We start from the raw sequence: 57,671 nt of genomic DNA, 5'->3' as shown, positions 1-57,671 counted from the left end.
CTGTAGCCATAGAAGATGACCCGTTACTTTCAAGAACTTCAGAAACTACCCTTACTGTATAAGGACAATCCTCAGGTATCATGCCTTTAAGAGCTCTTTGCGCTAAATTTCCATGTCCGACTTCTCTCCTGGAAGTACCTCTTATAGGACGTGCTTCTCCGGTTGAAAATGGAGGGAAATTATAATGCAGATAAAAAGTCTCTTCTCCTTCATAAGAAGGCATATCTATCTGATTGGCTTCTCTGGAGGTACCTAGTGTTACAGTAGCAAGGGCCTGGGTTTCACCTCTGGTAAAGATGGCAGAACCGTGCGTAGAAGGTAAATAGTTTACCTCACACCAAATTGGTCTGATCTCATCGGTTTTTCTACCGTCCAAACGCAATCCTTCATTTAACGTCAGGTCTCTTACTGCGGCTTTTTCAGCTTTGTAGAAATACTTGGAAACCAAATCACCAACTTCTTCCAGTTCTTCTTCAGGAAAAGATGCTTTCACTTCTTCCTTGATCAAGGAAAAAGCTTCGCTTCTTTCGTGCTTTGCAGAACCGGCTTTGGCAATTGCATACACTTTGTCATAGGTAAGATCATGAACCTTTTTGGCAAGATCTTCATCTTCCGCTTCACCTTCATATTCCCTGACCTCTTTTTTACCGAATGCTTCGGCTAACCTGACCTGGGCGGCTACTTGTTCTTTAATGGCCTCATGGGCAAACTTAATAGCCTCAACCATTTCTTCTTCTGAAATTTCACCCATTTCACCTTCAACCATCATTACAGAATCTGCAGAGGCACCGATTACCATGTCGATGTCCGACTCCTCTAGCTGTGCTCTGGTTGGGTTGATAACAAACTGGCCATCTACTCTACCTACCCGGCACTCAGATATGGCACATTCAAACGGAAAGTCAGAAAGTTGAATTGCAGCAGATGCAGCCAATCCGGCCATTGCATCTGGCATAACATCTTCGTCATGAGACATTAATTGAATCATCACCTGAGTTTCAGAATGATAGTCTTTAGGAAATAGAGGGCGCAATACCCGGTCTACAAGGCGCATAGTAAGCACTTCCCCATCGCTGGGTCTTGCTTCCCGCTTAAAAAATCCACCGGGATAACGTCCGGAAGCCGCAAATTTTTCACGGTAATCAACAGTAAGTGGAAGAAAATCCACATCACTTTGTTTGTAATTGGAAACTACTGTACATAACAGCATACAATTTCCTGATTGGACAACAACAGAACCATGTGCCTGTTTTGCCAATTTTCCGGTTTCGATAGAAATTTCTCTACCGTCACCAAGGTCAATGACCTCTTTAAATGTTTTTGGAATCATAAATTTTAATTAGACTTTCGTCATGATAACGAAGTCGTTAAACAATGGTCTACCGCTTTACCGAACGGTCAGGGTTGTGTTGTTGTGTGTTGTTGACCAATGAAAAACTAGATGTGAGTGGCTGAAGACTTTCAACCGGAATAACTTCCGGTTAAAAAATAGTAAGGGCTGAAAAAGTTCAGCCCTTACTGTATTTATTTTCTGATATTCAATGTTTTTATAAGTTCCCTGTATTTTGCTATATCCTTATTCTTAAGATAATCTAACAGGCTTCTTCTTTTACCTACCAGTCTTACCAGGGAGCGTTCTGTATTATAGTCTTTTTGATTGTTTTTTAAATGTCCACTAAGATGATTTATCCTGTGAGTAAACAATGCAATCTGCCCTTCTGTAGAACCTGTGTTCTTTTCAGAGCCGCCGTGTTTTTTGAATATTTCGGCCTTTTTTTCACTTGTTAAATACATTCCAATATTAATTTTAATGATTTTTATGTATCTGATTGTTTTTCAACCAGGGCGCAAAGATAATAATATTTTTAGAATCTGCGTACATACATTTTTTTTTAGTTGTTGTTAAACCTTTTGGGTTACGGACGGTCATAGAAGAACAAACTTTAAAAAATTACAATTATGAAAAAGTGTATTAAAGGAACGAAATTATTTGCCACATTGTTCTTCGGCGCCCTATTGATTTTCTCTTGTGATAAAAATGAAACAGACCAGGAGGCTATAGAGGTAGAGGAGACTTTTGATGTTGCTGAGCTTAAAGCTAGTGATGAATCGGAGCTAATTTCAGAGGAAGTGCTGAATATTGCAGAAGATGTATATGCTACGGATGAAATTTCGGCAACGTCTAAGAGTTTTTATACTTCAGATTATTTGCCAGATTGTGTAACTATTACAACTGTAATAACAAGTACATCAAAGGAGAAAACCATAGATTTTGGAGATGGATGCGAATTGCCTAATGGAAATGTCTTGAGTGGAATCATTTATTTAAGTTATTTAAAAGACATGGATCTTGCTTCAAATACCTTAAGCCTTGATCTTGAAAATTTTGTTTTCAATGGTGTGGCAGTTGAGGGTAGTGCTTCTGTTGTAAGGATGAGGTCTAATGCTGATGGAAATCCACAATCTGATGCTGTTGCCGGATTCAATGCTGTATGGCCCGATGGATCCACAGCTAGTTTTACAGGAAATAGAACCAGAGAGTGGGTAGAAGGATTCGGTACAGGCTTCTGGGGAGATAATGTTGTACTTATTTCAGGGCAGGGTACTTATACTGGAAAGTTAGGAAATGTCTTTATGAAGGAGACGATTACTCCCTTACGCCGCGAATTTGCCTGTAGGTTTATCGTTAGTGGTATACTGGAAATTTCGAGAAATGATGCCACTGCAAGTTTAGATTTTGGAGATGGTAGTTGTGATGCAATTGGGATATTAACCCAACCCGATGGAAGTTCCAAAGAGATATTTCTAAGAAGGTTCTTTGATTAAGATATAATCAGGCCATTTAATAAACAATTAAGTTGTCATTGCGAGTCCCGCCCCTGGCGGGACGAAGCAATCTTTTAAATTCTGAGAGAATTAATGAGATTACTTCACTACCTTAGTAATGACGGCCAGATAATTATTAAATGGCTTGTTTTATTTCCTAATGGGATTGTTCTCTATAAGATCGATATAGAGATTAATTTTTGTTTTGAGTTCCTTTCTATGGGTGATAAAATCTAAGAAGCCATGTTCCAAAACAAATTCTGCTGTTTGAAAACCTTCAGGTAGTTCCTTTCCGGTAGCTTCTTTAACTACTCGGGGTCCGGCAAATCCAATAAGAGCACCAGGTTCTGAAATATTAATATCTCCGAGCATAGCATATGAAGCCGTTGTACCGCCTGTTGTCGGGTCTGTGCAAAGAGAGATATAAGGAACTTTTATCTCAGCCAGTTGCGCTAACTTCGCCGAAGTCTTTGCCAGTTGCATGAGAGATAGAGCGGCCTCCATCATTCTTGCACCTCCTGATTTGGAAATCATTACAAATGGAATTTTATTTTTGATGGAATAATCTATAGCCCGGGCAATTTTCTCTCCTACCACACTACCCATAGAACCACCAATAAAACTAAAATCCATACAGGCCACAACAAGGTCTTTCCCCAAAGATTTACCAACCGCCGTTTTTACGGCATCTTTTAATCCGGTTTTTTTCTGTGCTGCTTTTAAACGGTCTGAGTATTTTTTGGTATCTACAAACTTAAGAGGGTCTTTGGAGGTTAATTTTGCATCCAATTCCTTAAAAGTGTTATCATCAAAAAGTATTTCCAAATATTCCTTACTGCCGATACGTACGTGGTAGTCATCTTCAGGACTTACATAGAAGTTTTTTGCCAATTCATCAGATTCTACGATCTTACCAGTCGGGGATTTATACCATAATCCTTTAGGCGTGTCCTTTTTTTGCTCGGTAGATGTCTGAATTCCCTTTTCTTTTCTCTTAAACCACAACGACATAGATTCCGTATTATCTTCAGTTAAATTTTCCAAACTACTTACAAGGTATTAACATTATTTAAATCTTCAAACGCTTTTTTTAATCTAGCGACAAAAGTTTTCTCACCTTCCCTAAGCCATACCCTGGGATCGTAGTTCTTTTTATTGGGTTGGTCTGCTCCCTCAGGATTACCAATTTGTGCCTGTAAATAGGCATTCTTGTCTTGCACATAATCCCTTACTCCTTCCATAAAAGCATACTGTAGATCTGTGTCGATGTTCATTTTAATTACCCCGTAACCAATAGCTTCTCTTATTTCTTCAACCGTTGAGCCCGATCCTCCGTGAAATACAAAGTCGATATGATTATTTTCCACCCCATACTTGTCCGTAATGAATTCCTGTGAATTCTTAAGGATCTTTGGAGTGAGTTTAACATTGCCTGGCTTATACACCCCATGAACATTTCCGAATGCTGCAGCAATTGTAAACCTGGGGCTCACTTTAGACAATTCTTCATAAGCATAGGCAACCTCTTCTGGTTGAGTGTATAACTTAGAGTCATCAACATCAGTATTATCCACACCATCTTCTTCGCCTCCGGTAATCCCCAATTCTATTTCCAGGGTCATATCCATTTTGCTCATTCTTGCAAGATATTCTTTGCAAATGGCGATATTTTCTTCGATCGGTTCTTCTGAAAGATCAATCATATGAGAGCTGAAGAGCGATTTGCCAGTTGCCGCATAATGCGCCTCACTGGCAGCTAATAGGCCATCTATCCAAGGTAATAATTTCTTAGCACAATGATCTGTATGTAGTATAACAACAGCGCCATAGGCTTCGGCCAATTGATGTATGTGTTTAGCTCCTGCAACAGCCCCTAAAATTGCTGCTTGCTGGCCGTCATTTGACAATGCTTTACCTGCATTAAATTGTGCTCCTCCATTAGAGAATTGAATAATTACAGGGGAATTTAAGGCTGCAGCCGTTTCCAAAACTCCATTGATAGTATTGGAACCGATGACGTTTACTGCCGGAAGGGCAAACCCCTTCTCCTTGGCATAATTAAAAATTTTCTGGACATCATCACCCGTGGCAACGCCAGGTGTTATATTATGAGACATAGCTTTGTGGTCTAAAGGTTTGATTTTCGAATTTGGGCAAAAGTAATAAAATAAGTTAGGTTAAAAAGGATAATTTATTCCAATTTGAAGCTTCCCATTTGCAAAATTATAATCCCTAAACCATCTTTTAGAAAGTTCTTCGGCCGGGTTGTAGGTCTTAAAACCATAATCTACACGGAATACAAAATAGGTGAAATCGTATCGAAGTCCAAGACCTGTACCCAATGCAATATCCCTTAACGACTCAAATCCACTGAAAACAGCATCGGGGTCATCCTCGCTGTCCCAAACATTCCATATATTGCCGGCATCCGCAAAAATTGCGCCTTTCACATCTCCTGCTATTGGAAATCTGTACTCCAGGTTGAATGCAATCTTAAGATTAGCTTCATTAAAATCGTTGATGTTCTGAGTTCTACCCGGACCCAGAGAATAAGGGTTCCAGGCTCTGTTATCATTAGAGCCTCCGGCAAAATAACTTCTTGTAAACGGGATGTTGTTAGAGTTGCCATAGGGGATAGCAATACCAAAGAAACCCCTAAAAGCTAGAACATCTGTGCGGGATAATCCCCAGTGTTTAATAAAATCGAATTCCGTTTTAATATATTGCGAATAGGGTACACCAAAAACAAGGCGGTCCTGATTTTCGTTTTCATTAAATGGGAAAATCCGTGATAATCCTGAAAGTAAGTTTCCGGCACTTTCTAACTTAAATCTGAATTGATAAAAATCGTTGTCGTTTAAATCTATCCTGTTGGTTTTGTTCAGGGAATAATTACTGGCAAAAATCAGGTTATTTTCGGTTAGACGCTGGCGTCTTTCTTCAATCCTGCTCACTTCCCTGAAATCTTCTGTGTTAGAAGGAACCTCCCTGTTTAGAATGGCATTGGTAAAACCCGTAGTACCTTCGGGTATTATGAGTTGGAGTGCATCTGAAGTATTATTTACGCTCTCGTAAAAGTCTGCAAGACTGGCATTGCCCTCATAACTATCTGCTATGTCGTCCAGGCTGCTATACGTACTTTGATAGACATTAAAAAACCTGTCTGGGTTAACATTTCTGACATACTGAATATTCAGCAGTTCCAGGGTGTTCTTTTTAAAATCTGAAGGAGTCCAATTATAACCCAGGACAGTATTAAACGTTTGCTTGTCTAATCCTATGTTTTTTTGAAAGCTTGTACCAGCCGAGACCCTGGTCTTAGGGAGCATATAATAGGGTATGATTTGCTTTGTATTGATAAAAGGAAACCAGATCCTTGGAAATGTCAGATTAATATCTCCGCCAATTTCTGAAAAGAAGTCATCCGGTAAAGAATCGTCACTCAATAACCCAAAGGTGCCTCCTGCCGAAATACTTAATGTTTCGGCACCTCCAAATACATTCCTGGTCATTAGCGAAGAACTAAAGCCAATGCCAAGGCGCTGAATATTGGAGTGGGTAATGTCGAAATCAACACCCAGGGAATATTTTGGTCTGGGTGCCAGATAAATATTTGAGGTCAGTTTTGTCTGAGTTGGGTCTTCCAGAAGTTCAATATTCGGATATTTGAAGGTATTTAAATTGCTTATCTGCCTATATGTTCTGAGTCTGTCTATATCCCTGTAGATACTGTCTTTCTCCAGAAAAATAGCATCTGTTAATGCCTTTGGCTTATATCTTAATTTACCTTTGTAATAAATGGTGTAATTCTCAAATTCTACAGACGATAATTCATTGATGTTGTCATTGTAATTATGATCTGCGAAAATATTTACCTTATCAAAACGATGCACTTTATAGGCTCCGGTGGTCAGTGCACTATCCCCTCTTAATCTTATGTTCTCAATATTTAATTCCACACTCATTTTCTGATCATCTCTGCCAGAGGTAGTATCTCTTAAAATGTCGTAAGTGATAGAGCTTTCCTGAAAATTAAATACTCCAGAATTCCGAAACAAAGCTGTCAGACGTTCTCTTTCATTGTTGAAGTCTGTCAGATCAAATTGTTTATTCTTTTTTATAAAGGAATCTGCTCTGTTTAGTTCGTATAAAGAATCAATTGCAACTGAGGCTATTTTTTTGGAAACGGTATCTATCACATAGGGCTTGCCCAAAGAAATTTTGTAATTTATTTCTGCCCTTTGCCTACGCCTGGTACTATCTATTTCATAGGTGGTATTATTGTTAAAGTACCCTTTGCTGCCATAATAGGCACTGAGTCTCTGTAGAGATTTTCGGGTTCTTGAAGTATCTATTACAACCGGTGCTTCGCCAATGTTTTTTAGCCATTCGCTATACCCTTTTACCATAAAAGATTCGCCCAACCTGTTCACCTGTTTTTGGGAAAGTAGGTTAGACCAGCGCTGTTCTCTTTTTTCTTTTTTGTGCAACCATGCCTGAAATGAGGAATCCGGGTCTTTTTTTGCCAGATTATATAAGTTTAATCTCAATGGATAGCCCAACAAAGTGCTATTGGGTTTTTGAACTATCAGGCTGTGAATATCATCATCAATAACTTTCTGATCATTGGCATAAATGTTATTTCCGGTAAGAAGTAATTCGTCCTCGTCTACCCGTTTAAGCGCGTTACAAGAGCTGATTATGACTGCTAGCAATAATAAACCTATTTTTGCTATACTCTTTTCATAACTCAAAAGGGTGTTCATAGAAGCCAAAAATACATTATTTGAATGGTTGTTAAAAGTCAAATAAAATTTATAAAAAGCTTACAGCAAAAAAAATACCGAAGTCGGCATAAAATGTTCGTTGCCGAAGGAATTAAGACCGTTCGGGAGCTTTTAATGTCTAATTACAAGGAACATGCCATTTATAGTACCGATCCCGATTTATATTCAGATTTGGGATTTAATTGTCACCATATAAGTGCACCGGAATTGAAGCAGATGAGTGGCTTTAAAAATCCTAATACGGTATTGGGAGTCTTTCATATCCCTGAGAAGGTTGAATTTGAATTTAAAGATTGGGTAATTGCCCTGGATGGTATCAATGATCCCGGAAATTTTGGAACTATCATCAGGTTGTGCGATTGGTTTGGTGTAAAACAAATTCTGTGTTCGGAAGATACCGTAGATTGCTATAATCCTAAAGTGTTGCAGGCATCTATGGGATCTATTGCCAGGGTTAATATTACCTATGTAAACCTGAATGATACATTAAGTGAGAGCCAATTGCCGGTTTATGGGGCCTTTATGGACGGAGAAGTGGTCTATGGAGAACAACTGCCTAAAGCAGGTATTTTGGTAATGGGAAATGAGGCCAACGGAATATCGGAAGTTGTCTCTTCTGAGATAACAACCAAAATAAGTATCCCCCAATTTGGTAAAAAAACCACCGAGAGTTTAAACGTTGGAACAGCAACGGCTATATTATTAAACGAGATTAGGAGGGGGTCTATAAGCAATTAGCAATTAGCAATTAACAATTAACAATAATCAGTAATCAGTAAACAGTAATCAGTAAGCTACAAACCGTGATTCAACAATTGTATGGGCGCTGCAGCACTTACCATATTATTAAACTGAATAGTGGTCCTTACTACAATTGAGATTATCCTTATTCAAAGGTGAAATTTATGAATATCCCTCTGGTTCTAAGGGCATCTATATTGCCTGTCCAGGGGCTATTTGGATCGTTATCAGGTACCAATTCGTCTGATATGGCGAAAACACCTCGTATAGATGGGGAGAACTTAAAATACTCCGTGTAGAAATCAATTCCAAAACCCAATTCGTAATTGTAGACATTCTTTTTCATTCTAAAGGTTCCGCTACTATTATCATCAAGTGCATCCTGGTTAGCGCCAAGATTCATGGCAGTTCCTACTCCACCTATTATAAAGGGTTTCCAGTTTCCAAATCTTCGGGCACTCGCTTTTATTAACAAGGGGAAATTAATATAGGTAGATTTAACTTCTCTTATTGCATCATTTTCCTCCGAGAAACCAGGAAATCCCAGCGTACGCTGAGTATAGAATAACCCGGGTTCAAATCGCAGGTCTAAAAATTCATTAATCCGCATTTCACCAATAAGCCCTACATTAAACCCAAGAGACTTGTCGACCAGGATATCTTCCAGGTCATTTACGTAATCATACTTAAAATCGTACTGATTAAACCCAAGATAATATCCCCAGTTGAGAAATGCCTTGTCCTCATTTTCAAGATTGATGATCGGCTTTTCCTTGAATTGGGCAGTACCCATATGTCCACTTAGTAAAAGTGATGCTACCAAAAGAAAAATTATTTTTTTCATCTGTTGATATCCATTTTCTGTAAATAGGTGAGGTATCTTTCGCCTACAGGGTTTATGATTAGAACCATATAATGGTGGCTATTATGAATCTAGCTCCTTTAAATCATTTATTTTATAGCCACATATATAGATGCTACCCCAAATGTCTGGGGTTTGTTCTCCATAGCTATAAACCCGATTTTTCCTAAAATATTGTTGAAATCTTTCCCATGTGGGAAAACTGCTGCGGATTCGCTGAGATAGGTATATGCAGATCTGTCTTTAGAAAAGAGTTTGCCTATAACGGGAAGTATGTATTTTGTGTAAAAATGATAACCTTGTTTGAAGGGGGTTTTTACCGGAACAGACGTTTCTAGTACAACAAGAGTGCCACCGGGTTTTAATACTCTGTAAATCTCAGACAGCCCTTTTTCAAGGTTTTCAAAATTTCGGACACCAAATGCCACGGTAACGGCGTCGAAGTGCTGGGCAGGAAATTGCAAATTTTCGCTATCCCCAACTATCATTTCAACGGTATTTTGAAGCTTTTTTTCAATTACTTTTTTCTTCCCAACCTGAAGCATCCCCGGAGAAATATCCAATCCCACAATTTTATGAGCTCCTGTGGCCGTTAAATTGATTGCCAGATCGCCGGTTCCTGTAGCGATGTCTAAAATAGTAGCCGGCTTTTTATCCTTTAAAATTGAAACCACCCGCTTTCGCCATTTAACATCAATACCGAAAGATATTACCCTGTTGAGGCCATCATAATTATCAGAAATGGCATCGAACATTTTTGTTACCTGCTCTTTCTTTCCTAGTTCTGAGTCTTTATAAGGGGTTACCTTTTTGGTCATATGCAAAATTTTGGCAAAGATACTTTATTAATAATCATACTGGCCAACAGTAATCTACTTTACCACTCCAGGAGTATAATGAATTATTAATTCCTAATAATCAATTAATATTTACGTAATTTTGCAGTCGCACAGTTGCAAACTCTTACATGATGAGCTACAATAGCTTAGAGGTCATCTGGCATATCTGCCATTTCGGATTACTTCGGAACAAAAGTAAATACAATTTATAGATGAGGATTATTATAGCCGGTGCCGGTGAAGTAGGCTTTCATTTAGCCAAATTATTGTCTTACGAGTCTCAGGATATTACATTAATTGATACCAACAAAGAAAGCCTGGCGTATGCCGATAGCCATTTGGATATACGTGTTTTAAAAGGTGATGCTACTTCCATTACAGTACTTCAGGAAGCGCGAGTAGCAGATTCTTCATTGGTAATAGGAGTAACTTCTTCTGAGACAACAAATATTACTTTGTGTATGCTGGCAAAACAACTGGGTTGTAAAAGGACCATTGCCAGAATATCTAACACAGAATTTATTGACAATAAGGAAACCATCAATTTTTCAGAATTGGGTATTGATGAGTTAATATCACCAGAAGAACTTGCAGCTGCAGAAATAAAATTACTGATAAATCAATCTGCATTTAACGACACTTACGAATTTGAAGAAGGCCTGCTGATCATGGTAGGAGTCTCTATTCCAAAATCCGCTCCATTTGTAGGTAAAATGGTGAAAGAAGCAGCCAGAATATTTCCAGAATTGCATTTTATGCCAATAGCAATGCAGCGACAGGGCACACAGTTTACTGTGATTCCAAGGGGTGATACCGTTTTTAAGGAAGAAGATCAGGTCTATTTTGTAACTGACAGAAAAGGGGTAGATGAGCTTTACAAGTTAACAGGCAAGAAAAAAGAGGAAATTAAAAATGTGATGGTACTTGGGGGGAGCAAGGTTGGGTTTAATGCAGTGCGCGACTTATGTGAAGCCAAGTTTAATGTAAAATTGATTGAGAAAGATAAAGCAAAGGCATTTGAACTAGCCGATGGCTTGCCCAACGCGCTGGTGATTAATGGAGACTGCCGAAACGTAGAATTGTTAGAAGAGGAGAGTCTGGATTCTATGGATGCCTTTATTGCTGTTACCGGAAATTCGGAAACCAATATTATGTCTTGTTTAGTGGCTAAATCCAAGAACATTAAAAAGACCATTGCCATGGTCGAAAACATGGATTATTTTCAGCTTTCACAATCTATTGGTGTGGATACGCTGATCAACAAAAAATTATTGGCGGCTAATAATATATTCAGACATATCAGAAGGGGAGAGGTGGTCGCACTAACCCGCTTAAACAATCTCAACGCTGAGATATTGGAATTTATAGTCAAACCAACTTCAAAAGTTAATAATAGCTTTATTAAGGACCTGAACTTCCCCAGAACGGCCATTATAGGTGGAGTTATCAGGGATGGTAAGGGGCTCATTGCCCTGGGGGATTTTAAAATTAAGGAAGGAGACCGGGTGGTGGTATGTTGCCTCCCTCGTTCTATCCGCAAAATTGAGAAGCTTTTCCTTTAGTATGGGACTCAACTTTAAAATCATATTTCACTTAATGGGCTTGCTCTTGCTTTGCAATGGGTGTTTTATGTTATTAGCGGCCTTAGTTAGTGGTATTTATGACGATGGGGCAACAGTAGCAATAACCCTGGCGGCAATAACTACCGTATTATTAGGAGTGCTGGCCATGTTTTTTACCCTTGGTCACCGTAAGGAGGTTCAGCGTAAAGAAGGCTATATCATTGTTACCTTCGGATGGTTGGTGATGTCTGCCTCCGGGGTATTGCCCTATATGTTTTCCGGAGCCATCCCAGGGATCACCAATGCGTTTTTTGAAACCATATCGGGATATACTACAACAGGAGCCTCAATTTTAAATGATATTGAATCCTTGCCAGAGGGTATTCTATTCTGGAGGAGCCTCACACATTGGATTGGCGGGATGGGGATTATTGTTTTGGCTATTGCTATTCTGCCTTTATTAGGGATAGGAGGAATGCAACTATTTTCCGCAGAAGCACCCGGACCTCATGCAGACAAATTACATCCCCGAATTACAGACACCGCTAAAAGATTGTGGTTAATATACTTTGGGTACACTGTGGCAGAAACCTTTTTGTTAAAAATTGCCGGGATGTCGTTTTTTGATGCTATAAACCATGCAATGGCCACTTTATCTACAGGGGGATTTTCTACGAAAAATGCAAGCTTGGCCTATTGGAATGACCAGCCATTAATTCAGTATATAGTGATCTTTTTTATGTTCCTGGCAGGCAGCAACTTTGTGTTGAGCTACTTTGCTTTTAAAGGTAAGGTGCAGAAGGTACTGAGAGATGAGGAATTTAAAATCTACGGGATATTTATAGTGGTTTTCACAGTTATCACGGCTTTGGTGATATACACCAAGGTTAATTTAGATGTTACGGCATATCACCCCATGGTATTGGGTGGGGGAGAGAGTGCTTTTAGGCAAGCGTTATTCCAGGTAGTTGCTGTAGTTACGACTACTGGTTTTGTTACGGCAGATTTTACCAGCTGGACACCCTTTCTGACTGTTTTCTTTTTTGGATTGATGTTTTGTGGTGGTTCAGCAGGTTCAACAGCAGGTGGAATAAAAGTTATGCGTCATGTAATGGTCATTAAGAATGGTTTGCTAGAGTTTAAAAGAACATTACACCCGAGTGCAATTATTCCAGTAAGATTTAATAACAAAACTGTGTCCGAACACATTGTTTACAACATTATTGGATTCCTTGTACTCTATATGTTGTTATTTATAATAGGTGCTCTGGTGTTGAGTTTTATGGGATTAGATTTTTTAACGGCGGTGGGAGGTGCAGCATCTTCCCTTGGGAATGTGGGTCCTGCTTTTGGTAGTTTAAATCCCTTGAGTAATTTTAACGGACTTCCGGATTTAGGTAAATGGTGGTGTGGATTTTTAATGCTTGCCGGGAGGCTCGAACTTTTTACAGTTCTTATTTTACTAACGCCATATTTTTGGAAACGCATTTAATCTTCCACAGCAATAAATAAAAAGACCTTACTAAATTAGTAAGGTCTTTTTATTTGGTATTAACCAGGAGAACCTAATTCTTAGTCTGGTTAAACTACTTCCTTAATTCTGCTTACAGCTTCTATGAGTTCTTTCTCTGAAGCTGCATAGGAAATTCGTATACAATTAGGGTTTCCAAAAGCTTCTCCTGTCACTGTAGCTACGTTAGCATGTTCTAACAAATACATGGCAAAATCGGAGGCGTTATTAATAGATACGCCATTAAGTGTTTTACCGAAGAAACTAGAGATATCGGGGAAAACGTAGAAAGCGCCTTCCGGAATGTTTAATTGAAATCCATCAATTTCGCCCAGGAGTCCTAAAAGTAAATCCCTTCTTTTATGAAATTCATCAATCATATATTTGATCTCACTAACAGGTGCCTCTAGTGCTGTAATTGTCGCTCTTTGGCCAATAGCGTTTGCCCCGCTTGTTATCTGACCCTGAAACTTGGTACAGGCTTTGGCAATCCAGTCAGGGCCACCCATATAACCTATCCTCCAGCCAGTCATAGCAAATGCTTTAGACACCCCGTTAACGGTAATGGTGCGCTCGTACATTCCTTCTATCCCAGCAATACTTACATGTCCACCGACAAAATTTATGTGCTCATATATTTCATCAGAAACAACAAAAATATTTGGATGGTCTTTTAAGACAGCTGCTAGTCCCTCTAACTCAGATTTACTGTACACAGAGCCACTAGGGTTGCAAGGTGAACTAAACCATAACATTTTGGTCTTTGGCGTGATTGCAGATTTTAATTGTTCAGGAGTCATTTTAAAGTCGCTCGAAATACTGGTAGGAACTTCAACCGGGACACCCTCGGCCAGCTTTACAATATCGCTATAACTTACCCAGAAGGGTGCGGGAAGAATTACTTCATCGCCCTTATTTAGCATTACCATGGCTATATTCGCCAGAGATTGTTTGGCGCCTGTAGATACCACAATCTGGCCTGGGCTATAAGACAGATTATTATCCCTCTTAAATTTATTGGATATGGCCTGTTTCAGATCTGCATAACCATCAACCGGGGAGTAACTGCTATAATTGTCATCTACTGCCTGTTTGGCCGCATCCTTTACAAATTCGGGAATATTAAAATCTGGTTCACCCAGACTTAAGCCTATTATATCCTTTCCTTCATTTCTTAATTCTCTTGCCTTGGCGGCCATAGCGAGGGTGGCCGAAGTAGACATTTTGTTAATTCTATCGGATAATTGATTGTTCATTTTCTGTTACTTGTTTATTGGTACTGCCAAGCGGGTTTCTTACCCAATTCTTTTAGATGTTTGAAATGCGAAATTATGGCTTTTCTTGTAGTTCTGTATTCATTATATGGCAAATTGAACTCCTTTGCCGTTTGTTTCACAATTTTAGAAATTTTTGTGTAATGAATATGACTGATATTAGGAAATATGTGATGTTCTACCTGATGGTTTAGCCCGCCTGTAAACCAATTAACGATCTTGTTTTTTGTTCCAAAGTTCACGGTTGTAGCCAGTTGATGAATGGCCCAGGTATTTTTCATACTACCATCTTTTTCTGGCAAGGGAGTTTCGGCCTCGTCCACAACATGTGCTAATTGAAACACTACACTAAGTATAACACCAGCAACATAGTGCATGATAAAAAAGCCTAATAAAATTTTCCACCACGCAATATCCAGTATAAGCATCGGCAGTACAATCCAAATGGCTACATAAATTAGTTTTGTAGCTACCAGCAGGCTCCAATTTACAAATGGGTTAGGTAATTTTCCATAGGCCAACTTTCGCTTGGTATAACGATACATTTGTTGAAAGTCTGTAGTAATTGCCCAATTAAAGGTCAAAAGACCATAAAGGAAAATAGAATAATAGTGCTGAAATTTGTGGAAGCGATGCCATTTGGCATGTTCGGAAAAACGCAATACCCTGCCAGCTTCTAAATCTTCATCGTGGTTGTGGATATTGGTATAAGTATGATGCAAAACATTGTGCTGCACCTGCCAATTATATACATTACCAGCAAGGATATAAATAGAGCCACCCATTAATTTGTTAACCCACTTTTTGTTGGAATAAGAACCGTGATTTCCATCGTGCATTACGTTCATCCCAACTCCTGCCATCCCAATCCCCATAACAATTGTCAATAAAAGATTGGCCCAATTTGGAAGATTAAGTGTAAGAATTAAAAAATAGGGGGTAAGAAACAGGCCGAACATCACGGCTGTCTTTAAATACAATTTCCAATTGCCGGTTTTCTTAATTTGGTTCTCTTTAAAATAATTGTTGACTCTTTTATTTAAGGTTTTAAAAAACTGTGCTGAGTCTTTTCTGGAGAACCTAATTGTAGATGTATCCATATATTTATTGTTAATTATAAAAAGGGCGCTATAAATATAACGCAATATCTTTCGTTTTAATACTAAATCGTGAAAGTAGTACTTTTGACAAAACTACAAAGGTACTATGCAGGTGGATACAATATTAAAATATTTTCCCAATTTATCAGATATTCAGAAAAACCAATTTATACAACTTGAAGTGCTGTATAAGGATTGGAACAAGAAAATCAATGTGGTATCAAGGAAGGATATCGATGAGCTCTACCTGAGACATGTGCTGCATTCCCTGGGGATCGCCAAACTTATAAAGTTTAATCCCAAGGCTGAAGTACTGGATGTAGGCACAGGAGGAGGATTTCCCGGGATACCATTGGCTATTCTTTTTCCGGAAACTAATTTTACATTAGTAGATGCCATTGGTAAGAAAATTAAGGTAGTTGATGAGGTAGTAAGTGGCCTGCAACTTCAAAATGTTAAAACATTTAATTGCCGGGTTGAAGAATTAGAGGGAAGTTTTGATTTTATTGTAAGCAGGGCGGTTGCAGCTATGCCAACCTTTGTTCGATGGGTAAAAGGCCGTATAAGAAAAAAGTCAGAGCACGAACTTAAAAATGGTATTCTATATCTGAAAGGAGGGGATCTAAGCGAAGAATTAAGGGGCTATAGTACTGCCCAAATCTTTCCGCTCAAAGACTTTTTTGAAGAAGACTTCTTCGAGACTAAAAAATTGGTGTATTTACCTTTAAAATATAAAGGTTAGTACCTAAAGACTCAACATTGTGTTAAAAGAGTGCCTGCAATTGGCCGCATAGTTTTTTACAAAACTTGCCAGGCGCTTCCAACTGTAATTAGCAGTATCTCTTTTTGTGTTTTCTTGGGGATGTTCCATAATCATTTCTATTTTTTACTGTAAATTTACAATTACTTAACGTTAAATTTACATATAAATTTTGTAGAAACGAACTTTGAGCGGAATTAAGGATAAATTTAACAGTTTGTAATCAACTCTTAAATCACTATTAAAGAGGATATTTCGAACTAGATGAAGTAGTTTAACGCTACTTATCGAACAGTTGATACTGCCCGTTTAAATGTAGGGTAACCGTAATTTCCTGCTGTGTATCATTTCTAAAATACCAGCCGTGTCGTCCTTCAAAAGGTGCTGTGAAAGTTCCGGCCATATTGTTGGAATAGGCAAGGGTATAGCTCTCATAAAATACATTAGCGGGAGGATTGTCTTGCTTAACTTCTCCATGGAAATCTATGTAAACTATACTATTATTTGAGCTGCTCCAATCGTATTTTATACTGGCATGTTTTAGTGCCTTAAATTTATACTCAATACCTTTTCTGGCCGGTACTCTAACTTCAATAGTATCTGTTTGCACAGCATACTGTGTGGCCGGAGGCGGGTTATTTGCTTCTTCAGGCTTAACTACTTCCGGAGGGGATCCTAACTTTGTTATTCTCAACGGCTTTACCTTTAATGAAACGGCCGGGGCATCTATTGTCTCATCCTCTTCTACCGGATCTTCTACATAAAGTCTGCTGAACCCAAATAATTTACCGGCTCCCAAGGGATCTATGTTGTATTCGGCCGGTAAGACGGCAGTAACCAGTACGACACCGCCAATTAACAGGGCAATAAACAAAGATTTCCATAGTTGTTTTTTATTCATTTTTGGGATATCCTGATTTTCCATATTGCTTTATTAAGTTGTAAAGTATCCGGTTAATTGAAACCCTAATAAGAGAAACCCAGCGGCCATTAATATTACGTTGGTAATATTTGAAAATTTAATGTAACTGCGGTATCTGCGCCAAACACCCAGAACAAGAAGTACCAGGCCAAGAGCCAGAAATTGACCTATTTCCACACCAAGGTTAAACCCTAATAAATTAACTAGTAAGCCTTCCTGGTCAAATTTAAACTCCTGTAATTTGGTCGCCAGACCAAAACCATGGAAGAGACCAAAGATTAATACCGCAATTTTTGTGTTGGGTTGCTTGCCGAAAAATTGTTTAAATCCACCGAGATTATCAAAACCTTTATAAACAATAGACAAGGCAATGATGGCATCTATTAAATAGGCATTTACATTAAGGTTTGCCAGGACTCCAAAGAGCAACGTCAGGCTATGACCTAAGGTGAAAAAGCTTACATAAATAAGTATTTCACGGGTTCTGTAGAGAAAAAATATTACCCCTACAAGGAATAATAAATGATCATATCCGGTAATCATGTGCTTTGCTCCTATATAAAGAAAAGGGCCAAAAGCAATGCCTTTATTTCCGGTTAAAAAGGATTGTGTAGCCTCGTCTACGCCATGAGCACCAGCTATTATGGGAAACAAACAAAGTAGTAGAAAAATATAGGATTGGAGTTTTTTTGGCATTCAGTGGGCTCTTTTAGTGCACATGCCCGTGCTCTTTAACCTGTCTTAGACTATCTTGTTTAATACTATCAGCTATTTTAAGCTGTTGCAGACTATCTTTAGCTATTTGAGCAGCTTTAATAGCTGCTTCATCTACTGTTTCAACTGCAGTTTCTTCGGTAACAGGCTCTTCCTTTTTCTTGCTTTCACCACAACTAAAAGCGAACATTAAAACAATTAAACTGCACCATACAGATTTGTTGATCTTCATAATTAATCCTTTATAATATTAGTAATACAACGCAAAAAAATTTGGTCCAAGAAGGAAATAAACCTCCTAAAGACCTAAGGTATAAAGTTATGAATTTTCAGTTCGGATCACCAAATTTAGAGGATAATGCGCTTAAAATTAGGACAAAAGAAAGTTTATCGGGCGATAAAACTAATTTTTTGGACGGACTGGAATATAAATTAACTCAGAAATGTCAGTGTCACTTTTATCCTTATTTCCAATTATTTTTTCAAAGTGGGGTCTATCGTCTAAAAGGTATTTGGAATTCGGCAACCATTTGGTAAAAATATAGTCGAATACTTCAAAGCCGGCATCTTTACCTCGTTGGGTAAAAACAGCATAACCACCTTCTGGCAAAGTAAATTGCTCCATTTGTTCGGGAACCTTATCATAATCTGCCACCTCAATGAGCGCGTACTTTTTAAAGCGTCTGCTGGGCTCAAACTTCATGAAATAGGCTTTGGGATATACCTGTAATGCATAAACAAACGTATTCAGCGCATTTGGTATTTCTTGTCGCCTCGGCATAAACGTACTGAACAATTCATGGGTTAAGTTATGGGCCAGGGACATTTCCAGGGATATGCCAACCAATTTTTTCTCTGCTAAATGTTCAAATTCCGGTTGTAAGGTCTTAAAGCTCGTATCACTCATTATTTATAATTATTTTTTATTGATCTGGTCTGGGAATGATGCCCGTTCTTTTCCCCCAGGCCAGCCACATATCGGACATTTTTCTTACCAATTCTGGATGGGCATCTGCCAGGTTATTCATTTCGGTTCTGTCTTTATCCAGGTCAAAGAGTTCCCAATTGGCAGTCTGCAAAATATCTGTTTTATCCCAGATAAAGGGTTGTAGTTTGTCTGCCTTTGAAATAAGTTTCCATTTGCCCATCCTTACAGCCCTGTTTCCCTCATGCTCCCAGTAGATGGCCTCTCTTTCCAGACGGTCCTGAGCAAAGACGGGGAGTAGACTGGTCCCTTCCAAAGGAGTAATTCTATTGCCATTATAGGACTGCGGATAGCTACCACCTGCGATGTCCAGACAGGTGGCCATAATATCTATTAAGTGGGCCGGCTGGGATCTCAGGGTTCCTTTATCTGAAATCTTATCTGGCCAATGTACTATCAGGGGAGAGGAAATTCCACCTTCATGAACCCAGTGTTTGTATTCTCTGAAAGGGGTATTGCTGACATTTGCCCAATTTAGGCCATAAGCCGTATAGCTTTCCGGGGGTCCGGGCATCGCATCTTTCATAAGTTGTACCGGTTTTCCTTCTCTGGTGATGTCCGGAACCATTTTGGTCTGAAGTTCATTTGCTGTCATTGCTTTAATCTCGTCTTGTTGGGGCCTGTCTTGTACCCATTCCAGTTCTTCAGCACAGGCTCCATTATCCTGTAAGTAGATGATCACTGTATTCTCTAGTTGCCCTTTATTCTTAATTGCATCCACTACGCGCCCAATACCCTCATCCATTAAAGTAACCATAGCTGCATAAGTTTCCATATTCGCAAGTTCCCAATCCTTGTCTGGCACCTCAGAAGACCAGGGGGCAATTAAGGTGTCTCTTGGCGTAAGCTGCCATTGCTCATCTAGCAGTTGCATTTCTTTCATACGCATAAATCTAGAATTGCGCAAAGCATCCCAACCCTGGTCATAATGACCTCTATATTGCGATATAGCCTCTTCCGGTGCATGCATAGGCCAATGTGCAGCGGTGTAAGAGAGATACAGGAAAAAAGGTTGGGTATCCTGGTGCTTCTCAATACGGTCGACCGCATAATTGGTAAAATCGGTAGTGCAATAAAAACCTTTTCTGGGGGCCACATACTGATTATCTTCGGTAAGGGATCGAGGATCGTAATAGCTACCGGCACCGGAGATCATGCCGAAAAATGCATCAAACCCTCTTTGCCTGGGCCAGTTACTTTTGTCGGGATTGTCTTTTTCATAAGGGGTTACATGCCATTTTCCAGACATATAAGTAGAATAGCCGGCGGCTTTCAAAGCTTCGGCAATAGTTACTGCATTACTGCTTAAGTCTCCCTGATAGGCAGGAGTTCCTCTGTCGTAAACCATATGACCAACACCTGCCTGTTGCGGGTAAAGTCCGGTTAAAAGTGAAGCTCGAGTGGGGCAACACCTTGCTGTATTGTAAAATTGTGTAAAACGAAGACCGTTTGCGGCTAATTGATCCAGGTTCGGGGTTTTTATCTCGCCTCCATAACAACCAATATCCGAATATCCCATATCATCACCCATGATGAGAACAATATTTGGTTTGCTTTGGATATGAGAAGATTTTTCAGGCGACTGGCATTTACAGAAAAGGACCAGGACAGCAAGGTATATGCAAGGGTATATTACTCTCATTGTTCCATTTTAGAAGTTGAATCTTAAAGCAGATTATCCTATCACTCAGTGGTAAACTGCTTAGTTTTTAATTTATAAAATGATGATAAGCACCAATCAGAAACTCTTTAAAAAGCTGTTAAGTTAGGGCTTTTCATATAAGAAGCCAGGTTGCCTATTTGTTTTCAGGCATGGCGTCAAAAGCATCTCGCTTCTCCTGAAACCACTTTTGAACAGCATCTGGAGATTTCATGAGTTCCTTCATATTTTGCATTGCATCCAGATGTGCTTTATCTCCTTTTTGAAACATTTCCATGGCGTGGTTCTTGCTCATCTCAGAAATCTCTTCAAAGGAATTGGCGCTAAATGCCATATCACAAGCTCCACCTAATTGGTTACAGGTCATTGTTTTCATAATTCACTATTTAATTGTTATTTAGTTAGAATACCATTTGATTACTAATTGCCGGCAACAGTTGTGAGGTGGTCCTGAAGTCGGTCAAAAGTAGAAGCCCAACCGTTGTAAAAGCCCATTTCTTCTTGTTGTCTGCAGTATGCTTCGGTTTCGTGCACCACTTTAAACACAAATTTTGTTTTATCATTTATTTCCTCTAAAAACACTTGTAATTCTACCCCGACGGTCATGGGTCTGAAATTAGCAGAGGTGATAATTTTCTTTAATTCTTCTATTTCTGAATATTCCCCTTCCCCGATAAACTCGTTTCCGTCTGGCATTAGCATTACATATTTCCATTTGCCACCAACTTCAAAATTATGTTCAACTACTTCTGTCTTCATGCCTTTAGGTCCCCACCAGGCGGCAATATGCTCTGGTTGGGTCCAGGCTTCCCAGACCAATTTTATGGGAGCGTCAAATGTGCGTTCCAGGGTTAAAGTTCGGTTGTCTTTATTACTCATCTTTATTGTATTTAGTTTTTAATGATTTCAAATGATCTTCAAAGGAGTCTAGTTGCTCTTCCCATAAATTTCGATATTGTTCTATCCAAATAAATGCCGGGATTAATTTTCTGGGCTGTATTTCGCAAAATCGTTCCCTTCCCTTTTTATGAATTTCTATTATATCGCACTCTTCTAGTATTTTTAAATGTTTGGAAATAGCAGGCCGACTCACTTCAAACTTTTCGGCAACCGCATTTACAGTGCGGCTTTCTTTAGCCAGGAGTTTAATTATGTCTCTTCTTACAGGATCTGCTATGGCTTGAAAAACATCTCTTCTCATGTCTTTATGTAACTAAACGGTTACAAATATAAGCGTAATCGTTTGGTTACGCAAATTTTATTTTTGAAAGTTGGTCATATATTTATTATGGGATATTACTTAGCAACTAAGCCACGTATCCAGCTCAATATCAGGCTGGAAGTTATGGCCAGAAAACCGGCAAAAGCATTAAATGCTATATCTGCCAGGTCAAATACCCTATCAGGAATTAAGGCTTGGATGCATTCATCAATGACTCCGAATAGGGCAGTAGCCAACCAGGCAATTATGGCAGGATAAGGAACCTTTCCACCCTTCTTTTTACGTTCTCTAAGGGCCTCATAGATAAATACCGCCAAGACGCTGTACTCAATCAGGTGACTGCGTTCTTCAGGAATGCCCATTCTTATCAGTATAAAAAAATAGGCTGCGGCAATACCCAGCCAGGCTGCCAGTTCAATTCTTGCAGGGCGCAGTTTAAGCCCGTGGGCCACAACAGTAGCCGCTACCAGAAAGATTCCTATCCAGATACTGTCAGAAAGTATTCCCCTGTCTCGCATCACCCCGGCGAGCGTCCTTCCAAGCCCAACGGTGGCATAGATTGCCACCAGAACTGCCAGGGCCAAAAGCCAGAGTTTGCGTTCACGAGCAGATTTAAAGAAAGCCATACTTCCCAATGTTTTAAACCTTTAAATATAAATATGTCTTCAGCCGAGATTCCGAACTTCTTTTCTTTTGCATTCTATGTACATAAGAAAGAAGTACGATGAATTAATACATGGTATTGCTATTTGCTGAAGTTGCCGGAATCTCCTGCATTGCATCCCAGTGCTCCACTATCTTGCCATGCTGATCAAACCTAAAGAAATCCATGGTAACATATTCTATGCCTCCCGGCCAGATTTGATGGGTATGGAGGGCCACCAAATCGTCCTCCGCTATGGCTCTGACAAACGATATAGATTTGTTTGGATATTCTTTGGCCATACGTTCAAAATAATCAACAAAAGGGCCAATACCATCTCCTACCAGGGGGTTATGCTGAATATACTCTGATCCTACGTAGCGTTCAGATGCTTCTTTCGGATGGCCTTCATAGGCCATTTTATAAAAAGCAATTGCGTTTTCCTTGTTCTTTTCTAATTGCATAAATGTAGTATTTACCTTTTCTCCCGGTATTTATTATTTAATCGTCGATAATCCCGGCATATTCTTTTTTAAAGTCGATTACGCTATTTGTGATTGCTGAGTTATAGGCGGCTTGGGCAATTAAATGGCCTATCAAACATTGTCTTTTTGAAACATTAACACTATTCTCTTTTGGAATTGCGGCTACAAAATCTGCAATTTCAGCACTGTAGGCGTCTTTGTAACGAGTTGGAAAAGAGTAATTTATGGGGGTCAAAAAGCTCCCTTTTTTGGTGTGTACTTCTACGGTATTATTTTTTTGATTTTCTGCTATTGCCATTCCCTTTTCGGCAAAGAGTTCTATCCTTTGATCATAACCGTATTCGGCTATGCGGCTGGTATCAATTGCACAGATAAGGCCATCATCAAACTTCAGGGTCACCAGGACGGTATCGAAGTCGGGTATTTTTTTTATTTCAGGGTCGTAAGCATGGCCAAAGGCAGATACTGCCACAGGAACTTTATCTCCCAGCAAAAATTGTAGCATGTCAAAGTCGTGAATCAGCATATCATGGAATATATTTCCGGATATTTTTAAATAATCCAGCGATGGTTTGGGATTGTCTCTAGAGCTCATTTTTATTGTTCGTACCTGTCCAATTGTTTCTAGGCTTTTCTTTAAAGCGATAAAATTGGTGTCATAACGGCGCTGAAAACCCAGGTATAGCGAAAGACCTTTTTCTTTAGCCAGATCAAAACAAGTTTTGATTTCAGTGGCAGTTTTCCCAAGGGGCTTTTCCGTAAAAACATGCTTCCCGGCTTGCAGGGCCCGGCAAATAATTTCATAGTGAAATTGGGTAGGGGCAGAGACGATAACACCATTGAGCTGTGTATCAGAAAGTGCCGGGGTAATTTCACTTAACAAGGTGAAATTGTTGCTGCTGACCAGCTCGTCATTCTCAGCAATTCCCGGATCAACAACATATTTCAGGGAGCAGGAATCTAACTTTTTAATTGCCTGGAGATGAAATCTTCCGGCCCGGCCAAGCCCGACGATACAAAGGTTAATTTTTTCAGACATGCAATATTATTTATCGGACCAGACTGCAAGTTCATTCCCTGCTGGGTCTGTAAAATGAAATCTGTGACCTCCCGGGAAGGAGAATATATCTTTTACAACCTTACCACCAGCTGCTATAATTTTGTTTTGCACGGTTTCCAATTCCTGATGATACAAAACAATCAATGCTCCATTTACTACTTGCTGGTCAGATCTTTCAAATCCGCCATATAGTCCACTTTCTGCAAAGGACACATATGTAGGGCCATAATCCGTAAATTTCCATCCAAAACATTTCTGGTAGAATTGCTTAACAGTTTCCAGGTCCTTTGCCTTAAACTCCACATAATTGATATGGTTATTTTCCAGTTCCATTTTAGATAAGGTTAGTGCTTACTCATTAATTATATTTTTGCTTCTTCAGGTACCTTGCTATTTCGGGATGATGGTATCTTCTGGCGTAATTAATTGCCCGGTAGCCGCGAATTGAGGTATCAGGATCGGCTCCGCTTTCTACCAAATATTTAACCATTTCAAATTGCCCGTATTTTGCGGCATACATCAAGGGAGTTTTATCTGCGCACACTTGCTCAACATCGGCTCCATTGTCTACAAAAAACTGTAATGCTTTCATAGATTTTAACTTGATGCTGATGGCCAGAAAACCATATTTTTTGCTGTCTTTTACGCTGAGGCAGCCGTTAATTTTCTCCGCTGTCGTAAATTGCGTCAAATTTTGGGTGCGTCCGTACTTAATATTATTTGCAATCTCCACGGTTAATTCTTGCCCATACAATGACAGTCCTAACGGAATCACTAATAGCAATAATATCAGTTTTTTGGAACCACGGAGCATAGCAACGATCAAATTTTAAACAATTCCAGAAGACGACTGTAGCATACAGCCTATTTAAAATTACAAAATTTAAGCTAATGTTATCGTTTGACGGGATAGTAGTGGTCTGCTATCTTTTTCTGATATATTTGGCTAAAAGTTAAAATCGGCTACTGTTTCATCCCGCCAATAACGATTAGGAAGTATGCTTTGCTGAAAGTATTCCTTTTAATATCATTTGCAAGCCCCATTTTAGTAATTCAAGGGATTCTGTATTGTTTAAACGGCAAACATCTTTGCTTACAATAAGAGGTTCAATGCCCATCAGGATGGTAGCAATATGGTTCAGGTTTTCTATCTCTAATTGGTTGAGTGAACCATGGTTTTCAGACAGGGCCAGGTCAAGGGTTTTGGTCCTTCTTGCTCCCCTTTGTCTGGTTTCCGCCGTTGAAGTCAGGACAACGCTTAGGTATTTTCTAAAAGCCTGCTCATTGTCAAGAGCCAATTGATTAAAATAATCCTGAATTCCAAGAATGACAGCCTGCAAGTCCTGATCCTGTAATTCCTTGTAGATAGCATCCGGACTTTTGGTATTAAGGTCGAGTCCGGCTTCGGCCGAAAGCACTTCTACATTAGAATAATACCGATAAATTGTCGCACGGGAAATAGAGGCATCTTCGGCCACATCTTCCAGGGTAAAGTGGCTTCCTTTGGCAAGAAGTTTCTGAGCACTGGAAAGAATATTTTTCCTGGTCTTGAGTTTTTGTAGTTTTCTTCCTGTACTTGTATATTCATCCTTCATGAGACAAATGTCTTATAAAATTTTGATAATTCAAAACTTCCAATTACATTTGTGAGACTAAAATCTCATAAAATGATACAATCAACTTCCAAATGGGTACTTGGACACAAGGTTACACCCTATTTCACCTCCGGTGATTACGATTTAGCTCTTGGTGAAACTCCTCCTAAAGTGCAGGGACCACCCCCACATTCACATAATAGTTATAAAGAATCTTTTCTCATCATAGACGGGGAAATGGATTTTATGGTCAATGGTGAACTACTAAAAGTAAAGGCCGGTGAATCTGTAGATATTCCCCCCAAAACTGTTCATACCTTCAGTAATTCCAGTGATCAACCCTGTAAATGGGTTAATATTCACAGCCCAAAAGGATTTAGGGAGTTCTTTGAAAAAATGGGCGTTCCGGCAGATGAGACCGATGCGGTACACAAATCAGTTGCTCCTCATTTAATTCAGGAGGTGATTAAGACCGCAGCCGATTATGACATGCATATCCAGGTTTAAATAGTGCGCTATCCTGATAGAGAGACCGGGATGAGTTTCAATAGGAACCAGAGGGCTAACTAAGCAGATATAGTAATAAAAAAGGTGGCCATTAGGCCACCTTTTTATTTAAAAATCATAACTCTATTCCTCTGCCGCTATTTGTGCTGCCAGGCCATTTACGTCAAAATAGTCTGAGCTTTGTACAATTTTCCCATCCTCATTAATGCTACTCAGGTTAAAAAATTTCACACCAATTTCTTTCCCGCTTTCACTATGCGTGGCTGTCCAGGTGCCATAAACCCTGATCACACCTGCGCTTGCCGTAGCATTAGAACCAGGGAAAACCGATCCGGACCAGAAGCCGTTAGCCGTGGAATCTGGCATCACTATTCCCTCGTGATATTTTATGTTTTCAAATCCATCATGGTAACCTTTTAAGGCTGCTAATAGCTCTTCTTTTCCTAACCATTTGTTCCCGTTATAGTCAGGCGGGCTCCATTTCATAGTATCGGAAAGTATGGCGCTTTGAGCCTCCAGATCCTCATCACAATGTGCCTTAAAAAAAGCACGGATCACCGCTACTTTTTTGTCGTAATCCGCGGTGTCAGGGGCAGCTTGTTCGGTAGTTTCAGTTTCCTCCATAGTGGCTGCTTCTTTGCAGCCTGCCAGCACAAGAAGTGCCAGGACAATCAGACTAAATAATTGTTTTTTCATTTTGTTGGTTTTTTATTTAATATTTAGGTTGCTATTAAAGATACAATTTTTTATGAGTTTAATTTAACACTTCGCTGATTGGCAGATCAATACCTTTAACTAATGACAATTTTATGGTATATGACATTGCCATTAGTGATGCTAAAATATCTTATGCAAAGGATTTTAGGCAAGGATAGAATATGCTAATCATGTCTTCCTTTTTTTGCAACCATGATATTAAATATATATCTTGGATGGCTACAATTCAGAGAGTATGGCCAACTTTAATATTGATGCGAAAACGCAAATGACCTATGACGCTATTGTTATAGGATCGGGTATAAGTGGGGGATGGGCGGCAAAGGAGCTTTGCGAAAAGGGGCTTAAAACTTTGGTCCTTGAACGTGGACCTATTGTGGAACACCTTAAAGATTATCCAACAATGAACCTCGATCCCTGGGATACTGAATTAAGAGGAGGTTTAACTCCGGAAGAGAAGAAGCGCCACTATAAAGGAATACGATCAGGTTTTATCGGTTCTGATACCGAACATTTTTGGGCCAACGATGAAGAAAATCCTTATACAGAAGTTAAACCATTTCTTTGGATGAGAGGTCATCAAATGGGCGGTAGGTCGCTGTTATGGGGTAAGCAAACTTATCGATGGAGCGACCTGGATTTTGAGGCAAATGCCAAAGATGGGCATGGGATAGATTGGCCGATCCGCTATAAGGATATAGCTCCTTGGTATGAGTACGTAGAAAAGTTTGCCGGGATAAGTGGGGAAGCCCTTGGCCTGCCACAATTGCCGGATAGTCATTTTTTGCCGCCAATGGAGCTAAATTGTGTCGAAAAGCACCTAAAAAGTCGAATTGAAAAAGAATTTCCTGGTAGACACCTGATTATTGGCCGGGTGGCACATCTTACCAAACCCCTGAATGGAAGAGGCCAATGCCAATACAGAAACCGCTGCAGTAGGGGATGCCCATATGGGGCATATTTTAGTAGTAATGCCGTTACCTTACCCGCGGCTAGTGCTACAGGTAATTTAACAATAAGACCCTATTCTATTGCACAATCTATTGTTTATGACGACAAAAAGGGCAAAGCCACAGGGGTGCGAATAATAGATGCCGAAACCAATGAAACTTTTGAATTTAACTCAAAAATTATTTTTTGCAATGCCTCCACGCTAAGTAGCACACAGATTCTTCTAAATTCTACTTCTGGGAGGTTCCAAAATGGATTGGGAAATGACAGCGGCGAACTTGGTCATAATCTTATGGATCATACCTATAGGATTGGCGCAATGGGAAAAGTGGAAGGTTTTGAAGACAAGTATTACAAAGGAAGAAGGCCCAACGGCATCTATATACCCAGGTATGTCAATATTGATGATAATACCAAATCCGACAAATTTATTCGTGGTTTTGGCTTTCAGGGTGGTGGAGGACGCGCCGGCATTTCTCAGGCAGCCAATAGGGAAGAATTTGGTGCTGATTATAAGGATAGCATTATGAAGCCGGGTCCATGGGAATTTTTTATCACCGGATTTTCTGAGTGCTTACCGTATCATGATAATAAAGTTTCATTAGATAAAAATAACCTGGATAAATGGGGGCAGCCTACTCTGGCCATTGATTGCGAGTTTAAGGAAAATGAAAAGGCTCTGAACCGGCAGATTAAAGAAGATGCCGTAGAAATGCTCGAAAGAACTGGAGTAAAAGAAATTGTAGGTTTTGATAACGAACATGAACCTGGCTATGGCATCCACGAAATGGGTACAGCAAGAATGGGTCGTGATCCAAGAACCTCAGTGCTCAATGGAACTAATCAGGTGCACGGAGCTAATAATGTTTTTGTTACCGATGGTGCCTGTATGACATCATCTTCCTGTGTAAATCCATCACTTACCTATATGGCCATAACGGCAAGGGCAGCGAATCATGCAGTTGAAGAATTGAAAAAACTTAATATTTAAATCTATGGACAGGAGAAAAGCTTTGCAAAGTGCAGGATGGATGGCCGGGGCGGCATTTACAATGCCTACTTTAATATCCTTATTACAATCTTGTAAATCAGAAACAAGACAAAGCTGGCAACCGCTTTTTTTTGATGAAGGGGAGGCCAAATTTATTTCTTCCATTGTAGACCAAATATTACCCCGCACCAATACTCCTGGTGCACTGGATGTGAAGGTAGACCTGTTTATAGATAAAGTAGTTGCAAAGACTTTCAGCTCGGAAGGACAGCAGGACTTCAGATCAGGTATAAGCAATTTTAACGAGATGTACTGCCAGGGATTGGGAGCTGATTTTGTTGGGTTAAACGATGATCAGAAGAAAGAGGTATTAAGGGTCGCTGAAGCTAAATCGGGTAAATTTGGTGGTTCGGTTTGGGGAACTGCTGTAGGGAAACAAGAACCTATAGGATTTTACAGGTCATTGAAATCTATGGCAATATGGGGGTATTTTACCTCGGAGGAAATTGGAGAGAAGGTATTAAATTACGATCCAATTCCCCAACAGTACCTGGGATGTATCCCCCTGTCGGATGTAGGGAACCGTTATAGTTTGTAATTAGATGACTTCCTCGCCTTTGAATAGTACATTTCATTGGTTGGCCATTAGAATTTCCAGGCAATAGGACATTCGTTTTTTTAATCCAAGGCCACAAAAATCTTTATAAAAAAATACCTCCGTAATATTACAGGATCTTGCTATTCCCTTTTTTTATATAGTCAGTTTCTCCTGTTTTTTGCCGTTTATTTTTAATAGTCGGGGAGGTTGAGTTGTTTTGCTCAGACTGTTCTCCATATTCATTGTATGCCCCAGGAATGGGATAGGGCGTGATGTTGAGATTGAATATCTTAAACGGTTAGATTTTAATTTTCAAATTTGTTTGGATTAGATTTCCTGTAGAGAATTGAGCAGAAGACGCATAAAACAGAATAAAGTTCAATTCTCAAGGGGCTGTCTGATTAAGTTTTTGTTGCAATTGTTCAATCAAGGATTGGGCAGCCGGCTCATTGCTCAGTGTCAATTGGTCAATGATTTTTCTAAGGGTTTCCGGATCCTCAATTTCTTTAGGTGCCGTCCTGAAACGCTCCTTGGGGGCTAATGAAAAAAACAATTTATCGGACCATTCATTTCTTCCGCCGTCAATGACCAAATGCACCCGATCAGTTTTGCCTTCATTGGCCACACTATGCTCATAATTAACGTTGGTATACCAGCACTCACCTGGCCGCATGACTATGTTGACCCCATCCAGGATGAATTGAACTTTATCATTGGTGCTAATAGGAATATGCAATCTGAAATTATTGTTTTCGTAGCCTAATTCATGATCCTTGTGTGGCTTAATTTTTGCTCCTTTTCCCAATCTTAAAATGCGGGCAGAGAGAATAGGAACCTTAAAAGAGTTGATTACCTCCTGCATATAATCACAGGCTTTTAAAATGGCTGTTTCTTGTATTACGGGATTTTCCACCGGTAGTGCAAAAATATCATTGTCCCTGCCATTCTGTGAATACAGAGGAATAACTTTCCATTCCCCGTTATAACCTGCGGTATTAAAATGTGGAATCCATTTATTCTCAGCAATTATTGACAAATCGTTTAAAAGCCTTTCCTGGTTGAATTGGAAGGGCAGTTTTAGATATGGAATGCTCCCGTTTGTATTCAAGGTTTTTTACTTAAAATTGATTGAGTACTTCTTCTAAAATGGACAATTATAATTGAAATTTACGTCAGAACTCCCATATTAGGAAATTGAACAGTTTAAAGGAGAATAATAGAAGTTAAAAGGCACCGAATATTACTTTAGAAGCTTGTTTAGTATTATTTTTTATGGCAGCGCCCACTTTTCCCTTTAATATCTTTTAATACTTTTAGCAATTGAATTCTCGTTATTATTCTCCCTTATCCGGAACGGCCATGGTATGGTTAGCCAGCAGTAAGCAATTCCCGTTATTTTCAACATAGGTCCTCATAAAATGATAGGTGGTCGGACTAGGGCCACGATCTACAACCGTAGTTCCCGTAACCACCCCGGTTGCACCTTTAATAATTACGCTAACATCTCTTTGAACACGTGACCTGGTCTTTCCTGTAGCTCCAATCTTTGGATCAGATGCCCGTTGCAGAAGCATGGCTTTTGAGTCTGTAAGGGAAGCGTGGTTATGAACCCAGATAAAGTCTTCGGCCAGCATGGAATTTAATTGTTGGGTATCGGATGTTAACAGGGCTTTTTCCCAGGCTGCATCCATAGCCAATAACCTTTCTGTACTTAAACAATTTTGTTGGGAGCTTAGGGATACTGCAGTCATTATATGAAGGACAATTAAGAAGACTTTTTTGTTCATAATTAAATCGTTTTTTATTGTACACCATTTAATCTGCTGCTTCTTTAATTAGCTTAAATTCGGGATAGTTAAAACTATTCGGCTCCAAGTAGCAATATAAAGCAAAGAACAGGGATACTTGTTTTGTTTTAATGTTTAAGTTGTTTTTAAATTACAAAATTCTCCGCTTACCAATGCATTTGGGTTATGGCTATTAACTCAATATTATAAGTTAACCAAAACAAAAAAGCCCAGAGGTTCACCTGGGGCTTTCTTAATTTAATAAAATAACTTATCCCAAAAACGGATACCGGTAATCTTCAGGGGTTACAAAAGTTTCTTTAATTAATCTTGGAGAAACCCATCTAAGTAAATTCTGTGCAGAACCCGCCTTGTCATTAGTTCCGGAAGCTCTGGCGCCTCCAAAGGGTTGTTGTCCTACTACAGCGCCAGTTGGCTTGTCATTGATGTAGAAATTACCGGCACAATTCTCAAGGGCTTTTGTGGCTTGATCAATTGCGTATCTGTCAGTGGCTAAAACGGCCCCGGTTAATGCGTATTCAGAAGTAGTATCTACAAGGTTTAAAGTTTTTTCCCAGTCTTTATCATCATAGACGTAAACAGTAACCACAGGTCCAAATAACTCGGTTTCCATTGTCGTGTAATGGGGGTCTGAGGTAACAATAACAGTAGGTTCTATAAAATAACCTTTCGATTTATCACAACCTCCACCTGCAACAATTTGTGCAGATTCGTCTTTTTTAGCCTGCTGAATGTAACGCTCCAATTTATCAAAGGATCCTTCATGAATCACAGCTGTAATAAAGTTGGTCATGTCTTCAGGAGAACCTGGGGAATTAATAGATTTCAGATCCTTTTTCACCAATTCCAGTATTTCTTCCGATGTGGATTTGGGAAGATAAACCCTGGAGGCTGCACTACACTTCTGCCCTTGAAATTCAAAGGCTCCTCTTGTAATTGCAGTAGCTACTTGTTGAGGTTTTGCCGTTGGATGGGCAAGGATAAAGTCTTTTCCTCCAGTTTCACCAACAATCCTGGGGTAGGTTTTATATATCTCTATGTTATTGCCAATTTGCTTCCATAAAGATTTAAAAACATGGGTAGAGCCTGTAAAGTGAATGCCAGCAAAATCCGGACTGGATAAAACGGTTTCAGTAATCATGACAGGATCTCCGTAAACCACGTTTATTACGCCATCTGGCACCCCTGCTTCTTTGAATACATCAACAATTACTTTGGCCGAAAATATCTGGCTATCACTGGGTTTCCAAACCACTACATTGCCCATCAGAGCAGCACTGGCCGGAAGATTCCCCGCAATTGCGGTAAAGTTAAATGGAGTAATGGCATATACAAAACCTTCGAGTGGCCTGTATTCCACCCTATTCCAAATCCCTTCAGCAGATTCTGGTTGTTCCTCATAAATCTGCGACATGAACTCAACATTAAACCTTAGAAAATCTATAAATTCACATGCTGCATCTATTTCGGCCTGATGGATGGTTTTAGATTGGGCTATCATGGTTGCCGCATTGATCTTTGCCCTATAGGGACCTGCGATAAGATCTGCAGCCTTCAAAAAAATGGCTGCTCGCTGTTCCCAGTTAAGAGCCGCCCAGGAAGATTTTGCTTTCAGACAATTATCAATCGCTTCGCTAACATGTTTCTTTTCGGCTATGTGGTAGTGCCCTACAATGTGTTTATGATCATGAGGGGGAGACATGGGTTTCTTGTTCCCAGTCTGTATTTCCTTATCACCAATGTATAAGGGAACATCAACTTGTCCTTCAAAATATTTCTTGTACTGCTCTAGCACTTCTGTTCTTTCCGAAGTACCGGGAGCATAATTTTTTATTGGTTCATTTACGGCGGTTGGCACCTGAAAAAACCCTTTACCCATTCTTTATTTTTTTAAGTTAAAAATCCATGCAAAAATACGGAAATTTGTGCTGATTGTAACAATGCCAAATTAAGAATTGGCTAATACAAGTGTTGTAAAGCGCCAGGCATAATAAACTATGTAACGGGGGGGTAAGTGTATAAGTAAAATTCCGGTTTAATTCAAGGCAAAAGGGGCACTGAACTTAAAAGTGGGTACGTACACACGAAATTTTTCAGTGGAAGTAAAATTAACCATATTATAATGGCCTTTCATAGCTCCTATAGGAGAAGCTAAAAGACATCCGGAGCTATAAGTGTGCGATTCCCCGGGTTTGATAACTGGTTTTTTTCCAATCACTCCTTCACCATCCAGCACTTCAAAGTCGTTGAGTGAGTCATAGATTTCCCAATGCCTGGAAGTAAGTTGAACCGAATCCTTGCTTTGATTCTCAATAGTTATGGTATAGCCAAATGCAAAATGCATTTTATAGTTCTTGAAGAAGGTTCCTTCAAAACTAGTATCTACAGATATTTTAATGCCTTTGGTTACTTGAGTGATCATAATCTGGTTCTGTCTAATAAGTGAAAACGCCTACAACTATCAATATAAAGACGGTCACACCGGCTAAAATAAAAAAAATAGCATTAAGAAACAGGTATTTTAATATTGTTTTAAACCTACCTTGTTTCTATAAGTTCCGCATTGCTTTATACAGAAAGATCGCAAGGATCAAAATGAAAATTAATGCACTGTTAACTTTAAAAATTTAAGTCAACTAAGAAACTAATAATGAGCAAGATAAATAATAAGGACTGATTATGAAAACTATAGATGACATAATCGGTATAAGTATATCTTTTTCTGATGTAAACCTATCATATGAAGAGGGTAAAGGCCAGTGAGCCAAAGAATGGCGTTTAGAGGGGGCGGGAAATAAGTTGGCCAATAGGCAGTCTTATTGCTAAGGAAACTATCCATTGTTTAGAAGGAAGCCTCATTATCTTTTCGGATTTCTATAGTACATTTCTGATGTATTGTATTTAAAACCAATGAGCCGATCTTTTTTAAGATGCAAACGAAATAAATGGTCTTAGCAATCATTCTGCAATCTCTGAAACTTCAGTATGCTAAAGTTATATTATTTGCTAGTTGGTAATATCTTTGGAGTTGGTAGATCCAATTCCAATTAAACTATCATAGAGCTCTCCGAAGTTTCTGTAGTAGACCAGTACAGTATAGTTGTTTTCGGTGAAGTGAAAATTTCCGCTGATCGTATTTAATTCAACGGTTTGGTCCTCTCTTTGGATTACATATTTATAATTGTAAAAGCCTTGTTTAAGAAGAATAGTAGCTTCCAGATTACCATTAGTCTCGTTGTAGGTCATTCTATTTACTTCTTCCAGGACATAATTATTAAATTTACCGAAGACAAAAACTTCGTCCAGTCCTATCATTTCGGTATAAGGTAAGCTAAAATGTACCTGAGTATATTCGGCCTCCCTGGAGACATTGCTTCCCTGTAAAGTGCGTATTACAAAGTCGCCGTTGATATCTGGAAAATAGGTATAAGGCCTGTCGTTTCTATAAAGATTTGTAAAAAGATAGGTGTGGTACAAATCCTTATATTCAATGTGAGAGATGGCTGCTGTTGGAGCCCTTAGGTCTTTAGTGTCGACATTTAGGAACTCATTGCCGCCAAAAAAACTTGTCTCCTTGTCATATTTGTAAACCAATTCACTTCCCATTGTAAATTGTGGCGGAATATTATAGCGGGCAGTGGGCCAGTGGTAATTCTGAAGAATTACAATTTTCACCTCTTTCTTAGGGTTCACAAGCTGAATACCGGAAGGAAAAACCGAGAATTGTACGGACTGCTTTTCATTTAAAAAATTAAAATCCCTGGACCGCTTGGTGTATGCCCCTACCTTAGCCAGGTCTTTATAGACAAGGAACCTTCTGGAAAACTGTAATTCATATGAGCTGTTGTAAATCTCGATAAGGTAGTTGCCACTAACTTTTAATCTTAAATTTTCATTTGGGATGGTTAGCCTGTAATTAGAATAAGGTTGAAGTGTATTATAACTGTTCTCATAGTCTATTATACGTTGGTTGTCCACTCCGTTCAGGTATTGCGATTTTAAGAGCTGGGAAGGCGTCCAGTCGTAATCGCAATGAACAATTTTGTAATAATAATCCTGTTCGTTAGCAAGGATGTCATCAAATTCCAGATAAATAGGTTCTCCCAGCTGTACTATTGGAAATTGATCTTCTGTAGGCCCTTTAAAAATTACAGATTTTATATTTGAAGGTGGGTGCACCTCCTCCTGTACCTGCGCATAAAGCGAGAGGCTAAAGAATAGTAAAACAATCTGTTTAAGGATTGGGCGCATTTTTCACAGAATTTTCAGGCAAAGGTAAACAAAAAGCATGCCCGAAAAATTCCTATCGATGTAAAGCCCAAATTTCTAGATAATAATTATGAAAACTTTCCATTAAGTGCTACTTTTGCAGCGTATTTATACAAAGAAAAATCACCTTGGCCATTAGACCATTGCATAGAATAAATACGGTCATAAAGGTCATCTTATATCAAATGCCCAATAAGGGCGGTTCTAACTAAGGTCTACGATATATGTCAAAAGACATCCGTATTAAAAAAGGCTTAAACATTAACCTTGTTGGTGCTGCGGAACTCACTACTTCCAAAGCTGTTTTAAGCAACGTTTACGCAATAAATCTTCAGGATTTTCATGGAATAACCCCTAAAATGCTCGTGAAACAGGGCGCCGAGGTAAAGGCCGGCGAAGCGCTGTTTTACGAAAAAAGCAATGAGGAAATGTTATTTGTGTCTCCTGTTAGTGGGGAATTGATAGAAATTGTACGTGGCGCACGCAGAAGAATTTTAAGTCTAAAAATCCTGGCAGATAAGAATCAGGAGCAATTGGAACATGTTCCTTTGGATCCTGAAACAGCTACTGATGAAAATATCAGGGCTTATCTGTTAAAATCCGGTTGCTGGCCGTTTATAAAACAAAGGCCATATGATCTGATAGCAGATCCTGACACCACGCCAAAAGCAATATTTATATCTGCTTATGTGACAGCACCTCTGGCAGCTGATGTTGATTATGTACTTAATGGTAAAGAAGTTGAATTGCAAGCTGCTTTAACCGCCCTGTCCAAGCTAACTCCTGGAAAAGTGCATGTTTCCGTTGGGAAAAATGGCACATCCCCTTTTGATGCTTTAAAAGGAATTACACTTCATAAGGTTTCCGGACCACATCCGGCCGGATTGGTAGGGACACAGATAAATAAAATAGATCCAATAAATAAAGGCGAGTTGGTATGGACGCTTTCTCCTCAGGATCTTGTAATCATTGGAGAAGCTATGTTAACAGGGAAATACAACCCTGAGCGTATCGTGGCACTTGTGGGTTCTTCTGTAAAATCTCCTAAATATTATGCAACTAAGATAGGGGCAGAAATTGCAACCTTTCTATATGCCAGTGGAGTTAATATTAAAAATTTCAGAGTAATTAATGGTGACGTACTAACCGGATCTAAATCCAAACAGGATGGGCATCTTGGTTTTTACAATATTACCGTATCCGCAATTCCGGAAGGAGATGACTATGAGCTATTTGGTTGGAACAAACCTGTCTTCGATAAGATTTCATCTACCAGAGCTTTGACATTTTCCTGGATGCAACCAAAAAAGAAATACGATCTGTCTACAAATACAAATGGTGAGCACAGGGCTTTTGTTGTTACCGGGAGGTATGAGGAAGTTTTTCCTATGGATATATACCCTTTGCAACTATTAAAAGCTTGCATGGTAAAAGACTTAGATGAAATGGAACAACTGGGACTATATGAAGTAATCCCGGAAGACTTTTCATTAACTGAATTTATTTGCATCTCCAAACAACCCCATCAGCAGATAATTCGAGAAGGATTGGATTTACTACATCAAGAAATTGGATAAAGATGAGCGATAAGAGATTGACATTCAAAAAAAGGTTACACATTTTAAAGCATAGATACAGGGGTAAGAAAATGGCCCCGGCGTTTAATGCTTTCCATACCTTTTTGTTTTCCCCGGATGAAACTACACATTCAGGATCACATGTGCGAGTGGTGGACGATTTAAAGCGTACCATGAATACGGTCATTATGGCCTTGATACCCGTATTGTTATTTTCATTTTTTAACACTGGCTATCAGCACTATTCCGCAATAAATGGGTTTCCGGAGAATTTCTCTGTAATGGAACACTTTTTAACCTGGGAAAACTTTTGGCTGGGATTTGTGCAAGTGATTCCTTTGGTAATAGTTTCTTACGGCGTAGGATTGTTCATCGAGTTTATTTTCGCAGTAATTAAAGGACATGAAGTAGAAGAAGGATATCTGGTGACAGGGATGTTGGTTCCTTTGATTGTTCCTGTTGACACTCCCTTATGGATGCTTGCTGTTGCAGTTGTTTTTGGGGTGGTAATTGGGAAAGAAGTTTTTGGTGGTACAGGAATGAATATCCTTAACCCTGCACTTACTATCCGGGCATTTTTGTTCTTTGCTTACCCTACCTGGATGAGTGGTGATAAAGTTTGGGTTCATGGAGCAGTGGAAAGAGCAGGAACCACGGATGCTATTTCTGGTGAAACCGTACTTGGATACCTTGCACAGAATGGCACGTTCGACTATTCTGTCTCGGATATGTTCTTTGGTTTTATTCCAGGCTCTGTTGGTGAAACCTCAGCCTTTTTATGTCTGCTAGGCGGTTTGTTTTTGATTTTCTCAAAGATAGCCAGTTGGCGTATTATGGTAAGTGCGGTGGCAGGCGCCCTGGTAATGGGACTTGTATTCAACGGTGTTGCAGATGCCGGATGGATAGCTGAGACCAGCAAGTTTTACGGCCTGATGAGTTTCGACTTTTGGAAACATCTCATTGTGGGTGGCCTTGCGTTTGGTATAGTTTATATGGCAACAGATCCGGTAACCGGAGCACAGACGAACAGGGGAAAGTGGATCTATGGATTCCTGATTGGGTTTATTTCAGTAATGATTCGGGTTTTTAACCCTGCCTATCCTGAAGGCGTCTTTCTCGCTATTTTATTAATGAATGTCTTTGCGCCAACTATTGATCATTATGTAATTCGCGGCAACGTCAGAAGAAGAATGAAAAGGATGAAGAATGCCACAATTATCCCAAGGGGTACGGCTGGTAAAGAAGAAGAATTAAAAGCAGAAACAGTTTAATCATGGCTATAAACACAGATAAAAATGTATACACAGTAGTCTTCGCAGCACTAATGGTTGTTGTTGTGGGCTCTGTATTGGCTTTTCTCGCTTCGGCATTAAGTGAACGGATCAAGGAAAATGAACGTTTTGAAAAACAGCAGAACATTCTATATGCCATGGGAGTCAACGAAAATGAAGACAAAGGGAATGTAAATTTTATTCCTACAGACAGGGTAGAAGATGAGTTTTCCAAGTACATAACAGAACAACTGGTAATTAGTGGAGATCAGATAACCAATGACGATGAAGCTTATCTGATCGACCTAAAAAAGCAACTGGCACTTGCTAAAAATGGTGAAACTCCCAAATTACCTCTTTTTATAGGAGAAAAAGAGGCTAAGAAATACTATATAATTCCGATGTATGGTAAAGGCCTATGGGACGCTATTTGGGGCTTTATTGCCCTGGACGATCAGCTGGTGGTGCAAGGTGTTTATTTTGATCACAAAGGAGAAACACCAGGATTGGGTGCCAATATTAAGCAGCGCTATTTTATGGACGATTTTACCGGAGAAAGTATTTTAGATGGCACTCGTTATGCTGGTATTGCAGTTGCCAAAGGCAATAATGACCCGGTGAACAAGATAAAGGACGACAATGAAGTGGATGCACTGGCGGGAGCAACTATTACAGGAAATGGAGTGTCTGCGATGATAAGGGAGAGTGTAAATTTATACAAGAACTATTTAGAAACTATTAGAGCTAAATAATATGGCATTACTTACAAAAAAAGATGCGAATCTAATCTTAGATCCACTGGCCGATAATAATCCAATTACTATTCAGGTATTGGGTATATGTTCTGCACTGGCTATTACCGCTGAATTGAAGGCCTCTGTAGTGATGGCATTATCGGTGATATTTGTTTTGGGTCTTGGAAATGTGGTTATTTCATTGATAAGGAATATAATTCCTTCAAAAATAAGGATCATAGTGCAGCTTATTGTTGTGGCCACTTTAGTAATAATCGTGGATCAGGTATTAAAAGCATTTGCTTATGAACTGAGTAAGACATTGGCAGTATTTGTAGGTCTTATTATTACCAACTGTATTATCATGGGACGTTTTGAAGCATTTGCTCTTGGTAATGGACCATGGCGTTCTTTCCTGGATGGTATAGGAAACGCCCTGGGATACGGAGTGATATTGATCATTGTCGGTTTTTTTAGAGAATTGCTAGGCTCAGGAACACTTTTTGGAATCCCTGTTTTAGGTAATCCAATAGAGAAAACTGGCCTTTATTCTACCGGTTATGAGAATAACGGTTTTATGATTATACCACCTGCTGCTCTTATTGTGGTAGGTATTATAATTTGGGTCCAAAGATCGCGAAACAGAGCGTTGATAGAAGAAAACTAATTGAAGTTATAACAAGAAATTATGTTAGAACATATAGAATTATTTTTTAAGTCCATTTTCATAGATAATATGGTTTTTGCCGTATTTCTGGGAATGTGTTCTTATTTGGCAGTATCCAAGAAAGTGGCTACGGCTGTAGGACTAGGAGCTGCTGTAATATTTGTATTGGCAGTTACAGTTCCATTGAACTGGCTATTGGATACCTATTTACTTCAAGATGGAGCACTGGTATGGCTGGGTCCGGAATATGCAGAATACAACTTAAGTTTCCTTTCATTTATACTATTTATTGCAACAATTGCCACCATGGTACAATTGGTTGAAATTGTAGTAGAAAAATTTTCTCCTGCGCTTTATAATTCACTGGGGATATTCTTACCCTTGATCGCAGTAAATTGCGCCATACTTGGAGGTTCCCTTTTTATGCAGGCAAGGGAGATACCCTCTTTAGGATTGGCCCTGAATTATGGTGTAAGTTCCGGTATTGGCTGGTTTCTGGCCATACTCGCCATTGCCGCAATCCGCGAGAAGATCAGATATTCTAATGTGCCAGCACCCCTTAGAGGTCTGGGAATAACTTTTATTATTACTGGTCTTATGGGGATCGGATTTCAGAGTTTTGGTGGAATGCTCACCGGGGGTGATGAAGCTCCTGCGGAGGTAGAGGAAACTACGGCTTTGCAAATAGAAGTGGATAAAGAAAAAGAAAAAGATAACGAGATAGACGAGAATACCGTTTCGTATAACAACGCAATAAACGAACAAGAATGATATTAGCAGCAAGCACCCTGGGTACAATTGTCATTACTGTTGTGGCCTTTCTTATATTACTACTATTGTTGGTGGCCCTATTGCTTTTTACCAAAGAAAAGCTATCGCCTTCCGGTCCTGTTACCATAACCATTAATGGAGAAAAACAAATTCAGGTAGCATCAGGTAGTTCTTTGTTATCTACCCTGGGGAATCAAAAAGTATTTTTACCATCCGCCTGTGGAGGTGGAGGAACATGTATCCAATGCGAGTGCCATGTTCTGGCAGGAGGAGGGGAAGCGCTTCCGACAGAGACACCGCACTTTTCTAAGAGAGAATTAAATGAAGGTGCCAGATTGGCTTGTCAGGTGAAGGTAAAACAAGATATGGAGATCACCATTCCGGAAGAGGTTTTCGGGATAAAGAAATGGGATGCTACGGTAGTGAGAAATTACAATGTGGCTTCCTTTATAAAGGAATTTGTAGTTGAGATTCCGGAAGACATGAACTACAAAGCCGGGGGGTATATCCAAATTGAGATACCTCCCTGTGAGATAAAATACTCTGATATTGATATTACAGCCCACCCTGAAGAGCATGAAACCCCAGATAAGTTTCAGGCAGAGTGGGATAAATTTAACTTGTGGCCTTTGATGATGAAGAATTCTGAAACCGTTGAAAGGGCGTATTCAATGGCGTCTTACCCAGCGGAAGGAAGAGAGATAATGCTGAATGTCAGAATTGCTACCCCTCCCTGGGATAGATCAAAGAACGGTTGGATGAGTGTTAATCCCGGAATTGCTTCTTCATATATTTTTGCCCAGAAACCAGGAGACAAAGTAGTCATTTCAGGACCTTATGGAGAATTTTTCATAAATGAATCCGATTCCGAAATGTTATACGTTGGAGGAGGTGCCGGAATGGCCCCGATGCGATCTCATTTGTACCACCTTTTTAAAACATTACGGACCAATAGGAAGGTTACATATTGGTATGGAGGGAGATCCAAAAGAGAGCTCTTTTACCTCGACCATTTTAAACAGCTAGAGGATGAGTTTCCGAATTTCAAGTTCTATATGGCACTGTCAGAACCTCTTGAGGAAGACAATTGGCAGGTAAAGGAAAACCTTGACGCGCCAGGGGATGGTTTTGTAGGATTCATACATAATTGTGTAATAGACAACTATTTATCACATCACGAATCACCAGAAGATATTGAACTCTATTTTTGTGGCCCTCCGCTAATGAACAAAGCGGTACAAAAAATGGGTGAAGATTTCGGAATCCCTGATGAACATATCAGGTTCGATGATTTTGGAGGATAAGATGTAAATAACCATATCACCAACCTGACTGTTTTTAAAGCAGTCGGGTTTTTTTGTATTATGAAAGCATTGACAGTTCAGGAACTTCACAACCTTGCGATGAACATTGTAGGTAGAAAATTGGAGGAAGAGGGATATGAATTTATGGGAGTGAACAGCAAACTGAAGAGAAACCCTCAATTTGTTTGTCTTAAAAACAAGCAGCTTCATTTTATAATTGTCAGGAACATTGCATTCCCAAATGACCCAACGGTATATGATCAGGGGATGGCCATGAAAGTAAAAGAACATGCTCTAAAACAGGATGCTAAGACCTATTACGCCGGGGTGGGCCTTTACAATGCCGAAGACAGAGCCTTGCCGGTATATCTAAACGAAAGTTACATTGTGGACTATCACGGGTTAATAGAACTGTAGGATGAGAACTATTTTTTTGGTGTTTCTGATAATGTTGCAGATAGGCTGTAAGCAAGGAACAGAGAGTTATGTTAGAAATACGCATAGCGGGCCAGCACTTGGGACCTCTTATAACATCATCTTTCTTGAAAATCGTGAACTTAATTTAAAGCGAGAGATCGATTCCGTTTTCGATGCAGTTAATAAATCGATGTCCACTTATATAAAGGACTCTGATATTTCAAGGATTAATGATGGCGATACTACTGTTGTTGTAGATCAGATGTTCAGGGAGGTATTTGAATTATCAAATACGGTTTACAATAAGACTGAGGGTTATTTTGATCCAACAGTTGGTGTCCTTGTAAATGCATGGGGCTTTGGACCCGGAGAGCAACTGTCTTTAGACAAAGCAAGAGTGGATAGTTTGCTCAACTATGTAGGATTCCATAAAGTGCAACTAACTTCTCACAACAAGATAAAAAAAGAATTAGCAGGGATACGGTTCGATTTCAACGCCATTGCCAAGGGGTATACTTTGGATCGCCTGGCAGTACTATTAGATCGCCAGGAAATAGATAATTACCTGGTAGAATTGGGTGGGGAGGTCGTTACGAAAGGCGAGAATAAGATCAAGGGTAAAATGTGGACCGTTGGGATAGAGGATCCGCAAAATGCCCAGATGGGGGCGTTAAAAATAACAATACCACTTAAAAACCGTGCTTTGGCATCTTCTGGTAACTATAGAAAATTCAGAATAGATAGTATAAGTGGTGAAAAGTATGTGCATACAATTGATCCTAAAAACGGCTTCACAAAAAATTCTAAAATATTGGGAGCCAATGTGCTGGCTGATAATTGTGCTCTGGCGGATGCCTACGCAACTGCATTTATGGCGATGGATCTTGAGACCTCAAAGACTATCCTGTATGGTCTTAAAGATATTGATGCATACATAATCTATCTTGGAGAAGACGGCGAGACCAAAGAATTCATGACCCAGGGATTTAAATCGTTGTTGTCACCATAGCTATTTGATGACAAAGGGGATCAATTCTCCTTGAGCAAGACGATATTTATCAACCGTAGCAGCATCCATAGTTGCCGTATAATCTACAGCATCAACATTAAATCCTATTGCCCTAAGCTTATCAAAATAATCGAGGCCATAAATTCTGACATGGTCATATTGTCCAAAAATCTTTGTTCGTTCTTTCTTGTCTGTTATGCTATCGTCTTCAAAAGTCTTTTCCCTATTGATGTCCTGAGGTATTTGAAAGATGCCCCAGCCCCTGGGTTTCATAACTCTATAGAGTTCCTCCATCGCTTTGGAGTCGTCGGTAATATGTTCCAGGACATGATTGCATAAGATGACATCATAACTATCGTCTTCAAAAGGGAGATCGCATATATCTGCCTTTACATCCGCCAGTGGGGAATAGAGGTCCACAGTAGTATAATTTAGGTTCTTTAGCTTTCGAAACCGACCGTAAAATGCTTGCTCTGGTGCAAAATGTAATACTTTTAAAGGGGCGGTAAAGAAGTCTGTTTCATTCTTCAAATACAACCAAAGTAGCCTGTGTCTTTCCAGTGATAGGGTAGAAGGGGATAAAACATTCTCCCGCGGTTCCAGATACCCATAGGGAAGAAAACTTTTGAATTTCTTGCCATCAATTGGGTCGGTATGTTTATTACCCCGCATAAAGAAAGCCAGAAAAGGTCTTGCTAAATAACTCAATTTAATGAGTAAAGGTCTTGGTAACAGGTTGAGAATATATTTAAAAAGCCTTTTCAATTTATTTTAAGCAATTTGGTGTCATTAAAGGAGTAGGGGAAAATCTGCCCAATCTAGATAGCCGGCTTTTTTTGCCTGAACTCATCTTCCTCATTACTTTCTATTCCGAGGGCATCATATATATATTGAAAAGTGGAAAGGAGTTCTGGTTTTCCATTAACAATGGCAACGTTATGTTCAAAATGTGCACTGGGTTTACCATCGGCGGTAAGAATAGTCCAGCCATCCTTGAGTTGTTTTATATGTCTGGTACCCATATTAATCATTGGCTCTATTGCTACTACCATGCCTTCGAGAAATCTCTTCCCCCTGCCTCTCTTACCGTAATTTGGAAGTTCGGGGCTTTCGTGGAGTTTTCTTCCTAAGCCGTGACCCACAAGTTCGCGAACAACTCCATAACCGTGTGTTTCGCAGTAATTTTGAATGGCATAACCAACATCTCCAACCCGATTTCCCAATTTAAACTCCCGTATTCCGATATAAAGGGATTCTTTTGTTACACGCAATAACTTTTTGGTTGCCTCGTCTACTTCTCCTACTTCAAAAGTATAGGCATGGTCACCGTAGAATCCATTTTTTAATACCCCGCAATCCACTGATATGATATCGCCATCTTTCAAGGGCTCCTTATTAGGAATTCCATGCACCACTTGGGCGTTGGGACTCATATTCAGCGTGTTCGGAAAATCGTACATTCCCAAGAACCCTGGTTCTGCTTTGTGATCACGAATGAACTCTTCAGCCATTTTATCTAGTTGAAGTGCATTAACTCCAGGTTTAATTTCAGGGGCGAGCATGCCTAATGTTTTTGATACTATCAGGGCACTTTCGCGCATCAATTCTATTTCTTCTGCAGATTTTAGTTTTACCATGGGCTACAAATGTATTGTTTTGCAATTATACCAATGAATTTTGCGTCATCAACTCTGGCTTAGGAATGCCAATTAGCTTTAAAATGGTGGGTGCTAAATCTCCTAAGACCCCATCTTTGACTTCACTAATATCCGGGTCCACCAAAATTAACGGAACAGGATTGGTAGTGTGTGCAGTATTAGGACTACCGTCTGGATTTATCATAGTATCACAGTTTCCATGATCTGCAATTACCAGAGTAGTGTAACCGTGTTTCAGAGCAGTCCCAATTACCTGCTCTGCACAATTATCTACTGTTTCACAGGCCTTGATAGCAGCTTGCATATCTCCGGTATGACCTACCATATCGGGATTGGCAAAATTAAGACAGACAAAATCCACTTCTTCTTTTTCAAGTTCCGGGATAATGGCATCCTTAATTTCATAAGCACTCATTTCAGGTTTCAGATCATAGGTGGCCACTTTTGGCGAAGGACACAGAATGCGCTGTTCCCCATCAAAAGGAGTTTCTCTCCCACCATTAAAGAAAAATGTAACGTGCGGATATTTTTCGGTCTCGGCAATTCGGATCTGTTTTTTTCCTTCCTTAGCAAGGACCTCGCCAAGTGTCTCCCTTATATTTTCTTTATTGTAGACCACATTTATTCCTTTATAGGAATCATCATAATTGGTCATTGTAACATAATGTAACTTCAGCTTGTGCATGTTGTATTCATGCATATGTTGCTGACTTAAAACCTGGGTGAGTTCACGGCCACGGTCTGTTCTGAAGTTGAAAAATATAACCACATCTCCATCTGATATTTGTGCCCTTGGATTTCCATCATTATCAGTAATTACAATGGGCTCTATAAATTCATCAGTTACACCTTTAGCATAACTATTCTGAATGGATTCTTCAATACTGCTGGTTTTCTCTCCTTTTCCGTGTACCAACAAGTCGTAGGCCAATTTTACCCGTTCCCAACGTTTATCTCTGTCCATAGCGTAATATCTTCCAACAACCGAAGCCAGTTGCGTATTTTTACCAGAACAAAATTCCTCCATATCTTTAAGAGCATGGATCCCACTTTTCGGATCCACATCCCTGCCATCGGTAAAGGCATGTACAAAAGACGCCGTTATCCCATAATATTCACTGGCCTCGATGAGGCCTTTTAGATGATCTGTATGGCTATGAACACCTCCATTGCTCAGAAGTCCAAGAAAATGTACGGGCTTATTATTTTCTTTGGCATATTTGAAAGCTGAAATCAGGACCTCTTCGTCTTTCAGTGTATTTTTCTGTACTGCCAAATTTATTTTGGCAAGGTCCTGGTAGACAATTCTCCCAGCACCAATATTCATATGTCCAACTTCACTGTTGCCCATTTGTCCTTCTGGCAACCCCACGTTCATACCGTCTGTTAATAAATTTGAATTCGGATATTTTTGATATAGCCCATCTACAAAGGGTGTTTTGGCATTGGCAATTGCCGAAACGGCAGGATCCGGAGATTTACCCCAGCCATCCAATATCATTAAAAGTACTTTCTTATTCATTCTATATCATTTAGTACACATCAAAAATACAGTGAAATAAGAAGTATTACCACTAAACCAGCAGGGATTTTTTCTATTCTACTTTTTGTATTGCCAGTCTGTTAAAAAATTAACGATTGATTTGAGCAGGATGTTAAACTTTAGTTATTTAAGTGTTAATGGTGAAACATTTTCCCATAGACGTCGTCTATATTTATATAATCAAAATCTATTCATCAATTAAAACTTATTTCATCATGAGAAAAACGATTCTAACTGTTGCCGTGGCATTGATGCTCGCGGTTAGCGGCGTTTATGCCGGGAGTAATTCTGACAGTGATTTGGCAATCACTAGTTCAACAATTGCAAATGCTAAGCTTAATTCATTTTGTAAAGCAATAATGCAAGGGGATATTGACACTGTAAAACGTATGATCGAATTAGGAGAAGACGTCAATGAAAAATCATTAGGTATGAGTCCGGCAATTTTTGCAGCTCGTTACAACAAGGCAGAGATTTTGGAACTGCTTATTGAAAATGGAGCAGATATCACAGTAGAATGTGATAAAGGATTCACAGCTAAAAAACATGCGGAACTTTCTAATGCGGTAGATGCATTAGCAGTTATTGAAAATGCTATGAAGAGTTAAGCGGGAGTTTACTCATCAATTAAAAAACCCTGACATGAGTCAGGGTTTTTTGTGTTCATTTATTTACTACATATAGTGTTCAGGTAAAAGAGTAAATAAACACTTGGTTTACCTAAAATTCAAATCCGCTTAAAGCTCTATCCATAAAAGCATAGACTGCCATAATAAGCATTAACGCACAAAATACAGAATAAATTTTGAGTAAGATAACAGCAAACCCTGGTTTGCAATTGTCAAATGCATCCACATAGAGATTGCGAAAATGTGTAAGTGTTCCCATTATAGTTCCTTTTATATAGTTATAGTAAAAGCTATAAGGGTTAAATTAGGGGCGTACGTATAGATTTGGTGTAGATTCAAAGGTAATAAAAATAAGCCAGAAACCTAAAAAACCGGACCATACGCCATTATTGTCGTCCTTTGTACTTTGCAATGGCTTCTTTGATTTTTTGTATTCTGTTATCCGGATCCGGATGTGTACTCTGAAATTCGGGTTGACGATTTGGACCAGCCGCCGTCTTTAGAATTTCCATTACGCGAATCATTTCCTCGGGCTGGTAACCGGATTGAATCATAAAAAGCACACCTAATTCATCACTTTCAAGTTCATCACCACGGCCGTTTTTTAGCAATGTATTTTGCCCGATACTGTTCACAATATTTCCCGCATCAGCACCTACAGAAGCACCCATAGAAACGGTTTTCCAAAAATTGCTTTCTGCAATACGTTCCGCAGAATGCCTGCCAATTACATGGCCAATTTCATGCCCCAATACCCCGGCAAGCTGCGACTCATTTAGTTGGGAAAATAGTGCATAGGTTATAAATACCTGACCCCCGGGTAACGCAAAGGCGTTAATAGTTTGGTCATCTGCCAAAAGGTGGAAATCGTACTCGTAGGGAGTTTCTCTGGCCAGGCTATTGTTCACTAACTTCCTCCCGATATTATCAACAAAAGACTGGAGTCTTTCGTCCGGATAGAGGCCACCGTGTTGCCTTGCAATCTCCGGGGCACTTTGCAGTCCGATGGCAATTTCCTGTTCAGGAGACATGCTTATGGTCTGAGATCTTCCGGTATAAGGATTTTCTTCTTTGTTATTGCATCTTTGGATGAAGGCAAATGCAACGATAGCAAGCCCAATAAAGATTCTGATTTTCCAACTTCCTCTTCGCATGGTTTTACAGTGTTCTAGTTGCCTACAAATTACTAAAAAACCTAAAGGAGATCAGGATTTATGTCTAAAATATTATCGGTGATATACGTCTTTACAAAGCCTGTAGTGAAATGTTCCACTCCCAAAAACTCTTCCTGCTCCAATAATTGTAGAATATTTTTACCCCTAAAAGCTGTTAGCATGGGGATTGAAATTGGTGCATAGCTATAATGCCAGGGTTCGTACTTAAATCCCTTGCGTCTGGGATCATCGGTGTATACCAAATAAAAATGGAACTTTTCAGAGTTGGCATCCATCCAGGTCTTGAAATCCTCAAACGGACCCCCGCTTTCAAATTTACCTGGAACCAGAACATCTCCACTTGTTTTTTTGTTACCATCAATAAGGTCGATGTCGGTACCCCAATGATGCCTGCTTGTTCCAGGAATGGTGGAATATTCTATGATTTTATCAATGGCTTCGAGAGGTTGCATACCTTCTTCTGTATACTTTTCATATTTTCTTTCAAAAATAGCCTGTTGTCTGTCAAAACTTCTAAAACTAGAGACTACTTCAATATCGATACCGTCCGCGGCAGCCGCCTTTTTCATTTCGAGGAAGGCATCATGTGCTTCTTTTCTTAAATTGATCCCCCGGCCATAAAGCTCAATATCTGCTTTCCCCATTAATTCCGACACGGAATATGCTTCGGTTTCCTGAATAATCATTGTGCCCGGTAAAATACCCAGTGCTAATCCGGAAATACTACTTTTCTTTATAAAGGATCTTCTGTACATGATAGGCTGAAAAAGTTAGATTGAACTTCTTTTGTGACTCAAATCAAAAATGCTGCCAAATTCTTAGTAGCGACCATAGACGGTTCGTATCAAAGGTATGAAGTATTTTGAAAATTCAATAAAGAAAATATCCAGGGCTAATTAGAAATGTAAACGTAGCCCTGATGTTTTTGTTGGAGGTCATTAAATGTAATAATGTAGAAGTAGATTCCGGATTCAAGGCCTGAACTTCTTTTAATGGCATTATCACGATTAGAATGCCCATCAAAATCATTACTGTAGTTCTTCTTGGTGTATACCAATACACCGTATCGATTAAAAATCTGTAGCGAGTTGCTGTTAGATCTTTCTACTCCGTCAATAACCAGAACATCATTCTGACCATCGCCATTTGGCGTCATATAATAATTATCCAACTCCAGGGTATCAAAAGTCTCTAACGAATCATCATTACCTCCTATGGTTATAATCTCATAATCATTGGGAACAAATACATCTGATGTTACAGAACCATATGCCAGTCCTCCCGTAACGTCAGTATTTCCCAGATTTACCCATTGATTATCTGCCTTACTCCATCCAACAACCTTGAGATCACTTATATAGTCGCCCAGGGCAGGGATATTGCTATAATCGTCCCATGTAAGGGTAACATTAGAGGGTACATCACCTTCCAGGCGCCAAAATTCTTTATCGCTTACGGAAATGTATTCAGAAGCTTTCTTATCTGTATTAAATACAGCATCCAGTAATTTCGAGTTGTTGGGATTCTCAAAAAAGTACGCACATTTTACCAATGGATTTGTGGCCATTGAAGTTATGGTAAGAGGTCGTAATCTGTTTTCATCTCCAACGGGAAATACAAACTCATCTTTATTGGTAAAGGCGGCATAGCCATCTACTTTAGAAACACTACTTTCACCAGTATAGAAAGAATTGTCGAAGAAATTGGAATAAACTGTCGACTCATTTCTTGGGGTCAGAATATCTCCTGAAATTAAATTTCCATTGTTATTTACTCCTATTGACGTTTCCAGGACAAGACCATTTTCAACTATGACTTCAGCATCATAAAATACAGGTGCAAAACTACCTGAGACTTTCAGTTGTACAAAATCGTTGTAGAACCCAACAAGGCCCATATTTTGGTCGAAAGTACCATCATTGATGAGGTCCAGGTGAAAACCAACCATTGCATCATTATGAATACGAATTGTACCAAAATTATGTATGGCCTCCTGTCCGTATAATTGCAGGCCGATGAAAATAAATAAGTAAAAAATACTCTTTTTCATTTCCTATTTCAGTTTGTTTATCACAAAACTAGATTCTCCTGATCCACTGAATCTGACCGTACCAGAATTGCCCTCTCTATAAGTTATAATCGTGATTACGTCATTTGCATTTAATTGCAATATCTCATTTACGTGAATACTAGAATGATCATGACCGCTTGCCCATCGGATATATCCACTTGCTCCGATAGCTCCTACGGCTATTCCATTCACAGCAATTCTTGCATTTACATTGGTCCTTGCTTCCGCACTTCCTGATGAGTTTATTCCTATAAAGGATAAATTGGCTCTTATGTCGTAACGTCCGGCTATATTTACCTGTAGCGTGTTACCACTTACCTGATAGAGTGTAGTTCCATCATCTTTGTAATCCTCGGTTCCAAAAATAGGTGCAACAGTATTGTTTACATTTAAGTTGGTGGAGGTGTTAGAATTTGTCCAACGTCCACCATAGTTTATTTTGGAACGCTGAAGTACCCCATTAGCATCGGCTGCAAGGATGTCATCGGTATTATCTGCAGTACTCAAAGATCTGAATCTGCCACTTCCGTTTACATCCAGCCTTTCTGTAGGGTTATTGGTATCTATGCCAACATCACCTCCATCTTCAAGAAATAGTCTGTAGTCTGCAACGCCTGACTCCACAAAGTTTAATCCGCCAGAAAGTAAATTCCAGTGCCATTGTGCAGTACCGGTATTATCTTCAAAAGCCAGGACATCAACACCATTAGCTCTGATTACCAATGGATGACTATTAAAAGTTGTTGCCTGATTTACCAATACCTGACCTTGACTCTGTACCAGTCTAAGTTTTTCAACATTGTTGGCCTTTAGTACTAAATCCTGGCCATCTGTGGTTCCTACGAAATCTGTTCCAGCTGTAGTTCCGGAGTTACCGGCCAATTCCCAGGACGGGTCTGCCGCGTCTCCTTTGGGGCCTTGAGGTCCTTGCGGCCCTTGTGCTCCGTCAGCACCATCAGCACCATCAGCTCCTGCCGGCCCTTGTGGTCCAACTGCTCCGTCAGCGCCATCAGCACCGTCAGCACCTGCTGGTCCTTGCGGTCCTGTATTTCCTATGGGCCCTTGTGGTCCAACTGCTCCGTCAGCGCCATCAGCGCCATCCGCTCCTGCTGGTCCTTGTGGTCCTGTATTTCCTATGGGTCCTTGCGGCCCGACTGCGCCATCAGCACCATCTGCACCTGCGGGTCCTTGTGGTCCAACTGCTCCGTCAGCGCCATCTGCACCATCCGCTCCTGCGGGTCCCTGAGGTCCTTGTGGTCCAACTGCTCCATCAGCACCATCAGCACCGGCTGGTCCTTGTGGTCCTGTATTTCCTATGGGTCCTTGCGGCCCTTGTGCTCCGTCAGCGCCATCGGCACCTGCGGGTCCCTGAGGTCCTTGTGGTCCAACTGCTCCATCAGCGCCATCAGCACCATCCGCTCCTGCTGGTCCCTGCGGTCCTGTATTTCCGATTGGTCCTTGTGGTCCGACTGCTCCATCGGCACCATCAGCCCCTGCTGGTCCCTGAGGTCCTTGTGGTCCGACTGCACCATCAGTACCATCAGCACCTGCTGGTCCTGTATTTCCTATGGGTCCTTGCGGTCCAACTGCTCCATCAGCGCCATCCGCTCCTTGTGGTCCTTGTGGTCCTGTATTTCCTATGGGTCCTTGTGGTCCTGTATTTCCTATGGGTCCTTGTGGTCCGACTGCTCCATCAGCACCGTCAGCTCCTGCCGGCCCTTGTGGTCCTTGCGGTCCAACTGCTCCGTCAGCACCGTCAGCACCGTCAGCACCTGCTGGTCCTTGCGGTCCTGTATTTCCGATTGGTCCTTGCGGTCCAACTGCACCGTCAGCACCGTCAGCACCTGCTGGTCCTTGCGGCCCGACTGCTCCGTCAGCGCCATCGGCACCTGCTGGTCCCTGAGGTCCTTGTGGTCCCGTATTTCCTATGGGTCCTTGCGGCCCGACTGCACCATCTGCACCATCCGCTCCTGCTGGTCCCTGCGGTCCTGTATTTCCGATTGGTCCTTGTGGTCCGACTGCTCCGTCAGCGCCATCGGCACCGTCAACCCCTGCGGGTCCCTGTGGTCCTGTATTTCCGATTGGTCCTTGCGGTCCAACTGCTCCGTCAGCGCCATCAGCGCCATCCGCTCCTGCTGGTCCTTGTGGTCCTGTATTTCCGATTGGTCCTTGCGGCCCGACTGCACCATCAGCACCATCAGCCCCTGCGGGTCCTTGCGGTCCAACTGCACCATCAGCGCCGTCAGCTCCTGCGGGTCCCTGAGGTCCTGTATTTCCTATGGGTCCTTGCGGTCCAACTGCTCCGTCAGCGCCATCAGCGCCATCCGCTCCTGCTGGTCCTTGTGGTCCTGTATTTCCTATGGGTCCTTGTGGTCCAACTGCTCCATCAGCGCCATCGGCACCTGCGGGTCCTTGTGGTCCTGTATTTCCTATTGGTCCTTGTGGTCCGACTGCTCCATCAGCACCATCAGCTCCTGCCGGTCCTTGCGGTCCAACTGCTCCGTCAGCACCGCCAACTCCTGCGGGTCCTTGTGGTCCCGTATTTCCTATGGGTCCTTGCGGCCCGACTGCGCCATCAGCACCGTCAGCGCCTGCCGGCCCTTGCGGTCCGACTGCACCATCAGCGCCATCAGCTCCTGCGGGTCCCTGAGGTCCTTGTGGTCCGACTGCTCCGTCAGCACCGTCAGCCCCTGCGGGTCCTTGTGGTCCTGTATTTCCTATGGGTCCTTGCGGCCCTTGTGCTCCGTCAGCACCATCAGCGCCATCGGCACCTGCTGGTCCTTGTGGTCCAACTGCACCGTCAGCCCCAGCGGGTCCTGTATTTCCTATGGGTCCTTGTGGTCCGACTGCACCATCTGCGCCATCAGCTCCTGCGGGTCCCTGTGGTCCTGTATTTCCTATGGGTCCTTGTGGTCCGACTGCTCCGTCAGCGCCATCAGCGCCTGCTGGTCCTGTATTTCCTATGGGCCCTTGTGGTCCAACTGCTCCGTCAGCGCCATCTGCACCATCCGCTCCTGCTGGTCCCTGAGGTCCAACTGCCCCATCAGCACCGTCAGCCCCTGCGGGTCCTTGTGGTCCTGTATTTCCTATGGGTCCTTGTGGTCCAACTGCTCCATCAGCTCCTGCTGGTCCCTGAGGTCCTTGTGGTCCAACTGCTCCGTCAGCGCCATCTGCTCCTGCGGGTCCTTGCGGTCCTGTATTACCTATGGGTCCTTGTGGTCCGACTGCTCCGTCAGCGCCATCAGCTCCTGCGGGTCCTTGTGGTCCTGTATTTCCTATGGGTCCTTGTGGTCCGACTGCGCCATCAGCACCTGTTGGTCCCTGAGGTCCTTGTGGTCCAACTGCGCCTTCAGCACCATCAGCCCCTGCTAGTCCTTGTGGTCCAACTGCTCCGTCAGCGCCATCGGCACCTGCTGGTCCCTGAGGTCCTTGTGGTCCGACTGCTCCATCTGCACCGTCAGCTCCTGCTGGCCCTTGCGGCCCGACTGCTCCGTCAGTACCGTCCGCTCCTGCTGGTCCTTGTGGTCCGACTGCTCCGTCAGCACCGTCAGCCCCTGCGGGTCCTTGTGGTCCTGTATTACCTATGGGTCCTTGTGGTCCAACTGCTCCGTCAGCGCCATCTGCTCCTGCGGGTCCTTGCGGTCCTGTATTTCCTATGGGTCCTTGTGGTCCGACTGCGCCATCAGCACCTGTTGGTCCCTGAGGTCCTTGTGGTCCAACTGCTCCATCAGCACCATCAGCCCCTGCTAGTCCTTGTGGTCCAACTGCTCCGTCAGCGCCATCGGCACCTGCTGGTCCCTGAGGTCCTTGTGGTCCAACTGCTCCGTCAGCGCCATCGGCACCTGCTGGTCCTTGCGGCCCGACTGCACCATCAGCACCTGCTGGTCCTTGTGGTCCTTGCGGTCCGACTGCTCCGTCAGCGCCATCTGCACCGTCAGTTCCTGCTGGCCCTTGCGGCCCGACTGCTCCGTCAGTACCGTCCGCTCCTGCTGGTCCTTGTGGACCTGTCAGATCGGAGGAGGTAAATGAAGAACCATCTGAATAATTTATTGTGAATGTTCCATTGCCGTTATCAACAAAAGTAAACGTGCCACCAGATCCTGACCCGGTACACAAATTGTTCCATTGTGCGCCGTTATAATAAAAAACACAGTCTGCTTCTGTATTGTATACCAGGGCACCGCGAAGAGGACTGATGCTCTGCATTTGAGCATTGGTTAGCCTGGTAAGTACAAAGGCCTTATTTGTACTTTCTAGTTCAATTATAGATGCCGCGTCTATCGTATTTGGATTGTCACCAATTTTGACCTGTCCGACAGCAATATTTACTACAAGCACAAATAGTGCAAATGCGTAATATTTTAAGTTCATCTTATAAAGATTTGGGTAAATGCTAAAGCGATGTAAATATAAGAGGGTATTTTCTTACATTTCAGAAAATGTTGTGAAACGGTACAAGGTTGTTGTAAAATAGGATATGGAGGTAGATTGCCTTTAAATATGGCGCTTTATCGACGAAGCAAGGATGCTAAATTATCTTTCTAAGTACAAAAATCCCTGATAATTGAGTCCCAGATCATCCATGGTGATCAGGTAAAAATAGATGCCTTCCGGGAGACCCTTTTCACGATTAATTACAAAATTATCGACATTGGAAATGCCAGCAAATTCGTCTTGATAGTTCACCATATCAAAAACTTTCAGGCCAAGGCGATCAAAAATCTGAATACTGTTATTGGGAGATAGATCCAGTTCTGGGATGACTAACACATCGTTTATACCATCGCCATTGGGGGTAAGAATATAATTATCAAGAGTAAGGATATCTTCAGCTTCTGCAAGTATTCCAAAAGTAATAAGCTCATAGTCGTCCGGGACAAAGGTGGTTGAACTTACAAAACCAGTAGTCAGATCTCCTCCAAGCGCCTCATTGCCAAGAGACAACCAACTTCCTGCACTTTTGTTCCAACCCATAATTGTAACTTGTTCAACTTCGGTGGCAAGTGAAGCCAAATTACTTCTGGCATTCCAGCTTATAGAAATTGTAGACGGCACAGTTCCTTCCAATCGCCAGAATTCTACAGTGCTAATGGCACTGATTGTCCTTGGTTTTATATCGGTACTAAAGGGTGGAAATGTACTGGGATTGTTAGGGTCTTCAAGGAAGTAGGCACATTTGGCCGTACTATTGGTAGTATCCGAATTAAGGATAAGAGGTCTTAATTGGCTGGCATCCCCAACGGGGAATGTAAAATTTTGTATATCTGTGATACGAGCATAACCATCTACCTTTGAGGCATCTGCCTCCCCAGCAGAAAAGGCATTCTGGATAAAATTCAGATAGATATCGGGCTGCGCTCTGGGGGTGTTGAAGTTCCCGACAATGAAATTGGCATTGTTGAGTACATTTACAGAAGTTTCCAGGTCAACAAAAGCATCTGTTGCAATTTCTATATCATAAAGTATGGGCATAAAGGCTCCGGAAACAGAGAGTGTTGAACTCCCATAAAATCCGGCCAAACCAAGATTATCATCAAAAGTACCATTATTGATCAGGTGGGTATGAAAGCCCAGTTGTCCCTGATCATGTATACGCAGATTTCCACTGTTATAAAGGCCCGTCTGGGCCTGGCAAATAGTGCCAATAAAAAACAATATGTGAAGTATCTTTTTCATTAGTTGATTTGCTGCCAATTAGTACCGTCACTTTGAAGCCAAAGTACCGAACTTGCCTGTATATTTACCGAACCAGCACCCGTATTATCTATGTAATTATCTATAGTAGTGATATTTAACGTTGGATTTTTGATGATATAAACCCGCCCCTGACAATTGCTGGCATTGGGTAAATTTATAGTATGATTTCCTCCAAGAATCACCGTATGATCATTTTCGTCTAACGAAGTATTCCCTGTTGTTGTTTCAATGGCAGTGGCAAAGGAACCTCCAGTAGCCAGAGTTGAAGTTGGAGAAGCAGTACCAACACCGACATTTTGGTTGTCATCAATGCGCAATGCCTCAAAACCATTGGTGGTTAAAGCAAGCTGATTTGCAGCAGCACTATACATGCCTGTATTTGTGTCCGAATTAAAACGGAATGCAGGTTCATTAGCATTGCCATCTGAACTCAGGAAACCACCTTCACTTCTTATTGTACCAGCAACATGTAATTTATTGGTAGGAGGATTTGCGGCATTACCTATACCGAAATTGCCGCTGCCAGTAAAAGCAATATTTCCTCCATTTATATCATAGGTCCTATTAGTTGCCGCTGTTTGCTGCAAGTTTGTATTGGAGAGGTTAACTCCCCCAGCACCGGCAGGGGCCCATTCTGTTCCGGCAGCTGTAATTGTAAGTACATCATTCAAATTCCCGGCGCCGTTTTGCGCTATTAGATTACCGTCTAACTGCAAATTCCCATTTACATGAAGTTTTTCTGCGGGAGTAGTCGTCCCAATTCCCATATCCCCGTCATTTTTTATGGTAACCACGGCGTCGGCAAGGGTCGGATAATCGGGCCCTGTGGTAGTGTTCTGTAAAAAATGAAAATCACCAATACCACTTGTTCCACTTCTCTGATAGGCAAGCGCTCCTTTGCCCCTGGCCGTATTCAGATCCACAGAAAACAACATTCCTACCCCCGAAGTGGTGGACTGGGCATTGTTTTGCATTTGGATAGGAAATACAAGACTATTATTAATTTCCTCCATAATATGCACTTTGGCTACAGTAGTAGGAGTATTTCCATCAATACCAATGAATAGTCCCCCGGAATTTAATCTGGCAGCAGGGTCCCAATAAAAACTGTCATTGTCTTCTGTTGGCAAACCTCCGCTATCAGCGAAAAAGATAGAGTTGGGGGTTCCTACATGAGCACCACTAACAGCGCTTAATGCATCCAGGGCCTCCTCAACGGTAGTTTCATTAATGGCGTTCCCGTCATAATCCGATGGTGTTGCCAAAAGAACTTCAGCATCTGTCTGATCGTCTGTATCAATGCTGGTTAATGGCACTGCAAGAGTACCTCCGGCATCTGTGATTTCTAAGTTACCCGCATTGACAGCAAATGTGGTATTTAGTTCATCCAAAGGGTTCCCTCCCCCTGCCGCTGCAATTTCATCTATTGCCGCCTGAGTATCGGTAGCTGTCAAACCTGAAGTTGTATTGTCGTAGGTAACTTCAGAGGCATCCTGATCATCCGTATCAATGCTGGTTAATGGCACTGCAAGAGTACCTCCGGCATCTGTGATTTCCAAATTACCAGCATTGACAGCAAATGTGGTATTTAGTTCATCTAAAGGGTTCCCTCCCCCTGCCGCTGCAATTTCATCTATTGCCGCCTGAGTATCGGTAGCTGTCAAACCTGAAGTTGTATTGTCATAGGTAACCTCAGAGGCATCCTGATCATCTGTATCAATACTGGTTAATGGCACTGCAAGAGTACCTCCGGCATCGGT

55 protein-coding genes and 1 pseudogene (1 of these 56 running past the window's edge) are annotated in these 57,671 nt (G+C 40.8%); 17 read left to right on the top strand and 39 right to left on the bottom strand.

All coding sequences use genetic code 11. From position 1 onward, the window contains the following. Together J1G40_RS15565 and rpsO are read right to left on the bottom strand one after the other, a co-directional pair. Nucleotides 1–1,330 carry the 5' portion of a polyribonucleotide nucleotidyltransferase gene (locus J1G40_RS15565; protein ID WP_265243584.1) on the bottom strand. It extends 905 nt beyond the left edge of the window, so 1,330 of the gene's 2,235 nt are visible here — the first part of the coding sequence; the start codon lies at nt 1,328–1,330; the stop codon falls past the left edge of the window. A 194-nt stretch (nt 1,331–1,524) separates the two neighbouring features. After that, nucleotides 1,525–1,794, bottom strand: coding sequence for a 30S ribosomal protein S15 (gene rpsO, locus J1G40_RS15560; protein ID WP_265243583.1), 270 nt, complete (start codon nt 1,792–1,794; stop codon nt 1,525–1,527). A 165-nt stretch (nt 1,795–1,959) separates the two neighbouring features. Here rpsO and J1G40_RS15555 point away from each other — a divergent pair, with 165 nt between their 5' ends. Continuing rightward, on the top strand, nt 1,960–2,826 hold the full coding sequence (locus tag J1G40_RS15555) for a hypothetical protein (protein ID WP_265243582.1): 867 nt from the start codon (nt 1,960–1,962) through the stop codon (nt 2,824–2,826). A gap of 150 nt (nt 2,827–2,976) precedes the next feature. On the opposite strand, the gene accD is transcribed toward J1G40_RS15555, so the two are convergent. The 3 genes from accD to J1G40_RS15540 are packed head-to-tail and all read right to left on the bottom strand — an operon-like array spanning nt 2,977 to nt 7,592. After that, the gene (gene accD / locus J1G40_RS15550) at nt 2,977–3,837 is read right to left on the bottom strand and encodes an acetyl-CoA carboxylase, carboxyltransferase subunit beta (protein ID WP_265243605.1); all 861 of its coding nucleotides are present in this window, start codon (nt 3,835–3,837) and stop codon (nt 2,977–2,979) included. 38 nt (nt 3,838–3,875) lie between these two features. Further along, nucleotides 3,876–4,943: a class II fructose-bisphosphate aldolase gene (gene fbaA, locus J1G40_RS15545; protein ID WP_265243581.1), complete on the bottom strand. Its 1,068-nt coding sequence runs from the start codon at nt 4,941–4,943 to the stop codon at nt 3,876–3,878. Between the two features lie 60 nt (nt 4,944–5,003). Further along, complete coding sequence (locus J1G40_RS15540; protein ID WP_265243580.1) at nt 5,004–7,592, bottom strand: outer membrane protein assembly factor; 2,589 nt, start codon at nt 7,590–7,592, stop codon at nt 5,004–5,006. 24 nt (nt 7,593–7,616) lie between these two features. On the opposite strand from J1G40_RS15540, the gene J1G40_RS15535 reads away from it, so the two are divergent. Beyond that, complete coding sequence (locus J1G40_RS15535) at nt 7,617–8,351, top strand: TrmH family RNA methyltransferase (RefSeq protein ID WP_265243579.1); 735 nt, start codon at nt 7,617–7,619, stop codon at nt 8,349–8,351. Nucleotides 8,352–8,499: 148 nt separating this feature from the next. Here the strand turns inward: J1G40_RS15535 and J1G40_RS15530 are convergent, their stop codons facing one another. Continuing rightward, the gene (locus J1G40_RS15530) at nt 8,500–9,198 is read right to left on the bottom strand and encodes a porin family protein (RefSeq protein WP_265243578.1); all 699 of its coding nucleotides are present in this window, start codon (nt 9,196–9,198) and stop codon (nt 8,500–8,502) included. A gap of 107 nt (nt 9,199–9,305) precedes the next feature. Further along, complete coding sequence (gene ubiE, locus J1G40_RS15525) at nt 9,306–10,034, bottom strand: bifunctional demethylmenaquinone methyltransferase/2-methoxy-6-polyprenyl-1,4-benzoquinol methylase UbiE (protein WP_265243577.1); 729 nt, start codon at nt 10,032–10,034, stop codon at nt 9,306–9,308. A gap of 233 nt (nt 10,035–10,267) precedes the next feature. Between ubiE and trkA the strand changes: the two genes are divergently transcribed. Both trkA and J1G40_RS15515 read left to right on the top strand, forming a co-directional pair. After that, a complete protein-coding gene (gene trkA / locus J1G40_RS15520; protein WP_265243576.1) occupies nt 10,268–11,617 on the top strand; it encodes a Trk system potassium transporter TrkA in 1,350 nt (449 codons plus the stop codon). 1 nt (nt 11,618) lies between these two features. Then, nucleotides 11,619–13,109 (top strand): potassium transporter TrkG, encoded by a 1,491-nt coding sequence (locus J1G40_RS15515; RefSeq protein ID WP_265243575.1) that lies wholly within the window; start codon nt 11,619–11,621, stop codon nt 13,107–13,109. A gap of 89 nt (nt 13,110–13,198) precedes the next feature. On the opposite strand, the gene J1G40_RS15510 is transcribed toward J1G40_RS15515, so the two are convergent. Further along, nucleotides 13,199–14,383: a pyridoxal phosphate-dependent aminotransferase gene (locus tag J1G40_RS15510; protein ID WP_265243574.1), complete on the bottom strand. Its 1,185-nt coding sequence runs from the start codon at nt 14,381–14,383 to the stop codon at nt 13,199–13,201. 14 nt (nt 14,384–14,397) lie between these two features. Beyond that, nucleotides 14,398–15,501: a fatty acid desaturase family protein gene (locus J1G40_RS15505; RefSeq protein ID WP_265243573.1), complete on the bottom strand. Its 1,104-nt coding sequence runs from the start codon at nt 15,499–15,501 to the stop codon at nt 14,398–14,400. Between the two features lie 106 nt (nt 15,502–15,607). Here J1G40_RS15505 and rsmG point away from each other — a divergent pair, with 106 nt between their 5' ends. Then, nucleotides 15,608–16,243: a 16S rRNA (guanine(527)-N(7))-methyltransferase RsmG gene (rsmG, locus tag J1G40_RS15500; protein ID WP_265243572.1), complete on the top strand. Its 636-nt coding sequence runs from the start codon at nt 15,608–15,610 to the stop codon at nt 16,241–16,243. 298 nt (nt 16,244–16,541) lie between these two features. On the opposite strand, the gene J1G40_RS15495 is transcribed toward rsmG, so the two are convergent. From J1G40_RS15495 to J1G40_RS15430, 14 genes are all read right to left on the bottom strand, one after another. Then, the gene (locus J1G40_RS15495; RefSeq protein ID WP_265243571.1) at nt 16,542–17,186 is read right to left on the bottom strand and encodes a hypothetical protein; all 645 of its coding nucleotides are present in this window, start codon (nt 17,184–17,186) and stop codon (nt 16,542–16,544) included. Between the two features lie 9 nt (nt 17,187–17,195). After that, the gene (locus tag J1G40_RS15490; RefSeq protein WP_265243570.1) at nt 17,196–17,879 is read right to left on the bottom strand and encodes a HupE/UreJ family protein; all 684 of its coding nucleotides are present in this window, start codon (nt 17,877–17,879) and stop codon (nt 17,196–17,198) included. A gap of 13 nt (nt 17,880–17,892) precedes the next feature. After that, entirely contained in the window at nt 17,893–18,129 is a 237-nt protein-coding gene (locus J1G40_RS15485; protein WP_265243569.1) for a hypothetical protein, read from the bottom strand. A gap of 171 nt (nt 18,130–18,300) precedes the next feature. After that, complete coding sequence (locus J1G40_RS15480; RefSeq protein WP_265243568.1) at nt 18,301–18,804, bottom strand: GyrI-like domain-containing protein; 504 nt, start codon at nt 18,802–18,804, stop codon at nt 18,301–18,303. Nucleotides 18,805–18,820: 16 nt separating this feature from the next. Further along, a complete protein-coding gene (locus J1G40_RS15475) occupies nt 18,821–20,524 on the bottom strand; it encodes an arylsulfatase (RefSeq protein WP_265243567.1) in 1,704 nt (567 codons plus the stop codon). A 154-nt stretch (nt 20,525–20,678) separates the two neighbouring features. Beyond that, nucleotides 20,679–20,918, bottom strand: coding sequence for a DUF1059 domain-containing protein (locus J1G40_RS15470; RefSeq protein ID WP_265243566.1), 240 nt, complete (start codon nt 20,916–20,918; stop codon nt 20,679–20,681). 44 nt (nt 20,919–20,962) lie between these two features. Beyond that, entirely contained in the window at nt 20,963–21,421 is a 459-nt protein-coding gene (locus tag J1G40_RS15465) for an SRPBCC family protein (protein ID WP_265243565.1), read from the bottom strand. Beyond that, nucleotides 21,414–21,743, bottom strand: a complete 330-nt coding sequence (locus J1G40_RS15460; RefSeq protein WP_265243564.1) for an ArsR/SmtB family transcription factor — start codon at nt 21,741–21,743, stop codon at nt 21,414–21,416. Before J1G40_RS15460 ends, J1G40_RS15465 begins: the two co-directional genes overlap by 8 nt. 95 nt (nt 21,744–21,838) lie before the next feature. Beyond that, nucleotides 21,839–22,390, bottom strand: coding sequence for a VanZ family protein (locus J1G40_RS15455; protein WP_265243563.1), 552 nt, complete (start codon nt 22,388–22,390; stop codon nt 21,839–21,841). Between the two features lie 103 nt (nt 22,391–22,493). Beyond that, nucleotides 22,494–22,871, bottom strand: coding sequence for a nuclear transport factor 2 family protein (locus J1G40_RS15450; RefSeq protein ID WP_265243562.1), 378 nt, complete (start codon nt 22,869–22,871; stop codon nt 22,494–22,496). Between the two features lie 37 nt (nt 22,872–22,908). Further along, entirely contained in the window at nt 22,909–23,931 is a 1,023-nt protein-coding gene (locus J1G40_RS15445) for a Gfo/Idh/MocA family oxidoreductase (protein ID WP_265243561.1), read from the bottom strand. A 6-nt stretch (nt 23,932–23,937) separates the two neighbouring features. Next, nucleotides 23,938–24,285 (bottom strand): VOC family protein, encoded by a 348-nt coding sequence (locus tag J1G40_RS15440; protein ID WP_265243560.1) that lies wholly within the window; start codon nt 24,283–24,285, stop codon nt 23,938–23,940. Between the two features lie 25 nt (nt 24,286–24,310). Then, nucleotides 24,311–24,766 carry an ankyrin repeat domain-containing protein gene (locus J1G40_RS15435; RefSeq protein WP_265243559.1) on the bottom strand — a complete coding sequence of 152 codons (456 nt, stop codon included), beginning with the start codon at nt 24,764–24,766 and terminating at the stop codon, nt 24,311–24,313. 175 nt (nt 24,767–24,941) lie between these two features. Further along, nucleotides 24,942–25,547, bottom strand: coding sequence for a TetR/AcrR family transcriptional regulator (locus J1G40_RS15430; RefSeq protein ID WP_265243558.1), 606 nt, complete (start codon nt 25,545–25,547; stop codon nt 24,942–24,944). 72 nt (nt 25,548–25,619) lie between these two features. On the opposite strand from J1G40_RS15430, the gene J1G40_RS15425 reads away from it, so the two are divergent. Further along, complete coding sequence (locus tag J1G40_RS15425) at nt 25,620–26,054, top strand: cupin domain-containing protein (protein ID WP_265243557.1); 435 nt, start codon at nt 25,620–25,622, stop codon at nt 26,052–26,054. A gap of 123 nt (nt 26,055–26,177) precedes the next feature. Here J1G40_RS15425 and J1G40_RS15420 read toward each other — a convergent pair whose 3' ends face one another. Further along, a complete protein-coding gene (locus J1G40_RS15420; RefSeq protein WP_265243556.1) occupies nt 26,178–26,750 on the bottom strand; it encodes a nuclear transport factor 2 family protein in 573 nt (190 codons plus the stop codon). A gap of 256 nt (nt 26,751–27,006) precedes the next feature. Between J1G40_RS15420 and J1G40_RS15415 the strand changes: the two genes are divergently transcribed. Both J1G40_RS15415 and J1G40_RS15410 read left to right on the top strand, forming a co-directional pair. Continuing rightward, complete coding sequence (locus J1G40_RS15415) at nt 27,007–28,713, top strand: GMC oxidoreductase (protein WP_265243604.1); 1,707 nt, start codon at nt 27,007–27,009, stop codon at nt 28,711–28,713. Between the two features lie 4 nt (nt 28,714–28,717). Next, the gene (locus J1G40_RS15410) at nt 28,718–29,311 is read left to right on the top strand and encodes a gluconate 2-dehydrogenase subunit 3 family protein (protein WP_265243555.1); all 594 of its coding nucleotides are present in this window, start codon (nt 28,718–28,720) and stop codon (nt 29,309–29,311) included. A gap of 385 nt (nt 29,312–29,696) precedes the next feature. Here J1G40_RS15410 and J1G40_RS15405 read toward each other — a convergent pair whose 3' ends face one another. From J1G40_RS15405 to J1G40_RS15385, 5 genes are all read right to left on the bottom strand, one after another. After that, nucleotides 29,697–30,419 (bottom strand): aspartyl/asparaginyl beta-hydroxylase domain-containing protein, encoded by a 723-nt coding sequence (locus J1G40_RS15405; RefSeq protein ID WP_265243554.1) that lies wholly within the window; start codon nt 30,417–30,419, stop codon nt 29,697–29,699. A gap of 226 nt (nt 30,420–30,645) precedes the next feature. Beyond that, nucleotides 30,646–31,098 (bottom strand): nuclear transport factor 2 family protein, encoded by a 453-nt coding sequence (locus J1G40_RS15400; RefSeq protein ID WP_265243553.1) that lies wholly within the window; start codon nt 31,096–31,098, stop codon nt 30,646–30,648. 271 nt (nt 31,099–31,369) lie between these two features. Further along, nucleotides 31,370–32,998, bottom strand: coding sequence for an L-glutamate gamma-semialdehyde dehydrogenase (gene pruA, locus J1G40_RS15395; RefSeq protein WP_265243552.1), 1,629 nt, complete (start codon nt 32,996–32,998; stop codon nt 31,370–31,372). A 156-nt stretch (nt 32,999–33,154) separates the two neighbouring features. Continuing rightward, nucleotides 33,155–33,541, bottom strand: a complete 387-nt coding sequence (gene apaG / locus J1G40_RS15390) for a Co2+/Mg2+ efflux protein ApaG (RefSeq protein ID WP_265243551.1) — start codon at nt 33,539–33,541, stop codon at nt 33,155–33,157. Between the two features lie 584 nt (nt 33,542–34,125). Continuing rightward, nucleotides 34,126–35,370, bottom strand: coding sequence for a DUF5103 domain-containing protein (locus J1G40_RS15385; RefSeq protein WP_265243550.1), 1,245 nt, complete (start codon nt 35,368–35,370; stop codon nt 34,126–34,128). 242 nt (nt 35,371–35,612) lie between these two features. Here J1G40_RS15385 and J1G40_RS15380 point away from each other — a divergent pair, with 242 nt between their 5' ends. From J1G40_RS15380 to J1G40_RS15345, 8 genes are read left to right on the top strand one after another with little or no spacing between them, the layout of a single operon-like run. After that, complete coding sequence (locus J1G40_RS15380; protein WP_265243549.1) at nt 35,613–36,965, top strand: Na(+)-translocating NADH-quinone reductase subunit A; 1,353 nt, start codon at nt 35,613–35,615, stop codon at nt 36,963–36,965. Between the two features lie 2 nt (nt 36,966–36,967). Further along, nucleotides 36,968–38,236 carry an NADH:ubiquinone reductase (Na(+)-transporting) subunit B gene (locus tag J1G40_RS15375; protein ID WP_265243548.1) on the top strand — a complete coding sequence of 423 codons (1,269 nt, stop codon included), beginning with the start codon at nt 36,968–36,970 and terminating at the stop codon, nt 38,234–38,236. 2 nt (nt 38,237–38,238) lie between these two features. Continuing rightward, a complete protein-coding gene (locus J1G40_RS15370; RefSeq protein WP_265243547.1) occupies nt 38,239–38,988 on the top strand; it encodes a Na(+)-translocating NADH-quinone reductase subunit C in 750 nt (249 codons plus the stop codon). Nucleotide 38,989: 1 nt separating this feature from the next. Next, complete coding sequence (locus J1G40_RS15365; RefSeq protein ID WP_265243546.1) at nt 38,990–39,637, top strand: NADH:ubiquinone reductase (Na(+)-transporting) subunit D; 648 nt, start codon at nt 38,990–38,992, stop codon at nt 39,635–39,637. Between the two features lie 21 nt (nt 39,638–39,658). Further along, a complete protein-coding gene (nqrE, locus tag J1G40_RS15360; protein ID WP_265243545.1) occupies nt 39,659–40,408 on the top strand; it encodes an NADH:ubiquinone reductase (Na(+)-transporting) subunit E in 750 nt (249 codons plus the stop codon). Then, nucleotides 40,405–41,712: an NADH:ubiquinone reductase (Na(+)-transporting) subunit F gene (gene nqrF, locus J1G40_RS15355; protein ID WP_265243544.1), complete on the top strand. Its 1,308-nt coding sequence runs from the start codon at nt 40,405–40,407 to the stop codon at nt 41,710–41,712. The genes nqrE and nqrF overlap by 4 nt, the downstream gene beginning before the upstream one ends. A 60-nt stretch (nt 41,713–41,772) precedes the next feature. Further along, nucleotides 41,773–42,129, top strand: coding sequence for a Na(+)-translocating NADH-quinone reductase subunit F (locus J1G40_RS15350; protein WP_265243543.1), 357 nt, complete (start codon nt 41,773–41,775; stop codon nt 42,127–42,129). A gap of 1 nt (nt 42,130) precedes the next feature. Continuing rightward, a complete protein-coding gene (locus J1G40_RS15345) occupies nt 42,131–43,138 on the top strand; it encodes an FAD:protein FMN transferase (RefSeq protein WP_265243542.1) in 1,008 nt (335 codons plus the stop codon). Here J1G40_RS15345 and J1G40_RS15340 read toward each other — a convergent pair whose 3' ends face one another. The 3 genes from J1G40_RS15340 to gpmI are packed head-to-tail and all read right to left on the bottom strand — an operon-like array spanning nt 43,139 to nt 46,318. Beyond that, nucleotides 43,139–43,903, bottom strand: a complete 765-nt coding sequence (locus tag J1G40_RS15340) for a class I SAM-dependent methyltransferase (RefSeq protein WP_265243541.1) — start codon at nt 43,901–43,903, stop codon at nt 43,139–43,141. It lies immediately after the preceding gene. 53 nt (nt 43,904–43,956) lie between these two features. Further along, the gene (map, locus tag J1G40_RS15335) at nt 43,957–44,775 is read right to left on the bottom strand and encodes a type I methionyl aminopeptidase (RefSeq protein ID WP_265243540.1); all 819 of its coding nucleotides are present in this window, start codon (nt 44,773–44,775) and stop codon (nt 43,957–43,959) included. 25 nt (nt 44,776–44,800) lie between these two features. Continuing rightward, nucleotides 44,801–46,318, bottom strand: coding sequence for a 2,3-bisphosphoglycerate-independent phosphoglycerate mutase (gpmI, locus tag J1G40_RS15330; protein ID WP_265243539.1), 1,518 nt, complete (start codon nt 46,316–46,318; stop codon nt 44,801–44,803). Between the two features lie 236 nt (nt 46,319–46,554). Between gpmI and J1G40_RS15325 the strand changes: the two genes are divergently transcribed. After that, entirely contained in the window at nt 46,555–46,947 is a 393-nt protein-coding gene (locus tag J1G40_RS15325) for an ankyrin repeat domain-containing protein (protein ID WP_265243538.1), read from the top strand. Between the two features lie 112 nt (nt 46,948–47,059). Here J1G40_RS15325 and J1G40_RS18325 read toward each other — a convergent pair whose 3' ends face one another. The 7 genes and pseudogenes from J1G40_RS18325 to J1G40_RS15295 all read right to left on the bottom strand — a co-directional run. Further along, complete coding sequence (locus tag J1G40_RS18325) at nt 47,060–47,227, bottom strand: DUF6747 family protein (protein WP_321160203.1); 168 nt, start codon at nt 47,225–47,227, stop codon at nt 47,060–47,062. A gap of 127 nt (nt 47,228–47,354) precedes the next feature. Then, on the bottom strand, nt 47,355–48,122 hold the full coding sequence (locus J1G40_RS15320; protein WP_265243537.1) for a M48 family metalloprotease: 768 nt from the start codon (nt 48,120–48,122) through the stop codon (nt 47,355–47,357). 41 nt (nt 48,123–48,163) lie between these two features. Next, on the bottom strand, nt 48,164–48,898 hold the full coding sequence (locus J1G40_RS15315; RefSeq protein WP_265243536.1) for a M15 family metallopeptidase: 735 nt from the start codon (nt 48,896–48,898) through the stop codon (nt 48,164–48,166). Nucleotides 48,899–49,035: 137 nt separating this feature from the next. Then, nucleotides 49,036–50,193, bottom strand: a complete 1,158-nt coding sequence (locus J1G40_RS15310) for a gliding motility-associated C-terminal domain-containing protein (RefSeq protein WP_265243535.1) — start codon at nt 50,191–50,193, stop codon at nt 49,036–49,038. Nucleotides 50,194–50,196: 3 nt separating this feature from the next. Beyond that, nucleotides 50,197–54,585, bottom strand: a complete 4,389-nt coding sequence (locus tag J1G40_RS15305; RefSeq protein ID WP_265243534.1) for a collagen-like protein — start codon at nt 54,583–54,585, stop codon at nt 50,197–50,199. A gap of 162 nt (nt 54,586–54,747) precedes the next feature. Next, nucleotides 54,748–55,890 (bottom strand): gliding motility-associated C-terminal domain-containing protein, encoded by a 1,143-nt coding sequence (locus tag J1G40_RS15300; protein WP_265243533.1) that lies wholly within the window; start codon nt 55,888–55,890, stop codon nt 54,748–54,750. Beyond that, nucleotides 55,890–57,671, bottom strand: a pseudogene (locus tag J1G40_RS15295) (hypothetical protein); the annotation flags it as partial. The gene J1G40_RS15300 and the pseudogene J1G40_RS15295, both read right to left, overlap by 1 nt.

It is taken from the genome of Muriicola sp. Z0-33 (assembly GCF_026126425.1).
Taxonomy (GTDB): Bacteria; Bacteroidota; Bacteroidia; order Flavobacteriales; family Flavobacteriaceae; genus JAFMPW01.
Note: the sequence above shows the minus strand (reverse complement) of the source record. Positions and strands in the feature narration are given on the sequence as shown.

Excerpts from the sequence above, each read along its gene's own strand:
- rpsO (WP_265243583.1), bottom strand. The coding sequence starts at position 1,794 with ATGTATTTAACAAGTGAAAAAAAGGCCGAAATATTCAAAAAACACGGC.
- J1G40_RS15555 (WP_265243582.1), top strand. The coding sequence starts at position 1,960 with ATGAAAAAGTGTATTAAAGGAACGAAATTATTTGCCACATTGTTCTTC.
- accD (WP_265243605.1), bottom strand. The coding sequence starts at position 3,837 with ATGTCGTTGTGGTTTAAGAGAAAAGAAAAGGGAATTCAGACATCTACC.
- fbaA (WP_265243581.1), bottom strand. The coding sequence starts at position 4,943 with ATGTCTCATAATATAACACCTGGCGTTGCCACGGGTGATGATGTCCAG.
- J1G40_RS15540 (WP_265243580.1), bottom strand. The coding sequence starts at position 7,592 with ATGAACACCCTTTTGAGTTATGAAAAGAGTATAGCAAAAATAGGTTTA.
- J1G40_RS15535 (WP_265243579.1), top strand. The coding sequence starts at position 7,617 with ATGGTTGTTAAAAGTCAAATAAAATTTATAAAAAGCTTACAGCAAAAA.
- J1G40_RS15530 (WP_265243578.1), bottom strand. The coding sequence starts at position 9,198 with ATGAAAAAAATAATTTTTCTTTTGGTAGCATCACTTTTACTAAGTGGA.
- ubiE (WP_265243577.1), bottom strand. The coding sequence starts at position 10,034 with ATGACCAAAAAGGTAACCCCTTATAAAGACTCAGAACTAGGAAAGAAA.
- trkA (WP_265243576.1), top strand. The coding sequence starts at position 10,268 with ATGAGGATTATTATAGCCGGTGCCGGTGAAGTAGGCTTTCATTTAGCC.
- J1G40_RS15515 (WP_265243575.1), top strand. The coding sequence starts at position 11,619 with ATGGGACTCAACTTTAAAATCATATTTCACTTAATGGGCTTGCTCTTG.
- J1G40_RS15510 (WP_265243574.1), bottom strand. The coding sequence starts at position 14,383 with ATGAACAATCAATTATCCGATAGAATTAACAAAATGTCTACTTCGGCC.
- J1G40_RS15505 (WP_265243573.1), bottom strand. The coding sequence starts at position 15,501 with ATGGATACATCTACAATTAGGTTCTCCAGAAAAGACTCAGCACAGTTT.
- rsmG (WP_265243572.1), top strand. The coding sequence starts at position 15,608 with ATGCAGGTGGATACAATATTAAAATATTTTCCCAATTTATCAGATATT.
- J1G40_RS15495 (WP_265243571.1), bottom strand. The coding sequence starts at position 17,186 with ATGGAAAATCAGGATATCCCAAAAATGAATAAAAAACAACTATGGAAA.
- J1G40_RS15490 (WP_265243570.1), bottom strand. The coding sequence starts at position 17,879 with ATGCCAAAAAAACTCCAATCCTATATTTTTCTACTACTTTGTTTGTTT.
- J1G40_RS15485 (WP_265243569.1), bottom strand. The coding sequence starts at position 18,129 with ATGAAGATCAACAAATCTGTATGGTGCAGTTTAATTGTTTTAATGTTC.
- J1G40_RS15480 (WP_265243568.1), bottom strand. The coding sequence starts at position 18,804 with ATGAGTGATACGAGCTTTAAGACCTTACAACCGGAATTTGAACATTTA.
- J1G40_RS15475 (WP_265243567.1), bottom strand. The coding sequence starts at position 20,524 with ATGAGAGTAATATACCCTTGCATATACCTTGCTGTCCTGGTCCTTTTC.
- J1G40_RS15470 (WP_265243566.1), bottom strand. The coding sequence starts at position 20,918 with ATGAAAACAATGACCTGTAACCAATTAGGTGGAGCTTGTGATATGGCA.
- J1G40_RS15465 (WP_265243565.1), bottom strand. The coding sequence starts at position 21,421 with ATGAGTAATAAAGACAACCGAACTTTAACCCTGGAACGCACATTTGAC.
- J1G40_RS15460 (WP_265243564.1), bottom strand. The coding sequence starts at position 21,743 with ATGAGAAGAGATGTTTTTCAAGCCATAGCAGATCCTGTAAGAAGAGAC.
- J1G40_RS15455 (WP_265243563.1), bottom strand. The coding sequence starts at position 22,390 with ATGGCTTTCTTTAAATCTGCTCGTGAACGCAAACTCTGGCTTTTGGCC.
- J1G40_RS15450 (WP_265243562.1), bottom strand. The coding sequence starts at position 22,871 with ATGCAATTAGAAAAGAACAAGGAAAACGCAATTGCTTTTTATAAAATG.
- J1G40_RS15445 (WP_265243561.1), bottom strand. The coding sequence starts at position 23,931 with ATGTCTGAAAAAATTAACCTTTGTATCGTCGGGCTTGGCCGGGCCGGA.
- J1G40_RS15440 (WP_265243560.1), bottom strand. The coding sequence starts at position 24,285 with ATGGAACTGGAAAATAACCATATCAATTATGTGGAGTTTAAGGCAAAG.
- J1G40_RS15435 (WP_265243559.1), bottom strand. The coding sequence starts at position 24,766 with ATGCTCCGTGGTTCCAAAAAACTGATATTATTGCTATTAGTGATTCCG.
- J1G40_RS15430 (WP_265243558.1), bottom strand. The coding sequence starts at position 25,547 with ATGAAGGATGAATATACAAGTACAGGAAGAAAACTACAAAAACTCAAG.
- J1G40_RS15425 (WP_265243557.1), top strand. The coding sequence starts at position 25,620 with ATGATACAATCAACTTCCAAATGGGTACTTGGACACAAGGTTACACCC.
- J1G40_RS15420 (WP_265243556.1), bottom strand. The coding sequence starts at position 26,750 with ATGAAAAAACAATTATTTAGTCTGATTGTCCTGGCACTTCTTGTGCTG.
- J1G40_RS15415 (WP_265243604.1), top strand. The coding sequence starts at position 27,007 with ATGGCCAACTTTAATATTGATGCGAAAACGCAAATGACCTATGACGCT.
- J1G40_RS15410 (WP_265243555.1), top strand. The coding sequence starts at position 28,718 with ATGGACAGGAGAAAAGCTTTGCAAAGTGCAGGATGGATGGCCGGGGCG.
- J1G40_RS15400 (WP_265243553.1), bottom strand. The coding sequence starts at position 31,098 with ATGAACAAAAAAGTCTTCTTAATTGTCCTTCATATAATGACTGCAGTA.
- pruA (WP_265243552.1), bottom strand. The coding sequence starts at position 32,998 with ATGGGTAAAGGGTTTTTTCAGGTGCCAACCGCCGTAAATGAACCAATA.
- apaG (WP_265243551.1), bottom strand. The coding sequence starts at position 33,541 with ATGATCACTCAAGTAACCAAAGGCATTAAAATATCTGTAGATACTAGT.
- J1G40_RS15385 (WP_265243550.1), bottom strand. The coding sequence starts at position 35,370 with ATGCGCCCAATCCTTAAACAGATTGTTTTACTATTCTTTAGCCTCTCG.
- J1G40_RS15380 (WP_265243549.1), top strand. The coding sequence starts at position 35,613 with ATGTCAAAAGACATCCGTATTAAAAAAGGCTTAAACATTAACCTTGTT.
- J1G40_RS15375 (WP_265243548.1), top strand. The coding sequence starts at position 36,968 with ATGAGCGATAAGAGATTGACATTCAAAAAAAGGTTACACATTTTAAAG.
- J1G40_RS15370 (WP_265243547.1), top strand. The coding sequence starts at position 38,239 with ATGGCTATAAACACAGATAAAAATGTATACACAGTAGTCTTCGCAGCA.
- J1G40_RS15365 (WP_265243546.1), top strand. The coding sequence starts at position 38,990 with ATGGCATTACTTACAAAAAAAGATGCGAATCTAATCTTAGATCCACTG.
- nqrE (WP_265243545.1), top strand. The coding sequence starts at position 39,659 with ATGTTAGAACATATAGAATTATTTTTTAAGTCCATTTTCATAGATAAT.
- nqrF (WP_265243544.1), top strand. The coding sequence starts at position 40,405 with ATGATATTAGCAGCAAGCACCCTGGGTACAATTGTCATTACTGTTGTG.
- J1G40_RS15350 (WP_265243543.1), top strand. The coding sequence starts at position 41,773 with ATGAAAGCATTGACAGTTCAGGAACTTCACAACCTTGCGATGAACATT.
- J1G40_RS15345 (WP_265243542.1), top strand. The coding sequence starts at position 42,131 with ATGAGAACTATTTTTTTGGTGTTTCTGATAATGTTGCAGATAGGCTGT.
- map (WP_265243540.1), bottom strand. The coding sequence starts at position 44,775 with ATGGTAAAACTAAAATCTGCAGAAGAAATAGAATTGATGCGCGAAAGT.
- gpmI (WP_265243539.1), bottom strand. The coding sequence starts at position 46,318 with ATGAATAAGAAAGTACTTTTAATGATATTGGATGGCTGGGGTAAATCT.
- J1G40_RS15325 (WP_265243538.1), top strand. The coding sequence starts at position 46,555 with ATGAGAAAAACGATTCTAACTGTTGCCGTGGCATTGATGCTCGCGGTT.
- J1G40_RS18325 (WP_321160203.1), bottom strand. The coding sequence starts at position 47,227 with ATGGGAACACTTACACATTTTCGCAATCTCTATGTGGATGCATTTGAC.
- J1G40_RS15320 (WP_265243537.1), bottom strand. The coding sequence starts at position 48,122 with ATGCGAAGAGGAAGTTGGAAAATCAGAATCTTTATTGGGCTTGCTATC.
- J1G40_RS15315 (WP_265243536.1), bottom strand. The coding sequence starts at position 48,898 with ATGTACAGAAGATCCTTTATAAAGAAAAGTAGTATTTCCGGATTAGCA.
- J1G40_RS15310 (WP_265243535.1), bottom strand. The coding sequence starts at position 50,193 with ATGAAAAAGAGTATTTTTTACTTATTTATTTTCATCGGCCTGCAATTA.
- J1G40_RS15305 (WP_265243534.1), bottom strand. The coding sequence starts at position 54,585 with ATGAACTTAAAATATTACGCATTTGCACTATTTGTGCTTGTAGTAAAT.
- J1G40_RS15300 (WP_265243533.1), bottom strand. The coding sequence starts at position 55,890 with ATGAAAAAGATACTTCACATATTGTTTTTTATTGGCACTATTTGCCAG.